The sequence below is a fragment of the Streptomyces sp. NPDC005820 genome (assembly GCF_040630255.1).
In the GTDB taxonomy this organism is placed as follows: Bacteria; Actinomycetota; Actinomycetes; order Streptomycetales; family Streptomycetaceae; genus Streptomyces.
Window position 1 is genome coordinate 1 of sequence record NZ_JBEXXE010000048.1, and the last position, 57231, is coordinate 57231.

Annotated in this window: 50 protein-coding genes and 2 pseudogenes (1 of these 52 only partly in view); 24 read left to right on the forward strand and 28 right to left on the reverse strand. The window is 70.4% G+C overall.

What is annotated here, in order from left to right; all coding sequences use genetic code 11:
• The 11 genes and pseudogenes from ABZ464_RS41370 to ABZ464_RS41420 all read right to left on the reverse strand — a co-directional run.
• Window positions 1-182, reverse strand: a pseudogene (locus ABZ464_RS41370) (alpha/beta hydrolase); the annotation flags it as partial.
• 51 nt (window positions 183-233) lie between these two features.
• Window positions 234-935 (reverse strand): SDR family oxidoreductase, encoded by a 702-nt coding sequence (locus ABZ464_RS41375; RefSeq protein WP_359286989.1) that lies wholly within the window; start codon window positions 933-935, stop codon window positions 234-236.
• Between the two features lie 102 nt (window positions 936-1037).
• Window positions 1038-1406 carry a hypothetical protein gene (locus ABZ464_RS41380; RefSeq protein ID WP_359286991.1) on the reverse strand — a complete coding sequence of 123 codons (369 nt, stop codon included), beginning with the start codon at window positions 1404-1406 and terminating at the stop codon, window positions 1038-1040.
• 910 nt (window positions 1407-2316) lie between these two features.
• Window positions 2317-2745 (reverse strand): ester cyclase, encoded by a 429-nt coding sequence (locus ABZ464_RS41385; RefSeq protein WP_359286993.1) that lies wholly within the window; start codon window positions 2743-2745, stop codon window positions 2317-2319.
• A 58-nt stretch (window positions 2746-2803) separates the two neighbouring features.
• Window positions 2804-3910: an NAD(P)-dependent alcohol dehydrogenase gene (locus tag ABZ464_RS41390; RefSeq protein WP_359286996.1), complete on the reverse strand. Its 1107-nt coding sequence runs from the start codon at window positions 3908-3910 to the stop codon at window positions 2804-2806.
• Window positions 3907-5433, reverse strand: coding sequence for an aldehyde dehydrogenase family protein (locus tag ABZ464_RS41395; protein WP_359286997.1), 1527 nt, complete (start codon window positions 5431-5433; stop codon window positions 3907-3909). The genes ABZ464_RS41390 and ABZ464_RS41395 overlap by 4 nt, the downstream gene beginning before the upstream one ends.
• Before the next feature lie 32 nt (window positions 5434-5465).
• Window positions 5466-5867 carry an SCP2 sterol-binding domain-containing protein gene (locus ABZ464_RS41400; protein ID WP_359286999.1) on the reverse strand — a complete coding sequence of 134 codons (402 nt, stop codon included), beginning with the start codon at window positions 5865-5867 and terminating at the stop codon, window positions 5466-5468.
• Window positions 5868-5889: 22 nt separating this feature from the next.
• Window positions 5890-7479 carry a long-chain-fatty-acid--CoA ligase gene (locus tag ABZ464_RS41405; protein WP_359287001.1) on the reverse strand — a complete coding sequence of 530 codons (1590 nt, stop codon included), beginning with the start codon at window positions 7477-7479 and terminating at the stop codon, window positions 5890-5892.
• Window positions 7480-7993: 514 nt separating this feature from the next.
• Window positions 7994-8764: an SDR family NAD(P)-dependent oxidoreductase gene (locus ABZ464_RS41410; protein WP_359287003.1), complete on the reverse strand. Its 771-nt coding sequence runs from the start codon at window positions 8762-8764 to the stop codon at window positions 7994-7996.
• Between the two features lie 69 nt (window positions 8765-8833).
• Window positions 8834-9997 (reverse strand): thiolase family protein, encoded by a 1164-nt coding sequence (locus ABZ464_RS41415; RefSeq protein WP_359287005.1) that lies wholly within the window; start codon window positions 9995-9997, stop codon window positions 8834-8836.
• A gap of 17 nt (window positions 9998-10014) precedes the next feature.
• A complete protein-coding gene (locus ABZ464_RS41420) occupies window positions 10015-10860 on the reverse strand; it encodes a crotonase/enoyl-CoA hydratase family protein (RefSeq protein WP_359287007.1) in 846 nt (281 codons plus the stop codon).
• Window positions 10861-10993: 133 nt separating this feature from the next.
• Here ABZ464_RS41420 and ABZ464_RS41425 point away from each other — a divergent pair, with 133 nt between their 5' ends.
• The gene (locus tag ABZ464_RS41425; protein WP_359287009.1) at window positions 10994-12094 is read left to right on the forward strand and encodes an NAD(P)-dependent alcohol dehydrogenase; all 1101 of its coding nucleotides are present in this window, start codon (window positions 10994-10996) and stop codon (window positions 12092-12094) included.
• A 3-nt stretch (window positions 12095-12097) separates the two neighbouring features.
• Entirely contained in the window at window positions 12098-13606 is a 1509-nt protein-coding gene (locus tag ABZ464_RS41430) for an aldehyde dehydrogenase (RefSeq protein ID WP_359287011.1), read from the forward strand.
• A gap of 442 nt (window positions 13607-14048) precedes the next feature.
• On the opposite strand, the gene ABZ464_RS41435 is transcribed toward ABZ464_RS41430, so the two are convergent.
• The 4 genes from ABZ464_RS41435 to ABZ464_RS41450 all read right to left on the reverse strand — a co-directional run bounded on the left by ABZ464_RS41435 (window position 14049) and on the right by ABZ464_RS41450 (window position 18408).
• Window positions 14049-14420, reverse strand: a complete 372-nt coding sequence (locus ABZ464_RS41435; RefSeq protein ID WP_359287013.1) for a DUF1330 domain-containing protein — start codon at window positions 14418-14420, stop codon at window positions 14049-14051.
• A gap of 184 nt (window positions 14421-14604) precedes the next feature.
• Complete coding sequence (locus ABZ464_RS41440) at window positions 14605-15612, reverse strand: alpha/beta hydrolase (RefSeq protein WP_359287015.1); 1008 nt, start codon at window positions 15610-15612, stop codon at window positions 14605-14607.
• A gap of 268 nt (window positions 15613-15880) precedes the next feature.
• On the reverse strand, window positions 15881-16582 hold the full coding sequence (locus tag ABZ464_RS41445; RefSeq protein WP_359287017.1) for an SDR family oxidoreductase: 702 nt from the start codon (window positions 16580-16582) through the stop codon (window positions 15881-15883).
• Between the two features lie 197 nt (window positions 16583-16779).
• The gene (locus ABZ464_RS41450; RefSeq protein ID WP_359287018.1) at window positions 16780-18408 is read right to left on the reverse strand and encodes a long-chain-fatty-acid--CoA ligase; all 1629 of its coding nucleotides are present in this window, start codon (window positions 18406-18408) and stop codon (window positions 16780-16782) included.
• 142 nt (window positions 18409-18550) lie between these two features.
• On the opposite strand from ABZ464_RS41450, the gene ABZ464_RS41455 reads away from it, so the two are divergent.
• The 6 genes from ABZ464_RS41455 to ABZ464_RS41480 all read left to right on the forward strand — a co-directional run bounded on the left by ABZ464_RS41455 (window position 18551) and on the right by ABZ464_RS41480 (window position 23643).
• A complete protein-coding gene (locus ABZ464_RS41455) occupies window positions 18551-19780 on the forward strand; it encodes a cytochrome P450 (RefSeq protein WP_359287020.1) in 1230 nt (409 codons plus the stop codon).
• A gap of 42 nt (window positions 19781-19822) precedes the next feature.
• Window positions 19823-20017 carry a ferredoxin gene (locus ABZ464_RS41460; protein WP_359287022.1) on the forward strand — a complete coding sequence of 65 codons (195 nt, stop codon included), beginning with the start codon at window positions 19823-19825 and terminating at the stop codon, window positions 20015-20017.
• Between the two features lie 4 nt (window positions 20018-20021).
• Complete coding sequence (locus ABZ464_RS41465; RefSeq protein ID WP_359287024.1) at window positions 20022-21269, forward strand: FAD-dependent oxidoreductase; 1248 nt, start codon at window positions 20022-20024, stop codon at window positions 21267-21269.
• Window positions 21270-21294: 25 nt separating this feature from the next.
• Window positions 21295-22464: a thiolase family protein gene (locus tag ABZ464_RS41470; RefSeq protein ID WP_359287026.1), complete on the forward strand. Its 1170-nt coding sequence runs from the start codon at window positions 21295-21297 to the stop codon at window positions 22462-22464.
• 11 nt (window positions 22465-22475) lie between these two features.
• Window positions 22476-22859: a zinc ribbon domain-containing protein gene (locus tag ABZ464_RS41475; protein WP_359287028.1), complete on the forward strand. Its 384-nt coding sequence runs from the start codon at window positions 22476-22478 to the stop codon at window positions 22857-22859.
• Between the two features lie 73 nt (window positions 22860-22932).
• Window positions 22933-23643 carry a TetR/AcrR family transcriptional regulator gene (locus ABZ464_RS41480; RefSeq protein ID WP_359287030.1) on the forward strand — a complete coding sequence of 237 codons (711 nt, stop codon included), beginning with the start codon at window positions 22933-22935 and terminating at the stop codon, window positions 23641-23643.
• A 131-nt stretch (window positions 23644-23774) separates the two neighbouring features.
• Here ABZ464_RS41480 and ABZ464_RS41485 read toward each other — a convergent pair.
• Window positions 23775-23891: pseudogene (locus ABZ464_RS41485) on the reverse strand (lipase family protein); the annotation flags it as partial.
• Window positions 23892-24196: 305 nt separating this feature from the next.
• Between ABZ464_RS41485 and ABZ464_RS41490 the strand changes: the two are divergent.
• The 8 genes from ABZ464_RS41490 to ABZ464_RS41525 all read left to right on the forward strand — a co-directional run bounded on the left by ABZ464_RS41490 (window position 24197) and on the right by ABZ464_RS41525 (window position 34025).
• Window positions 24197-25696, forward strand: a complete 1500-nt coding sequence (locus ABZ464_RS41490; protein WP_359287032.1) for an MFS transporter — start codon at window positions 24197-24199, stop codon at window positions 25694-25696.
• A 263-nt stretch (window positions 25697-25959) separates the two neighbouring features.
• Window positions 25960-26529 carry a TetR/AcrR family transcriptional regulator gene (locus ABZ464_RS41495; protein WP_359287034.1) on the forward strand — a complete coding sequence of 190 codons (570 nt, stop codon included), beginning with the start codon at window positions 25960-25962 and terminating at the stop codon, window positions 26527-26529.
• A 141-nt stretch (window positions 26530-26670) separates the two neighbouring features.
• Window positions 26671-27795: a 4Fe-4S binding protein gene (locus ABZ464_RS41500; RefSeq protein ID WP_359287036.1), complete on the forward strand. Its 1125-nt coding sequence runs from the start codon at window positions 26671-26673 to the stop codon at window positions 27793-27795.
• Window positions 27792-29078, forward strand: coding sequence for a DUF3533 domain-containing protein (locus ABZ464_RS41505; RefSeq protein WP_359287038.1), 1287 nt, complete (start codon window positions 27792-27794; stop codon window positions 29076-29078). The genes ABZ464_RS41500 and ABZ464_RS41505 overlap by 4 nt, the downstream gene beginning before the upstream one ends.
• Window positions 29079-29175: 97 nt before the next feature.
• Window positions 29176-29745 (forward strand): TetR/AcrR family transcriptional regulator, encoded by a 570-nt coding sequence (locus tag ABZ464_RS41510; protein WP_359287040.1) that lies wholly within the window; start codon window positions 29176-29178, stop codon window positions 29743-29745.
• Between the two features lie 407 nt (window positions 29746-30152).
• Entirely contained in the window at window positions 30153-30968 is an 816-nt protein-coding gene (locus tag ABZ464_RS41515; RefSeq protein ID WP_359287144.1) for an oxidoreductase, read from the forward strand.
• Between the two features lie 102 nt (window positions 30969-31070).
• On the forward strand, window positions 31071-32045 hold the full coding sequence (locus ABZ464_RS41520; protein WP_359287042.1) for an NmrA family NAD(P)-binding protein: 975 nt from the start codon (window positions 31071-31073) through the stop codon (window positions 32043-32045).
• Window positions 32046-33185: 1140 nt separating this feature from the next.
• A complete protein-coding gene (locus ABZ464_RS41525; protein ID WP_359287044.1) occupies window positions 33186-34025 on the forward strand; it encodes an AbfB domain-containing protein in 840 nt (279 codons plus the stop codon).
• A gap of 463 nt (window positions 34026-34488) precedes the next feature.
• Here ABZ464_RS41525 and ABZ464_RS41530 read toward each other — a convergent pair whose 3' ends face one another.
• Entirely contained in the window at window positions 34489-35970 is a 1482-nt protein-coding gene (locus tag ABZ464_RS41530) for an APC family permease (RefSeq protein WP_359287046.1), read from the reverse strand.
• A gap of 91 nt (window positions 35971-36061) precedes the next feature.
• Window positions 36062-37717 (reverse strand): amidohydrolase, encoded by a 1656-nt coding sequence (locus ABZ464_RS41535; RefSeq protein WP_359287048.1) that lies wholly within the window; start codon window positions 37715-37717, stop codon window positions 36062-36064.
• Between the two features lie 190 nt (window positions 37718-37907).
• Here ABZ464_RS41535 and ABZ464_RS41540 point away from each other — a divergent pair, with 190 nt between their 5' ends.
• On the forward strand, window positions 37908-38525 hold the full coding sequence (locus ABZ464_RS41540; RefSeq protein WP_359287050.1) for a TetR/AcrR family transcriptional regulator C-terminal domain-containing protein: 618 nt from the start codon (window positions 37908-37910) through the stop codon (window positions 38523-38525).
• Window positions 38526-38795: 270 nt separating this feature from the next.
• Here the strand turns inward: ABZ464_RS41540 and ABZ464_RS41545 are convergent, their stop codons facing one another.
• A complete protein-coding gene (locus ABZ464_RS41545; protein WP_359287052.1) occupies window positions 38796-39587 on the reverse strand; it encodes a GntR family transcriptional regulator in 792 nt (263 codons plus the stop codon).
• On the reverse strand, window positions 39580-40182 hold the full coding sequence (locus ABZ464_RS41550) for a hypothetical protein (protein WP_359287054.1): 603 nt from the start codon (window positions 40180-40182) through the stop codon (window positions 39580-39582). Before ABZ464_RS41550 ends, ABZ464_RS41545 begins: the two co-directional genes overlap by 8 nt.
• Before the next feature lie 115 nt (window positions 40183-40297).
• Between ABZ464_RS41550 and ABZ464_RS41555 the strand changes: the two genes are divergently transcribed.
• Window positions 40298-40561: a hypothetical protein gene (locus ABZ464_RS41555; RefSeq protein WP_359287056.1), complete on the forward strand. Its 264-nt coding sequence runs from the start codon at window positions 40298-40300 to the stop codon at window positions 40559-40561.
• Window positions 40562-40937: 376 nt separating this feature from the next.
• Here the strand turns inward: ABZ464_RS41555 and ABZ464_RS41560 are convergent, their stop codons facing one another.
• From ABZ464_RS41560 to ABZ464_RS41575, 4 genes are read right to left on the reverse strand one after another with little or no spacing between them, the layout of a single operon-like run.
• The gene (locus ABZ464_RS41560; RefSeq protein WP_359287058.1) at window positions 40938-41678 is read right to left on the reverse strand and encodes an SDR family oxidoreductase; all 741 of its coding nucleotides are present in this window, start codon (window positions 41676-41678) and stop codon (window positions 40938-40940) included.
• Between the two features lie 11 nt (window positions 41679-41689).
• Complete coding sequence (locus ABZ464_RS41565; RefSeq protein ID WP_359287060.1) at window positions 41690-42721, reverse strand: alcohol dehydrogenase catalytic domain-containing protein; 1032 nt, start codon at window positions 42719-42721, stop codon at window positions 41690-41692.
• An 11-nt stretch (window positions 42722-42732) separates the two neighbouring features.
• On the reverse strand, window positions 42733-43593 hold the full coding sequence (locus tag ABZ464_RS41570) for a fumarylacetoacetate hydrolase family protein (RefSeq protein WP_359287062.1): 861 nt from the start codon (window positions 43591-43593) through the stop codon (window positions 42733-42735).
• A 45-nt stretch (window positions 43594-43638) separates the two neighbouring features.
• Window positions 43639-44463, reverse strand: a complete 825-nt coding sequence (locus ABZ464_RS41575; protein WP_359287064.1) for an IclR family transcriptional regulator — start codon at window positions 44461-44463, stop codon at window positions 43639-43641.
• Between the two features lie 49 nt (window positions 44464-44512).
• Here ABZ464_RS41575 and ABZ464_RS41580 point away from each other — a divergent pair, with 49 nt between their 5' ends.
• A complete protein-coding gene (locus tag ABZ464_RS41580) occupies window positions 44513-46225 on the forward strand; it encodes an IlvD/Edd family dehydratase (RefSeq protein WP_359287066.1) in 1713 nt (570 codons plus the stop codon).
• A gap of 414 nt (window positions 46226-46639) precedes the next feature.
• Complete coding sequence (locus tag ABZ464_RS41585; protein ID WP_359287068.1) at window positions 46640-47320, forward strand: SDR family NAD(P)-dependent oxidoreductase; 681 nt, start codon at window positions 46640-46642, stop codon at window positions 47318-47320.
• A 141-nt stretch (window positions 47321-47461) separates the two neighbouring features.
• On the opposite strand, the gene ABZ464_RS41590 is transcribed toward ABZ464_RS41585, so the two are convergent.
• A complete protein-coding gene (locus tag ABZ464_RS41590) occupies window positions 47462-48097 on the reverse strand; it encodes a TetR family transcriptional regulator (RefSeq protein WP_359287070.1) in 636 nt (211 codons plus the stop codon).
• A 119-nt stretch (window positions 48098-48216) separates the two neighbouring features.
• On the opposite strand from ABZ464_RS41590, the gene ABZ464_RS41595 reads away from it, so the two are divergent.
• Window positions 48217-49209, forward strand: a complete 993-nt coding sequence (locus ABZ464_RS41595; RefSeq protein WP_359287072.1) for an aldo/keto reductase — start codon at window positions 48217-48219, stop codon at window positions 49207-49209.
• A gap of 57 nt (window positions 49210-49266) precedes the next feature.
• On the opposite strand, the gene ABZ464_RS41600 is transcribed toward ABZ464_RS41595, so the two are convergent.
• Window positions 49267-50019, reverse strand: coding sequence for a sulfite exporter TauE/SafE family protein (locus tag ABZ464_RS41600; protein ID WP_359287074.1), 753 nt, complete (start codon window positions 50017-50019; stop codon window positions 49267-49269).
• 110 nt (window positions 50020-50129) lie between these two features.
• On the reverse strand, window positions 50130-50339 hold the full coding sequence (locus ABZ464_RS41605) for an amidohydrolase family protein (protein WP_359287076.1): 210 nt from the start codon (window positions 50337-50339) through the stop codon (window positions 50130-50132).
• Between the two features lie 111 nt (window positions 50340-50450).
• On the opposite strand from ABZ464_RS41605, the gene ABZ464_RS41610 reads away from it, so the two are divergent.
• The gene (locus ABZ464_RS41610) at window positions 50451-51017 is read left to right on the forward strand and encodes a hypothetical protein (protein ID WP_359287078.1); all 567 of its coding nucleotides are present in this window, start codon (window positions 50451-50453) and stop codon (window positions 51015-51017) included.
• A gap of 40 nt (window positions 51018-51057) precedes the next feature.
• Here ABZ464_RS41610 and ABZ464_RS41615 read toward each other — a convergent pair whose 3' ends face one another.
• Window positions 51058-54711, reverse strand: a complete 3654-nt coding sequence (locus tag ABZ464_RS41615; protein ID WP_359287080.1) for a LamG-like jellyroll fold domain-containing protein — start codon at window positions 54709-54711, stop codon at window positions 51058-51060.
• A gap of 342 nt (window positions 54712-55053) precedes the next feature.
• Between ABZ464_RS41615 and ABZ464_RS41620 the strand changes: the two genes are divergently transcribed.
• On the forward strand, window positions 55054-56076 hold the full coding sequence (locus tag ABZ464_RS41620) for a LacI family DNA-binding transcriptional regulator (RefSeq protein WP_359287082.1): 1023 nt from the start codon (window positions 55054-55056) through the stop codon (window positions 56074-56076).
• A 215-nt stretch (window positions 56077-56291) separates the two neighbouring features.
• Window positions 56292-57231: the 5' portion of an extracellular solute-binding protein gene (locus ABZ464_RS41625; protein WP_359287084.1), read on the forward strand. Its footprint extends 308 nt past the window's final position; the window shows 940 of its 1248 coding nt (coding positions 1-940); the start codon lies at window positions 56292-56294; its stop codon lies beyond the right edge, outside the window.

Here is a 57231-nt window from a genome sequence, read left to right on the forward strand (position 1 = left end):
ATGAGGAGGCGGTAGTGCTCGGCCTGGGTGCGCACGGTGTGCAGCAGGACCAGCGGGGCACCGCTGCCCGCCTTGAGGTAGCGAAGGGTTCCCTCGTGGCCGTCACGCCCGGCACGCGGGGCGATGGTGTGTGTGGTGGTCCCCGAGATGTGAATCGTGGGACGTGACTCCTGGCTGGGCATCTTGTCGTCTCCTTGTCCTGTCTTCTGTGTTCTTCTGTGTTCTTCTCTGTCTTACTTGGCCAGCTGTTCGTACAGCCCCGCCAGGTCGCCGGCGAGGCCCGCCTTGACCTGGCGGGTGATGTCGTCGGCGAGCACCTCGTATGCGCCCGTCTCGATGCCGGCGAGGGCGAGGGCGGCGACGTCACGCGGGTCGGACTTGGGTGCGTCGACGCCTGCGGCCAGGTCCGTGTCGACGTATGCGACGTGCAGTCCGGTTACGGAGATGCCGCGCGGCTGAAGCTCCAGGCGCAGGGAGTTGGACTGCGACCACAGGGCGGCCTTGGACGCGCTGTAGGAGCCGCCGAGGGCCAGCCAGGAGAGCACGGAGTGCACGTTGAGGATGTGGCCGCCGCCGTTGCGCTCGATGATCGGCACGAAGGCGCGGGTGAGCAGCAGCGGGCCGTAGAAGTTGGTCTCGAACTCGCGGCGTACGTCGTCGACGGAGGAGTCGAGGAACGAGGCGCCGACCGCGGCACCCGCGTTGTTGATCAGCACGGTGACATCCTGCGCCTGCGCGGCGGCCGCCGCCACAGCGGCCGGGTCGGTGACCTCCAGGGCCACCGGTACGGCGTCGGGGTGCGTCACGGTGCGCGGGTCGCGGGCCGTGGCGTAGACCTTGGCGGCACCGCGCGCGTACAGCTCTTCCACCAGCGCCTTGCCTATGCCGCGGCTGCCGCCGGTGACGAAGACGTTCGCGTCCTTCAAAGCGGTCATGACTGACTCCCAAGAATCGGAAACCGATTGGTTTCCATCACAGTAAACCGATCGGTTTCCGAGCGCAAGCTCATCGGGGGAAGCAGTCGCGTGGGGCCGGTTTCAGGGGTTGGTGCCGTGTCCGTGGATCCCCGGGACGATGCCGACCGTGTCGTAGAGCCATTCCGGGACGGTGTCGGGGGTGAGAGGGAGGCGGAGGGCGGGAGGCAGGGGAATCCCTTCGGCGCCGGAGAGCGTGCCCGTCAGGCTCTCGACGTACCTGGCGATGCGGTCGCCCCGCAGCGTCGACGTCGAGCCGGGCGCTCCGTCGATGTGCCGGATCTGCGGGCCGACGGGCACGGCCGTCTTCAGGTCGCGGATCGTGACACCCGCCGCGGAGAACTTGAGCACCCGCTGGGGGCCGGCGGCCGTGTGCACGGTCATCACGCCGCCGAAGACGACGTCGCGCAGTTCGAGACGGCTCCCCTTCATGTTCCAGGGCTCGGCGGCGAAGCGACCGGCGCTCTTGTCCTCGGAGGCTGCGAGATCGCTGATGTCGCAGGTGCGGTCGGTTCCCCGGGGTGACTCCGCGGAGTGCGGCAGGGGTGATGGGGCGGCGGTCCGCTGGTCGGGGGAGGGGGATGCGTGGGGAGTAGCCGGTTCCTTGGCCGTCGGCGTCGGCGTCGGCGTCGGCGTCGGAGCGGCCGAGGCCGGTGGAGGCCCGCTTCGTGCTGCCGTCGAGGGGCCGACACGCCGTTCCCCGTACGTCCGCGCCGACCCGCCTTCGCCTGCCGCTCGGGAAGGCACTCCCGCCTGAGCGTGAGGGAACGCATGAGGATTTCAGAGCTCAGCCGGGGTCCGGGGTGGCTGGCAGATTTCCGACGCCTCACCGCACCGTCCGGCACTCGCCCAGAGTCTCGCGGCGCTGAGCCGCCTCGGTACGGACTACACGGCCGACGACCTCATCCCCTACGCACGGCTCGCCACCGCCACCGCGGACCTGGAGCGCCTGGCCCAGGAGGACGCGAACCATCGGCGCCCTCGGTGCTGCGCCGGCGGCGGGTCGTCCTGCGGACCGCGCGGGTGGCGAACGTGCCTTGCGATCGCCAGGTGTCCCGCGTAGCGCTCGCGGTGTCCGGTGCGGCGCCACAGGGGGCGCCACTGCTTCCACTCGGCGTAGGTGTGCTCCACGACGATCAGGCGGGAGGACCGGCGGCGCCCGGCCTTGCGCGAGGCTCGCCTGGCGTGGTGCCTCGGGGCCAGGACTGGCGCAGTCAGTTGGGCCGTTCGCGTTCTCGCCACTGGCTGATGGCATGACGCAGGCGCCCGGCGGAAGGACGCGGCCGTGGGCGTCGGCGCGCCCTCGCCGGACGCGTCCCGCTCAACACCGGTCTTCAGTAGGTCAGTTCGTCAGGCCGAGCTGTGTGAGAAATTCGAAGTGGTCGTAGTACACGCGATACTCGCTGACGCGACCGTCGCGCAGGCGCCAGAACTCGGCCAGCCCGATCTGGATGGACCGTCCTGTCGGAGGGATCGCACCGCCGTCGGGCTGGGCGAGGTCCTGGGTGTGGGTGCCGGTCACCTCGAGCTCGACGGCGACCTCGTCCTGCGCGGTGACGACTCGGTGCGGCCGGTGCGCAAGGTCGGGGAAGGCGGCGAAGAACCCGGCCATCCAGATGGTGACCATCTCGGGTCCCTTCTGCAGGAATCCCGGTGCCTGGATGACGCACTCCGGATCCAGCATCTGCTCGACCCACTCGAAGTCATGGGCATCGACATGTGCGAAGAAGTCGACGACGAAGTCCTCGGTCACAGAGGTCACAGAGGTCACAGAGGTCACAGTGGTCTCGGTTGTCATGGAACGGCTCCTCACCGATCGTTGTGCTGTGTCAGGCGGCGTCGAAGACCAGCACGGGCTTGATGACCTGGCCGGAGCGGGCGGACGCGATCGCTTCGTTGATCTCGTCGAAGGGGCGGCGTTCGACCAGCCGGTCGAAGGGGAAGTCGCCTTCCCGCCAGAGCTCGATGAGCTTGGGGATGAGTTCGTGCGGGTCCGCGTCGCCCTCGATGACGCCGGTCAGGGTGCGGCCGATGAGGAGATGGCCCTGGTCGATGGTCATCTCGTTCTCCAGACCCTGGAGTCCGAGCGTGGCGCAGACGCCCGGGGAGCGGAGGGCTTCCACCGCCTGCCGTACGACGGAGCCGAGGCCCACGGCGTCGACGGTGAAGTCCAGTCCGGTGCCGCTGATCTCGGTGATGGCCCAGCCGACGTCCTTGGTCCGCGCCGGATCGATCACGTGGGTCGCGCCGAGCTCGGTGGCCAGCTTCAGCCGTTCCGGATTGAGGTCGACCGCGACGATGGTCGTGCACCCGGCCGCCTTCGCGGCCATGACCGCGCTCAGTCCGACCGCGCCGAGACCGAACACGCCCAGGCTCTGGCCGGGGGAGGGCCGCAGCACGTTGAACACGGTGCCGGCGCCGGTCATCAGACCGCAGCCGAGCGGGCCGAGGATGTCCAGCGGCACGTCGTCGTCGACCTTGACCGCGTTGCGGACGCTTGCCACCGCGTACGCGCCGAACGAGGACTGGCCGAACCAGCTGCCGTGGACGTCCTCGTCGCCGCGGCTCATGGTCGCGGTTCCGTCGAGGCGGGTGCCGAAGTAGTTCAGCGCGGCGAACAGTTCGCAGTAGGCGGGGTGCCCCGCCTTGCAGGTCGCGCACTCCCGGCAGGAGTCGAAGCCGAGTACGACGTGGTCGCCCACCGAGAGCGTCTCGACGGCGTCCCCGACGGCGTGCACCACGCCCGCGCCCTCGTGGCCGAGCACGACCGGAAGCGGTAGCGGGACGCCGCCGGACTGTGCGGTGAGGTCGGTGTGACAGACGCCGACGCCCGCGATCCTGACCAGTACCTCGTCCGGGGCCAGTTCGCCGAACTCGACCTCCTCGATGGTCAGTTCGGCGCCCGGCTCCCTCAGGACGGCGGCGTTCCCCTTCATGCGTTCTCCTTGGTCCGGTCCGCGACGGGCGGCAGTACGAGGTCGTAGACCCGTCGGTCCAGCCGACGCGACAGGTCGATGTGGACGAACTTGTCCTCGGTGTACTCGTCGAGCGCGTGGGGGCCGAGTTCGCGGCCGAGGCCGCTCTGCTTCACGCCGCCGAAGGGATACTCGACGCTGACCATGTGCCAGTCGTTGATCCACACGGTGCCTGACTCGAGGCGGCGCGCCACCTCGAGGGCGGCGTCGACGTCCTCGCTCCAGACCCCCGCCGACAGCCCGTACTCGCTGTCGTTGGCGATGGCGACCGCCTCGTCGACGCTGCCGTACGGGATGACGCAGAGGACGGGGCCGAAGATCTCCTCCTGGGCGATGCGCATCTCCGGGCGGACACCGGTGAAGATAGTGGGCCCCACCCAGAACCCCGGGCCCTCGGGCGTCGGTCCGCCGTACGCCAGGGTGGCGCCTTCCTTCTGCCCCAGTTCGATGTAACCGAGGATCCGCTCGCGCTGTTCGGCGGAGACGACAGGGCCGAGGTCGGTGTCGAACTCGGCCGGATCGCCGATCTTCATCGTCCTGGCCCGCTCGATCAGCCTGGCGACGAAGTCGTCGTGCAGCGCCTCGGGGAGCAGCAGCCTCGTGCCGGACTCGCAGGCCTGCCCCGAGTAGAGCATGCAGGCGAACAGCGCGCCGTCGACCGCCGTGTCCAGGTCGGCGTCGGCGAGCACGATGTTGGCGCCCTTGCCCCCCAGCTCCAGCGTGACCCGCTTGACGTTGTCCGCCGCCAGCCTGCTGATCTCCCGGCCGACGGCGGTCGAACCGGTGAAGGCGATCTTGCGTACGTCCGGGTGGACGGCCAGCCGCGCGCCCACCTCCTCGCCCTCCCCGGTGACGACATTGAGGACGCCGGGCGGGAGTCCGGCCTCGTGGGCGGCCTCGGCGAGGGCGAGGAGGGTGAGGGGGGTCTTCTCGTCCGGCTTGAGGACGATGCAGTTGCCCGCGGCGAGCGCGGGACCGAGTTTCCAGACGGCCAGCAGGAGGGGGAAGTTCCAGGGCACGATGCCGGCCACGACGCCGATGGGCTCCCTGCGGACCACTCCGGTGGCGAGCGTGGGATACGACAGCTGCGGGCCGGGGCGCTCGAAGGCGTAACTCCGGGCCAGATCGGCGAAGTACTGCAGATGGGAGATGGAGTAGCCGACGTGGAAGGCCATGGCCTGCCGGATCGTGACCCCGTTCTCCCGGATGTGCAGCTCGACGAGTTCGTCCATCCGCTCGGAGAGCTTCGCCACGATCGCCGACATCACCTCGGCCCGTTCCTCGGGGCTCTTGCCGCGCCATTCGCCGCGCTCATGGGCCCGCTTCGCGGCGGCCACCGCGAGGTCGGCGTGCTCGGTCCGGCCCCTGGCCGCCGTGGCGAACACCTGCCCGGTGGCGGGATCGACCATCTCGAACGGGTCGTCGGCGGCATCCACCCATGTGCCGTCGATGTACATCCGGTAGTGCTTGGTGTGTGTCGTCATTGACCGACCTGCCTTGGGGTGTCGAGGGGGGCTCAGTTGCCGGCGTCCTTCTTGCCGACGAGTTCGCGGTAGACGGGGAACAGCGGCTTCGTCAGCGGCACCAGCTTGAGGATCTGGGTGACCGGGCCCTTGGCCTTGACCTGTCCCTTGGCCAGGCCGACGGCGACGTTGTACTCGCCGCGCCAGAACTTGTTGCCGTTGTCGGCCGACATCGCGAGCCGGACATCGGGCTCGTGGTCGTTGTCGCCCTCGATGACGACGATCTCCGGCTCCTTCATGAGCACGGTGATGGACGACTCCGGTCCGGTGTAGTCGAGGCGGAGGGTGATGCCGGAGGCCTTCAGGACCGGGCCGACCTCGGGGTGGGTGTTGGCCTCCCGGAAGACGCCGCCGAGGTAGAGGTAGACCTCTTCCGCACTGGTGAAGTAGCTCATCGTGGGACCTTTCGCTCGTGATTCAGCTGATGTCGGTGTTGTTCGAGTACGCCTTGCGCAGCTCGCGCTTGAGCACCTTGCCCGTGGCGGTGCGGGGCAGTTCCCGGACGATCTCCACCGTCTTGGGGCACTTGTAGGCGGCCAGGCGCGCACGGCAGAAGGCGATGAGCTCGGCCGCGTCGACCACGGCACCGGACGTCACGGTGACGACGGCCTTGACCGTCTCGACGTAGGTGGGGTCGGGCACTCCGATGACGCACACCTCGGCCACGGAGGGGTGCTGGTCGATCACCCGCTCGACCTCGGCCGGGTAGACGTTCTCGCCACCCGAGATGATCATGTCCTTGACGCGGTCGCGGATGAAGAGGAAGCCGTCGTCGTCCACGAAGCCGGCGTCGCCGGTGCGGAACCAGCCGTCGCCGAAGGATTCGGCGGTGGCTTCCGGCTTGTCCCAGTACCCGGCCATGACCTGCTCGGACCTGATCCAGAACTCGCCGGTCCGGCCGCTGGGAACCTCCTCACCCGTGAGCGGGCCGGCCACCCGGACCTGTACGCCCGCCACGGGCCTGCCGGCCGAGGTGAGCAGGTGGATCCGGTCCGGGTCGCGGTGGGCGTCCGGCCCCAGGACGCTGAACACCCCGGATGCCTCGGTCATCCCGTACACCTGGTAGAAGTCCTGACTGAACCGCTCCAGGCACCGTCGCATCAGCGGCAGCGGCATCGGGGACCCGCCGTAGCCCAGGCAGCGAAGGCTGGACAGGTCCGCCCGGTCGAGTTCCGGCGTGGCCAGGAAGTACTCGTAGACCGTCGGGACGAAGAAGGCGTGGGTGATCCTTTCCCGCCGGATCTGTTCCAGGATGGCGGCCGGGACCACGTCCCGGACGAGGACCGTGCGGGCGCCCATCCAGAGGCTGATCAGGGCCCAGCTGATGCCGCCGACGTGGAACAGCGGCATGGCCACCATGTTCACGCTGTCGTGGAAGAAGCCGAACGCCTCCGCCGCCGAGACGCAATGGGCTCCCAGGCTCCGGTGCGTCAGCATCGCGCCCTTGGGGAATCCCGTGGTGCCGGAGGTGTAGAGCAGGAGTACGCAGTCGTCCGGCTCGGGCCGGTGGCCGCGGGGCACGGGCGCGGCCGACGCCAGATAGTTCTCGTACTCGTCCGCGTCGCCTCCGACGACGACGATCTTCGTCAGGTGGGGCAGCCGGTCCCGGATCTGTTCCAGTTGCGGGAGGAACTCGGCGCCGACGAAGAGGATTTGGGCCTGCGCGTCGGCGAGGACGTACTCGATCTCGCCGGGGCTCAGCCGCCAGTTGACGATGACGTGTGCGTAACCGTCCCGGGCTGCGGCGAATGTGGCCTCGATCGTGGCGGAGCTGTTCTTGTTGAGGGTCGCGAAGTGCAGGCCGGGGCGCAGGCCGTCTGCGGCCAGTGCGCCGGCCAGGCGCGAGACCCGGTCCTCCAGGCCGCTCCAGGTCCACCGCCGGTCGCCCTCCGTCAGTGCTTCGGCGTCCGGCGCGGTGTCGTTCCAGAAGTCCAGGATGCTGTGCAGATCGCTGCCGGGTGCCGGGCAGTCGCTGTTCTCGGCCGTGTGGGGTGTCGCTGTCGCCATGTGCGATTCCTCCGGTACTGGCCGCCGGCCGTTGCCGAAACGGCGGGAGAGGGCGGCGAGTGTGGGTCGGCGGCGGAAGTTGTGCCCCGGCGGGTCGCGGGGCGGTGAAGAGGAGTGGCCGCCGGACCGGCTCTCAAGGGGAGTGCGGTGCGGCCACAGTAGGACTGACCGCATGTACGGTCAATAGAATGGACGGATGGATTTGCCGCACGCCCGGCTTCGACGGACCGCCGGGTCTCGGGCCCGTCAGAGACGACGGCCCGGTCTGGTGATCACGATGCCGGGGACCACGGACGTACGGGACAGCCCGACCCCGCCTCGGACTCCTCCACGTTGACCGACTCGCACAGCGACAGCACGGCCGCCTTGGTAGCCGCGTAGGCCGCCGGCGACGGCTCGGCCGTGACGCCGGTGAGGGAGGCGCCCCCACGACGGCGCCTCTCGGTCGTGCGGTCGGGGCCGGGGCCGGGGGGTACGTCAGGGGTACGTGGTGTCGCGCCCGAGCCGGACGGCGTCAGCGCGGTGCCATGCGGATCGCGCCGTCGAGGCGGATGACCTCGCCGTTGAGCATCGGGTTGGCGACGATGTGCTCGACCAGCGCGGCGTACTCGTCGGGATCGCCGAGCCGACTCGGGTGGGGCACCTGGGCGCCGAGCGAGCAGCGTGCGTCTTCGGGCAGCCCGTTCAGGATCGGGGTGGCGAACAGACCGGGGGCGATGGTGACCACGCGGATCAGGCTTGCCGCCAGCTCCCGCGCGATCGGCAGGGTCATGCCGACGATGCCGCCCTTGGAGGCCGCGTACGACGCCTGTCCGATCTGCCCGTCGAAGGCCGCCACGGAGGCGGTGTTGACGATGACGCCGCGTTCCTCGCCGCCCGGTGCGGCCGGCTCGGTGTCCCGCATCCGCTGCGCGGCGAGCCGGATCACGTTGAACGTTCCGATGAGGTTGATCTCCACGACCCGGCGGAAGCGCTCCAGGGCCAGCGGCCCGTCCCTGCCGACGGTGCGGCCCGGGTCGCCGATGCCCGCGCAGTTGACGACCACCCGCAGCGGCCCCGCGTCCACGGCGAGGTCGAGCGCGGCGGCCACCTGCTCCGGGTCGGTGACGTCGGCGGGTGCGAAGGTGACACGGTCGCCGGCGTCCTCGGCGACCGCCTCGCCCACCGAGGACGGGAGGTCGGCGATGACGACCCGGGCCCCGGCCGCGGCCAGGCGCCGCGCGGTGGCCAGCCCGAGCCCGGAGGCGCCACCGGTGACGAGGGCGGCGCTGCCTGAGAGATGCATGGTGGGTCTCCTTGGGAGGTGCTCGAACGGGGAGCTGCATGGAGGGGAGCTCCTCGAGTGAGGGAGGGCTCAGAGCCGTTCGATGATCGTGGCGTTGGCCATGCCCCCGCCCTCGCACATGGTCTGCAGGCCGTAACGGCCGCCGGTGGCTTCCAGGTGGTTGACCAGGGTGGTCAGCAGCCGGGTGCCGGAGGCTCCGAGGGGGTGGCCGAGGGCGATGGCGCCGCCGCGCGGGTTCACCCGGTCCGGGTCGGCTCCGGTCTCCCGCTGCCAGACCAGCGGTACCGCGGCGAAGGCCTCGTTCACCTCGAAGGCGTCGATGTCGTCGATGGACAGGCCCACCCGCTGAAGCGCGCGGGCGGTGGCCGGGATCACGCCCGTGAGCATCAGCAGCGGGTCGCTGCCGGTGACCGCGAAGGAATGGAACCGTGCGCGGGGGCGCAGCCCCAGGGCGGCGGCCCTGTCCTCGCTCATGATGAGCGCGGCGGAGGCGCCGTCGGTGAACGGGGAGGAGTTGCCCGCGGTGATGCGCCAGTCGATCTCCGGGAAGCGCTCGTTCGTCGCGTCGTCGCGGAACGCCGGCTTCAGTCCGGCAAGGGCCTCCGGGGTGGTGGACGGCCGGACCGTCTCGTCCGCCCGATGGCCGCCGACCGGGACGATCTCGCCGTCGAAGCCGCCCGACGCGGCGGTCGCCGCGGCGAGCCGGTGGGAGCGCGCCGCGAAGGCGTCGAGCTCCTGCCTGCCGATCTTCCAGCGGGCGGCGATGAGCTCCGCCGAAACGCCCTGCTGGACCAGCCCGTCGGGATAGCGCGAGGCGAGCGGGGCGTAGGGGTCGCGGCCCTGGACGGCGGAGAACATCGGCACCCGGCTCATGGACTCGACGCCGCAGGCGATCGCGATGTCGTACGCGCCCGCCAGCACACCCTGCGCCGCGAAATGCGCGGCCTGCTGGCTGGAGCCGCACTGCCGGTCGACGGTCGTGGCCGGCACCGTCTCGGGAAGCCCGGCGGCCAGCACCGCGTTGCGCGCGATGTTGAGCGCCTGCTCGCCGTTCTGCCCGACGCACCCCGCGATCACGTCGTCCACCAGGGCCGGGTCGAGGTCGTTGCGCCGCAGCAGCGCGCTCAGCACCGTGGCGAGCAGCTCCACCGGGTGCGTCCCGGACAGCGCGCCGCCGGGCTTGCCCCTGCCGGAGGGGGTGCGTACGACATCGACGATCACCGCTGACTGCACCGCTGTCTCCTCGGCTGTCACTTGCCCTGCCACCGGGGCGGGCGCTTCTCGGCGAAGGCCCGCGGGCCTTCCTTGGCGTCCTCGCTGCGGCGGACCGCGCCGAACTCGGCCTCGTTCATGTCCCAGATCGCCGGGTCCCAGTCGGAGCCGAACTCGGCGCTGCGGCGCATGATCCGTTTGCTCGCCCGGACGGCCAGCGGCGCGTTGGCCGCGACCTGCCCGGCCAATCGCAGGGCACTGGCGAGCACTTGGTCAGTGGGCACGACCTCGTTGACCAGGCCCCAGCGCAGCGCGGTGGCCGCGTCCAGCGGCTCACCGGTCAGGGCGGCGTGGGCCGCGACCTTGGGCGGGATCTGCCGGTGCAGCCGCAGCAGCCCACCGGCGGCGGCGACCAGCCCGCGCTTCACCTCCGGCAGCCCCAGCTGCGCGTCCTCGCTGATCACTGCGAGATCGCAGGCCAGCACGATCTCGGTGCCGCCGCCGAGCGCGAAGCCGTTGACGGCGGCGACGAGCGGCTTGTTCACGACGTGCCGCACCAGGCCGGCGAACCCCCATTCAGGGTGCCCGGGGGCACTGACCGGCCGGTCGGCCCCCAGCTCCTTGAGGTCGGCGCCGGCGCAGAAGGCCCGCCCCGCCCCGGTGATCACGCCGACACCGAGCTCCGGGTCCTCTTCGAGTTCACGCAGCGCGTTTCCGACGGCCGCCGACATCGCCGCGTCGACCGCGTTCATCGCCCCGGGCCGGTTCAGGGTGATCACGGCGACCGGACCCTCACGACGCAGGACCGCGGCGGCCTCCTGATCCGGCTGATCCGGCTGACCCGGCTGGTCCAGGCGTTCCGGGGACTGTACGGGGAGGGCCACGCTCGGCTCCTTCGTCGTGCGGGTGATGGAAATGACGCTACTGTTGACCGCTCGTACGGTCAACAGTAGCGTCGGTCACGGGACGCGGACCGATACGCGCGGACCGATACGCGGACGGACCCCGGGAGCGGACATGCGCATGCAGGCAGCGGTACTCAGAGCCGGTGACGGTCCCTTCGTCGTCGAAGAGGTCGACATCGCCGATCCGGGGCCGGGGCAAGTCCTCGTGCGCATCGCCGCGGTGGGCTTCTGCCACACGGACGTACTGCCGCGCGGCGACGGCTTTCCCGCCCGGCCGCCGATCATCGCGGGCCACGAGGGAGCCGGCGTCGTCGAGGCCCTCGGCCCCGGCGTGACCGAGCCGGCGGTGGGCTCACACGTCCTGCTGTCGTTCGACCACTGCGGCGCCTGCGAGAACTGCCTGGACGGACACCCCGCCTACTGCCGGTCGTTCGTCCAGCGCAACCTCACCGGCGCCGGCATCGAGAGCGGCGACCAGTCGGTGACCGACGCCGAGGGGAAGCCCGTCGCCTCGCGCTGGTTCGGCCAGTCCTCGTTCGCCACGCACGCCGTGGTGGACGTACGCAATACGGTCGTCGTCGACCCGGATCTGCCGCTGGAGCTCCTCGCCCCACTGGGCTGTGGCATCCAGACCGGCGCCGGATCGATCCTGCTCGCCCTCGACGTCCGCGCCGGTTCGCGCGTCGTGGTGTTCGGCGCGGGCGGCGTGGGGCTGGCGGCCGTCATGGCGGCCAAGGTCGCAGGGGCCGCCACGATCGTGGCGGTCGACCTGCACCAGAACCGGCTCGACCTGGCCCAGGAACTCGGCGCCACCCATGTCCTGCCGGCCGGCGGCGAGGACGTACCCCGGCGGCTGCGCAAGCTCACCGGGGGAGGAGCCGACTACGTCCTGGACACCACCGGGGTTCCGGAAGTGATCAGGGACGGGGTCGACAGCCTGCGGGTCAGGGGAACGGTCGGACTGGTCGGCGCCCGGTCTCGGGACCTCGTCCTCGGCCCGGCCGCCCTGTCCACCGGGAAGACCGTGATGGGGATCCTGGAGGGCGACGCGGTACCCCGCCGCTTCCTTCCCCAGCTGATCGAGCTGTGGCAGCAGGGCCGCTTCCCCTTCGAACGCCTGGTGCGGACCTATCCGCTCAGTGAGATCAACACCGCCGAGCGGGATGCCGCGTCCGGCGTGACCGTCAAGCCCGTACTGCTTCCTGGGAGTTGACCCATGCAATCGGAAACCGTGTCGTCGGAGACCGAATCGTCGGGAACCGTCTCGTCGGAAACCGGGCCCCGCTACCGCCGCGAACACCTCTTCATCGGAGGCGACTGGCGACCGAGCACCGCACCCGGCACCCTTACCGTGATCTCGCCCGTCACCGAGCAGCCGGTGGGCGAGGCGCCCGACACCGCCCCCGCCGACGTCGACGCTGCCGTTGCCGCGGCCCGGCGGGCGCTGACCGTGTCGCCGTGGGCGTCCTGGGACGGGGAGACCAGGGCGGCGGCCCTCGACCGCTTCGCCGACGCCCTGGAACGGCGGGCCGAGGAGACCGCGCGGGTCGTCACCGCCGAGATGGGCATGCCGATCTCGGTGTCCGGCCCGGTCGAGGGGACCGGTCCCGCCCGGACTCTGCGCTACTTCGCCCAGCTGGCCCGCGCTACCCCTCAAGAGGAGCGCCGCCCCGCGTTCCCCGGTCCCGGAACCACCGTGGTGCGCCGTGAGCCGGTCGGTGTGGTCGCCGTCGTCGTCCCCTGGAACTTCCCCCAGTCGCTCATGATGTTCAAGGTCGCGCCCGCCCTCGCGGCCGGCTGCACCATCGTCGTCAAGCCGGCCCCCGAGACCGTGCTGGACGCCTTCCAGCTCGGCGACGCCGCACAGGAGGCCGGGATCCCGGAGGGGGTCGTCAACGTCGTCACCGGCGGCCGCGAGACCGGTGCGTACCTGGTCGCACACCCCGGCGTCGACAAGGTGGCCTTCACGGGGTCCACCGAGGCCGGACGGACCATCGGCGAGGTGTGCGGGCGGCTGCTGCGGCCCGCCACGCTCGAACTCGGCGGCAAGAGCGCGGCCATCGTGCTGGACGACGCCGACCTCGGCCAGGCGGTACGCGGACTCGCCTGGGCCTGCCTGCTCAACAGCGGACAGACCTGCTACACCAGCTCCCGCATCCTCGCGCCCCGCAGTCGCTACTCCGAGGTCGTCGACGCCGTCGCGGCCCTCGCGGCCTCCCTGCGGGTGGGAGACCCGTCCGACCCGGCCACTCGGGTGGGCCCCCTGGCCTCGGCCCGACAGCGCGACCGCGTCGAGTCCTACATCGACGCCGGCCGGGCCGGCGGGGCACGGGTGGTCGCCGGTGGCGGCCGGCCCGCGGGCCTGGAGCGGGGCTGGTTCGTCGAGCCGACGGTCTTCGCGGACGTGGACAACTCCGCCGTCGTCGCCCGTGAGGAGATCTTCGGCCCGGTTCTGGTGGTCATTCCGTACGACGACGTCGACCAGGCCGTGGCGATCGCCGACGACTCCCCGTACGGCCTGGCCGGCACCGTCTGGACCTCCGACGAGGACAAGGGGCTGGAGATCGCCCGCAGGCTGCGCACCGGCACGGTCGGCGTGAACTTCTACAACATCGATCTCGGCGCACCCTTCGGGGGCGTCAAGGCCAGCGGACTGGGGCGTGAGCTGGGCCCCGAGGGGCTGGCGGCGTACGTCGAGCACAAGTCCGTCTATCTGCGCCGCTGAACGCCCGGCTCTGCCGCCCTGGTGGGGCCGAGCCGAACCGCCGGAGCCACAAGGCCGGAACGCTCGCCGACATCTCGGCCGGTGACGCGCTGGAACGCCTGGACCTGCTGCGCACTCACCACAGCCAGTCGGCCGGCCACCCCCTCTTCTGCGCCTGGCAGCGCGCTGGGACCCTGCCGGACGGCGCTCCCGCGAACAGCGGCCGGCCCACGGGCGCGCCGGATCGCCGCCTCGTCCGCATGCGCGTACATGTCGAAGAACCGTGAGGCCGTGCCCGTGGGTAGCAGCACCGAAGTCCGTGGAGATCGGCGCCTCGGCTCATCGAGCCGTGGTCCAGCGGCTCGCCGGGAACCCACGTACGGAGCCCTGAGTCGCGGAGGCATTCCGTCCGCCGATCTCGTCAGCCGGCTCATCCGGATCCGGCTTCGTAGCGATGCCGGTTTTAAGGCTTGAGCACCGCCAGTACATCGTCGAGCGAAACGGCGGCGGGGTCACTCATGTCGGAACCGTCGAACGTCTGCCAGATATAGGACGCCGTCCCGTTCTCCCGCAGCGGATGCAGGTCGGCCAACTCCGGATCGTCCCGGAAGCTGTTGAACGCCTCTTCGGACTCCCATTCGACGAGAAACAGAACCTGCCGTGGCGCGAGGTCACCGGCCACGTTGTCCCGGAAACGGCCGAACGCCACCATGCGACCACCATATTGCGGGGCCACTTCGGGTAGACGGCTGAAATACGCGAGGTACTTCTCCACGTCGACCACGTCAAACATGTTCAGGGCGTAGAACTTCTTCTTCTGTGCATTTTCACTCATTGCCAATACCCTCTTTTGTCTCAGGAAACGGGTGTTTGCTGCTGGTGCGGGAATCCGATTACGCCGCCTGTCGGTGTCGCCGCCTCCGCGATGACAACCGTGCCCGTCCGCCGAGGGCAGCGGTCGACGAACTCGGCGGGCGGGCGGTGGAGGAACGATTCGAGCCTGGCCGGCTGGAGGGACGTCAGCTGTTGAGGAAGCCCAGGATGTGGTCGGCGACCGTCTTGGGCTGCTCGAGGTGCGGGAAGTGCCCCGCGCCTGGTACGACGATGCGTTCGAAGTCGTTCGTGAACAGGGCGTCCAGGTCGTCGCTCAACTCCACGGATATGCAGTTGTCGTCGGCCCCGTGGAGGTAGAGCGACGGGACGGTGAGGTCACCGATCGCCCGGCCAAGCAGGGTTTGGCTCGCCTCGTCCGCGGGGAACGTGAACAACTGGCGGTAGTAGCCCAGGATCTCGGTAATGACTCCTGGGGCGCGGAGGGTTTCCTTGAGCGCGGCCCGCTCCGCTTCCGGCAGCTCGTAGCCGGGCGACCATTCCCGCCAGAGCCGGTCGATGAAGGCGAAGTCGTCGGCCTCGACGGCAGCCTCCGCCATGGCTGTCTGGAAGAAGAACATGTACCAGCTGCGTCGCTGCTGGTCACCGTCGGTGGCCACCGAGGTCAGCAGTTGACGGGCAGGGGGAACCGACATGCCGACCAGCTTGCGGACACGTGTCGGGTCGAGGCTCGCTGCCGCGTACGCCGCCGCAGCGCCGAAGTCGTGACCGATGAGATCCGCCTGCTCGCGCCCGAGCGCTTCGATCAGGGCGAGGGCGTCCTGGCCGGTCGAGTGCACGCGATAGGAGCCGTCGGGCGCCGCGCCACCGGGCCAGTATCCGCGCTGTGCGGGCGCGACCGCCCAATACCCTTCCTGTGCAAGGCGGTCGAGAAGCCCTGCCCAGCTGGCGGCATGGTCGGGAAAACCGTGGAGGCACAGGACCAGTGGCCCGCTGCCGGCCTCGAGGATCGGAACCTCCAGTCCGCCTGCCTGAACCGTCCGATGACGGACACGGTCAACTGCCCCGGACCCACTGGCCGAGGAGTCCTCGCCGAACGGCGATCGGTGTGTCACCTGTGTCATGAGTTCAACCTCCAAAGCAACGTCGCGGCTGTGCACCAGCCGGAAGAGCGACCAGGGCTTGCCCCTGGCCAAGCTGTCGAAGGCGAGTCGCCGAGCGTGCCGGGCCCATTCGTGCGGGACCCTCCCGTCGGCTCGTCCAGCGCCGAGGCCGAGGACGTCGCCCCGCGCATCGACGGCGCCGAGGTGCAGGCACGGCGCCCACGGGCCGGACGCCCCGGCCGCAAGGCGTTCGTCTCCGGCAATAAGAGACAGAAAAACGTGCGTCGCCCGCGCGGTACGACCGTCCTTGCGCGCGGAGGCCGACCGACCGGTCTCCGCACGCCGCCGGGCAGCTCCCGGCCTACTTCGCCAGCTGGGGGTACAGCCCGGCCGGATCCCCGGCCAGGCCTGCCTTGACCTGGCGGGTGAGGTCGTCCCCGAGCACCTCGTGCGCTCCCGCCTCGACGCCGTCGAGGGCGAGTACGGCGATGTCACGCGGGTCGGACTTGGGCGCCTCGACGCCGGCCGCCAGGTCCGTGTCGACGTATCCCATGTGCAGTCCGGTGACGGAGATGCCGCGCGGCTGAAGCTCCAGGCGCAGGGAGTTGGTCTGTGACCACAGGGCGGCCTTGGAGGCGCTGTAGGAGCCGCCCAGGGCGATCCAGGAGAGCACGGAGTGCATGGTGAGGATGTGGCCGCCGCCGTTGCGTTCGATGACCGGCGCGAAGGCGCGGGTGAGCAGCAGGGGGCCGTAGAAGTTGGTTTCGAACTCGCGGCGTACGTCGTCGACCGGGGAGTCGAGGAAGGAGGCGCCGACTACGGCGCCGGCGTTGTTGATCAGCACGGTGACGTCTTCCGCCTGTGCGGCCGCCGCCGCCACGGAAGCCGGGTCGGTGACCTCCAACGCCACCGGGATCGCGTTGGGGTGCGTCACCGTGCGCGGGTCGCGGGCCGTGGCGTAGACCTTGGCGGCACCGCGCGCGTACAGCTCTTCCACCAGCGCCTTGCCTATGCCGCGGCTGCCGCCGGTGACGAAGACGCTCGCGCCCTTCAGTGCGGTCATGACTATCTCCACAGAATGAGGAAACCGATCGGTTTCACCCACGGTAAACCGATCGGGTTCCACATGCAAGCTCGACGCCGGTGAGGGCGACCGCCGGGCGGAGCGGCCGCTTGGACCGAGGCTCTCCTCGGGGGCACGGGTCGGCAGATCTCCGACGATCACCCCACTGCCCGGCCTCGCCCTGAGTCTTCCGGCGCTCAGCCCAGTGTCGTCACCGCGAGTTCCTGGTCGGCGTAGGACCGTCGGATCCGGTTCTTGTCGAGCTTGCCCACGCTCGTTCTCGGGATCCGCTCGACGAACGCCCAGCGCTCCGGCAGCCACCAGCGGGCGACCCGGCCGGTGAGGAACGCCCGCAGCTCCTCGGGGGTCACGGCCGCCCCGTCGCGCAACGTCACGCAGGCCAGCGGCCGTTCCTCCCACCGCGGGTCGGGCACTCCCACCACCGCGGCCTCCGCGACCGCCGGGTGACCGGCGAGCGCGTTCTCCAGCTCCACGGTGGAGATCCACTCGCCCCCGCTCTTGATGCCGTCCTTGAGCCGGTCCTTCAGCTCCACCCATCCGCCCGGGTGAATCACCCCCAGGTCACCGCTGCGCAGCCGGCCGTCGCGGAACTTGTCGGCCTGCTCCTCGGCCGTGGCCCGGAAGTACGACCCCGCGACGGTCGGGCCGCTCAACTCGATCTCTCCCACGGCCTTTCCGTCCCAGGGCAGTTCGGTTCCCGACTCGTCCACCACGCGGGCCCGCACCCCGGGCACGAGCCGGCCGCTGCGGGTGGTCCACCCGGTCGCCCGGTCGTCGGGGGTGCCGTGCGGCGGGCGGGAGAAGGTCAGCAGGGGGCTGGTCTCCGTCATGCCCCAGCCCTGGGTGAGCCCTACCCCGTGGTGGGCGTGGAAGCTGTCCGCCAGCGCGGCCGACAGCGGCGATCCCCCTGCCACGGCCAGCCGGAGACTGCTGAAGTCCGCGCCCGTGGCGACCCCGTGGTCGTCCAGTCCGCTCCACAGCGTCGGTACCGCCGCCGCCGCGGTCGCCTTCAGGTCGCAGATCGCGCGGGCGAGATGCGCGGGCTGCAGGAACCGGTCGATCATGATCAGGTCCGCCCCGGCCAGCCAGGCCGCGTACGGCCAGCCCCAGGCGTTGGCGTGGAACATCGGCACGATGGGCAGCACCCGGTCGGCGTCGCTCATCGCGTAGGCGCTGCCGGTGGAGATCTGCAGGGTGTGCAGGTAGATCGAGCGGTGGCTGTACGCCACCCCCTTCGGGGCGCCGGTGGTGCCCGTGGTGTAGCACAGGACGGCCGCCGAGCGTTCCGGCAGCTCCGGCCAGTCGAAGCCGGGCGGGGCCGCGTCCAGCAGGGTCTCGTAGTCGTGCACGGTGATCCAGGCCGGGGCCTCCAGTCGTGCCTCGCCGACAACGATCACGTGCCGGACGGTGGGCAGCCGGTCGATGATCCGCTGCAGCTGCGGCACCAGGTCCGCCTCCACGATGACGGCCTTGTCGGCCGCGTGGCCCGCGATGTAGGCCAGCTGGTCGTCGTGCAGCCGCAGGTTCAGGGTGTGCAGCACCGCGCCCATGCCCGGGACGGCGAAGTACGCCGCCAGATGGGCGGGGGTGTTCCAGGCCAGGGTGGCGACCACGTCGTCCCGTCCGATGCCCAGTCCGGCGAGCGCGGCGGCCAGCCGCTCGGTCTGCCCGGCCAGGCCCGAGAAGGGCGTCGAGGTGGCCGTATCGCCTCGGTAGTGGTGGACGCGGCTGTCCGCGTGCACGGTGGCCCCGTGCCGGAAGATGCCGCTGACCAGCAGCTCCGCCTCCTGCATCGTGCTGTCCATGAGGTGCCCTTCCTGGTGTTCCGGCCCCGCCCTCTCACTTGAGCGGTTGACCGTTGGGTAGGCTGCGTGTTTACGTTAGACCGTACGTACGGTCAATAACAACGATGCACGGTCGGAACGACGAGGGATTCGAGGAGTTCGAGTGATCACTCAGACGCTGGGCCCGGATCTGGGGCATCCGGACACCTACCGCGACGGAGTCCCGCACCACCTGTTCGCGGAGCTGCGCCGGACGCGGCCCGTGGCCTGGATCGAGGAGCCCCCCTCCGAGGGCTTCGCCGGTGGACCGGGTTTCTGGGCCGTGACCAGGTACGAGGACGTCGCCGCCGTGTCCCGCGACCCGGCCGTCTTCTCCTCCCACAGGGGAGCCACGTTCCTGAGGGACCAGCGGCCGAAGGACCTTGCCGCGCTCCAGCAGATGATGCTCAACATCGACCCGCCCGACCACGGCAAGCTGCGGTCGATCGTCAGCAAGGCGTTCACCCCGCGCATGGTGAAGGGCATGTTCGACTCGGTCGACGCCCACGCGGAAGCCATCGTGGATGACCTCGAGCCGGGCACCGAGATCGACCTGGTGGAGAAGGTGTCGTCGGAGATGCCGCTGCGCGTCCTCGCCGACGTCCTCGGGGTGTCTTCCGCCGACCGCGGTCTGCTGTACGACTGGACCAACCGGATGGTCGGGCTCGACGACCCCTCGTACGGCGGCCTGCCGGCCTTCGTCTCCGCCTTCACCGAGATGTTCGCGTACTCCGCCGAGCAGACCCGGGCCAAGCGCGAACACCCCACCGACGACATCTGGAGCACCATCGTCAACGCGGAGGTCGACGGCGAACGGCTGTCGACCGGGGACCTGAACCGCTTCTTCCAGCTGCTGGTGATCGCCGGCAACGAGACCACCCGCAACCTGCTGACCGGAGCCGTGCTCACCCTCGGCGACCACCCCGACCAGTGGGACACCCTGCGCGCCGACCCCGAGCTGCTGCCGTCCGCGATCGAGGAGGTGCTGCGCTTCCACTCGCCGGTGATCCAGTTCCGGCGTACGGCGACCCGTGACACCGTCCTCGGCGGCCGGCGGATCGAGGAGGGCCAGAAGGTCGTGATGTTCTACGGCTCCGCCAACCGCGACGAGGCCGTGTTCGCCGACCCGGACCGCTTCGACATCGCCCGCAACCCGGCCAACCACCTCGCCTTCGGCACCGGCACCCACTTCTGCCTGGGCAACAGCCTGGCCCGTATGGAGGCGCGGGTGCTGCTCGGCAGACTCTTCGCCCGGTTCCCGCAGATGCGGCTCGCCGGCGAACCGGAGCGGTTCCGCTCCAACTTCATCAACGGAATCCGGCGACTCCCCGTCCAGCTCGGGCCGGCCGCCTAGCCCCTCGCTCAGCCCTCTCGACGCCAAGGAGGCGACCCGACCATGAAGATCCTGCTCGACCGCGGGAAGTGCACCGGCCTCGGCATCTGCGAGTCCCTGTCGCCCGACGTCTTCGAGGTGGACGACGACGGTGCCCTCGTACTCAGGGCCGACGTCGTCCCCGACGGGAAACTGGCCGAGATCCAGGCAGCGGTGACCAGCTGCCCGACCGAGGCCCTCCGGCTGACGGAGGGCTGAGGCCGTGACCACACCACAGCGACTGGTCGTCGTCGGCGCCTCCCTGGCCGGACTGCGCGCCGTCGAAGGCGCCCGTGCGAGCGGCTTCACGGGTTCCGTCACGCTCATCGGCGCCGAGGACCACCTGCCGTACGACCGTCCGCCCCTGTCCAAGGCGTACCTGGCGGAGACGCCCGGCGGCCCCCCGGACACCACCTTCCGCTCCGAGGACACCCTGCGCCGCGAACTCGGCGTCGACCTGCGGCTCGGCGCCCCCGCGTCCGGCCTGGACACCGAAGGCCGTACGGTCCTGGTGGACGGCGGCGCCCCGGTCCCGTACGACACGCTGGTCATCGCCACCGGAGCCGTCGCCCGTGTCCTGCCCGGAACGGAGGATCGCGCGGGCGTCCACACCCTGCGTACGGCCGACGACGCGGCGGCGGTGCGCCGGGCGCTCGACGAAAAGGCCCGGATCGTCGTCGTCGGCGCCGGTTTCATCGGCTCGGAGGTCGCCTCGGCCGCCCGTGAGCGCGGCCTGCCGGTGACCGTCGTGGAGGCGGCCGACGTTCCCCTGCGCCGGGCGCTGGGCGACGAAATGGGCCTGGCCTGCGCCGCGTTGCACGACCGGGCCGGCACCGATCTGCGGCGCGGGGTGGGCGTGCGGGCGATCCGGCGGGACGGCGGGGCAATCGGCGTCGAACTCGCGGACGGCGGCACACTGCACGCGGACCTCGTCGTGGCCGGCATCGGCGCCGACCCGGCCACCTCCTGGCTGGACGGTTCCGGCGTCACGCTCTCCGACGGGGTGCGCTGCGACCGGACACTGGCCACGTCCGTACCCGGCGTCTACGCCGCCGGTGACGTCGCGCACTGGCACAACCCGCTGTTCGGACAGCCGATGAGGCTCGAACACTGGACCAGCGCCGCCGAGCAGGGCGCGACCGCCGCCGTCAACGCCCTGAACCCGGGGGAGGCCCGGCCGTACTCGACCGTCCCCTACTTCTGGTCGGACTGGTACGGCACCCGCATCCAGTTCGTCGGGATCTCCCACGCCGACGAGGTCCGGGTGGTCAGCGGTCACCCGGCGGACGGGCGTTGGGTGGCGCTCTACCGCACCGGCGAACGCCTCACCGGCGCGCTGGCGGTCGACCACCCCACGCACATCATGAAGTACCGCGTGATGATCAACCGCGGTTGCACCTGGAGCGACGCGCTGGACTTCGCACGCGAACGCAACGCGCGGGCACCCCGCCGAACCACCGCAGTGGCCTGACGAGCGGCTTGAGAAGGGAGATCCGATGGGCGGCCGTCATGCGGCGATCGCGGGCCTCGGCCTGACCGAGGTCGGCAAGGTGTACGGGCGTACGGCGGCGGACTTCGCCGACGAGGCGGTGCGGCTCGCGGTGACGGACGCCGGCCTGCACCTGCGGGACGTGGACGGGCTCCTGATCAACGCGGGCAAGAGCCCGGGCCTCGACCTGGGCCTCGCCAGGCGACTGGGCCTGCGCGACCTCACCCTGCTCTCCCAGGTGCAGTCCTTCGGCGCCTCCGCGGGCATCATGGTCGCCCAGGCCGCCGCGGCCGTGCTCTCCGGCGCCGCGACCACCGTCGTCTGCGTCTTCGCGGACGCGCCGCTGCGCGAGAACGCCCGGAGCGGGGACGCGTACCTCTCCAGTTCGCTCACCGCCACCGGCTTCCGCAGCGCGGAGACAGCAGGTGGATTCACCAGTGTCAACCACCGCTACGCCGTGGCCGCCGCCCGCTACATGGCGCACTACGGCGTCACCAACGACCACCTCGGTGCCGTCGCGGTCGGGCAACGGGAGTGGGCCGCGCACAACCCCGCCGCACAGTTCCGGGGGCCGCTGACCCTGGCGGACTACCACCGGTCCCGCTGGGTGGTGGAGCCACTGCATCTGTTCGACTGCTGCCTGGTGTCCAACGGAGGCGCCGCCGTGGTCGTCACCACCGCCGAGCGCGCCGCCGCCCTGCCCAGGCCACCGGTCCACGTGTGGGGCTGGGGCCAGGCACACCCGGGATACGTGATGGAGCGGGGCAGCGACTTCGGTCTCGTCACGGGAGCCGCCGCCTCGGGAGCCGCCGCGATGAAGATGGCCGGCATCACCCCGTCCGACGTGGACGTCCGGGAGATCTACGACTGCTACACCTACACGGTGCTGGTCACCCTGGAGGACTACGGGTTCTGCGCGAAGGGGGAGGCCGGAGAACTGGCGGCCTCCGGCGCGCTCGCCCCCGGCGGCGCACTGCCCACCAACACCGGCGGCGGACAGCTGTCGGGCTTCTACCTCTGGGGCATGACCCCCCTGGTCGAGGCCGTCCAGCAGGTACGCGGCCAGGCCGGTGCGGGCCGCCAGGTCCCCCGCCACGAGGTCGCGCTGGTCAGTGGCAACGGCGGCGTCCTCGACCACCACGCGACCCTGGTGCTCGGCGCCGGGCACGCCTCCTGAAGGAGCTCTCCATGACCGCGCACATCATCGCCCGACGGGACGCGGCATCCGCGGCGTGGTTCGACGGGCTCACGGAGGGCGTGCTGTTGATCCGCCGCTGCGGCGCGTGCGGCCACCACTGCCGTCCTGACACCGGGGCGTGCACGGCCTGTGAGTCACGGGACCTGCGATGGGCCGAGGCCATGGGCACGGCGCGGGTCGTGGCCGCGGTGTCGACCCCGGGCGAAGCCGGGAGCGCCACGATCCAGGCCCTGGTCGAACTCGCCGAAGGGCCCTGGCTGCACGCACCGGTCCTGGGCGCTCCCTCCGCCCCGCCACCGGGGACGGACCTGGTCCTGACGATCCTGCGCCCGGACCACGGCGAGCCGTTCCCCGCGTTCACCGTGCCCGCCTGACTGGTCGCCCGTACGGTCAGCCGACGCGATAGGGTGAGAATCGTTCGTCGTCGGGGACACGGAGGGACCTGAAATGGCTGCTAGGCGCGCGGGTGCGGGCGCCCCGGGCAGGTCGGGCCACATCCTGGAGTCGTTCACGCGCCGAGTCGCCCAGTCCGGCTACGACGGCACCAACTTCAGCGACATCGCGGCGGAACTGGGCATCTCCAAGGGCACCATCGTCCACCACTACGGCACGAAGGACCGGCTGCTCGCCGCGCTGCACGAGTCCTATATGCGCCGCAGGCTGGCCGAGGCGTACCTGATCGTGAACCGGCTGTCCTCGCCGCCGGAGCAGCTCGCGGGGATGCTGTTCGCCTTCGTGCTGTACCAGGAACACGACCGTGATGCCACGGTGGCCTTCCAACGGGAGATCGCCAGGCTCGCGGACCACGAGACGATGAGCGAGGGCGTACGTCTGCGCGGGGAGTACCTGGGGCTCGTACGAGGCATCCTGCGCAAGGGAACGGAAAGCGGCCAGTTCCGCGAGGGCGATCCCAACCTCCAGAGCCTGCTGATGATGGGCTCCGCCCAATGGGCCTGGACCTGGTTCGACCCGTCCGGACCGCACACGGCCGAGGAGGTCGGCGCCAGTCTCGTCGACATGGTGCTCGGCGGCCTGCTCACCCGCCCGGGCACCGCGCCGGGGCTCGCCGACCCCGACGGCGCGGTGCTGAGGATCGTGCGCTCATGTCTGGTCGACGCCGCCGCCCCCAGCGAACCGCCCGCGGCCCCGGCCCCCTGACGGAAAGCCGGAGATGTGCTCGAGGCCGGGGAGAGTCGCGTACCGCACCGATGCTCCCTGAGTGCACCAGTCGTGGTAGAGCATGTCTGCCTGGGCGATCGGGACGATGGTGTCCGCCGTGCTGCCGGCTGCAGTTCGGCCGCCCAGGCGGCGGGCTGCCCGCCCTGCGAGTAGCCGGCGATACCCACGGGGGAGTCCGGAGACACCCCCGAACCCTTGATCTGCTGGGCGGCGCGAAGAGCGTCCAGCGCGTTGCGTCCCTCCGACGACCGACTTGGTACTCGGCGATCTCGTAGTCCGGGCTGTCAGGGCCGGCCTCCAGCAGGTCGGCCTGCTTCGACGTCGCGACAGGAACAACGCCCTTGACGGCGTTCCTCGACCTCGAAGTATTGACCGTACATACGGTCAGCAACCCCACCGTAGGGGGCGTGTCGACGTCTCGCATGGGGTCACCCGTTCACTTGCGTCACAGAAACCGATCTGTTTTCCTAGAGGGGAAACAGATCGGTTTCCAACCCGGTTTTCGGCCTATGACCAGCGACAAAGGGAAAAGATGACTACCACCTTGGACCGTGGGGCGCCCGCCCCCGGGAAGACAGACTCGGGCCTGCGCGGCTCACATGGCGTCCGCTGGTGGGTGCTTGTCGTGCTGGGTGTGGCACAGCTCATGGTCACCCTCGATGCGACCGTGGTGAACATCGCGCTGCCCGCGGCGCAGCATGACCTCGGTTTCAGTGACGGCAGCCGGCAGTGGGTCATCACGGGTTACGCCCTGGCGTTCGGCAGTCTGCTGCTGCTCGGTGGCCGACTCGGTGACCTGTTCGGCCGACGTACCACCTTCGTGACCGGCCTGGTCGGCTTCGCGGGCGCATCCGTCGTCGGCGGCGCGGCCAACAGCTTCGAAATCCTCGTCGGGGCACGTGTGGCCCAAGGCCTCTTCGCCGCGCTGCTCGCGCCCGCGGCACTCTCACTGGTCAGTGTGACCTTCACCGAGCGGTCCGAGCGGGCGAAGGCCTTCGGCATCTTCAGCGCGTTGTCCGGTGCGGGCGCCGCGGTCGGACTCCTGCTCGGCGGCATGCTCACCGAATGGGCGTCGTGGCGCTGGGTGATGTACGTGAACGTCTTCTTCGCGGCCTTCGCGCTGGTCGGTGCGGTGCTGCTGCTGGCCAAGCCCGCGGTCACCGATCGGCCCAAGATCGACATTCCGGGCACCGTCGTGGTGAGCGCCGCGCTGTTCGGCATCGTCTACGGGTTCGCGCACGTCGAATCGACCAGCTGGACCGACCCGGTCGCCCTCGGCTCCATGATCGGCGGCGTGGCGCTGCTCGCGGTGTTCGCATGGCTGGAGGCCAGGGTCGCGCATCCGCTGCTGCCGCTGCGAGTCGTGCTGGACCGGACCCGCGGTGGTTCGTTCCTGGCGGTGTTCGTCCTGGGCATGGGGATGTTCTCGATCTTCCTGTTCCTGACCTACTACCTGGAGGCCAGCATCGGCTACTCGCCGATCGAGGCCGGTCTGGCGTTCCTGCCGATGGTCGGGGGCATCGTCGCTTCGTCGACCACGGCGCCTTCGCTGCTGCTGCCCAGGGTCGGTCCGAAGATCGTGATCACCGCCGGCTTCCTGGTCGCCGCATCCGGCATGGCCCTGCTGGCCCGGCTCGGGCTGGACAGCACCTACGTCGCCCACATCATGCCCGGCATGATCCTGCTGGGTCTCGGCATCGGTTTGGTGATGACCACCGCGTTCCAGGGTGCGACCGCCGGCGTGCACCACGAGGACGCGGGCGTCGCCTCGGCGCTGATCAACACCAGCCAGCAGGTGGGTGGCTCGATCAGCACGGCGCTGCTGACCACCGTTGCCTCCTCGGCCACGACCGACTACCTGTCCTCGCACAAGCCCAGCGCGCTGACCGTGGCGCAGGCCGGGGTCGAGGGCTACACGGCCACCCTGGCATGGGGCGCCGGGATCTTCGTGGTCGGTGCGGTGCTCGCGGCGTTCCTGGTACCGAACGCGGCCCTGGCACCGTCGGAGGGCGAGCCTGTGATCGCCCACTGAGCGTGAATCCACCGCGGATGCGCCCTGCTACCTGCGTTGATCGGTGTTCTCAAGGCACGAATCGGCGTAGGGAGACAGGGCTCCTCCGCGATCGTGTGTGCTTCTGCCCCCGCGATCCGTCCTCAGCGAAATGATCATCGCTGGTACCGGGCACCCGCAATGCGGGCTGAATTTCCGAGGCTCGCGGGCGCCGCGAGGCGCCGCACCAAGGCGCCGTAAACCGATCGGTTTTCATTTGGTCGGAATGGAGTTAACCTCGCAATATGACCACCGAGGCGAAGTCAAGTCCCCGAGAGCGGCTGCTGGATGCGGCGGCCATGCTCACCTATCGAGACGGTGTCGGCATCGGCGTCGACGCGCTGTGCAAGGCGGCGGGGGTGTCGAAGCGTTCCATGTACCAGCTTTTCGACAGTAAGGACGAACTGCTGGCGGCAAGTCTGGAGGAACGCGCCTCCGCCTACGTGGGGGCACTCCTGCCCCCGGCCGACGACAACCGTTCACCCCGTCAGCGGATCCTGCACGTCTTCGACCAGTTGGCGTCACAGGGGGGTGCGCCCGACTTCCAGGGCTGTCGGTACCTGGTTGTCCAGATCGAGCTCAAGGATCAGGGCCACCCTGCGAGCCGGGTGGCCCGCCAGGTCAAGGGGGACCTGGTGGGTTTCTTCCGTGCCGAGGCCGAACGGGGCGGCGCGAGCGACCCGGATCTGCTGGCCCGACAACTGATCCTGGTCTTCGACGGCGCCAGCGCCCGTGCGGGGATCAAGGCCGACACGCCGACAGGGCTCATCGCCCCCACGGTGACCACCCTGCTTGACGCGGCGGACATGCGCTGACGTGCCGCGTCGGCGGGCGGTCTCGGTGAGCGACGTACTCCGCGACCTTGTGTAGGGAAACCGATCGGTTTACAGTGATGGAACTGATCGGTTTCTCGTCGTGAGGGCGAGTCTGACCACTGGCTGATCGAGGAGGGTCGGATGACTTCCGGGGACGATGCCGGGGTGAAGTCGGCGGTTCGCAGGCTTCCGGCGAAGCTGGCTGCCCACCCGTCGGTGCAGGCGGTCCTCGCCCGGCGTGCGGCCGGTGACGGGGCGCGCCCGCCGGCGGTGATCGACGCGGTCTGGCTGCGTGAGCTGTGTCTGGAGGCCGGTGCGGACGACGTGGCCGCGGTCAGTCTGGACCACCCCGATCTGGCCGGCGAGCGCGAGTACGCGCTTTCGGCGCTGCCCGGCACGCGCACGCTGATCGCGATGGCGGTGCGGATGAACCGCGACAACTGCCGCTCCCCGGCCCGCAGCGTGGCCAACCAGGAGTTCCACCAGGCCGACGACCAGGCCAACCGGGCCGCGCGCGGTGTCACCCAGGCGCTGCAGGACGCCGGTTACCGGGCGCTGAACCCGTCGGTCGGCTTCCCCCAGGAGATGGACCGCTTTCCCCGGGAGCGGATCTGGGTGGTGGCGCACAAGACGGTCGCGGTGGCCGCCGGACTCGGCGTGATGGGGCTGCACCGCAACGTCATCCATCCGAAGTTCGGCAGCTTCGTCCTGCTGGTCACCGTGCTGGTGGACGCCGAGGTGAGCGAGTACGGGCAGGCACTGGACTACAACCCCTGCATCGACTGCAAGTTGTGCGTCGCGGCCTGCCCGGTCGGCGCCATCGCCAAGGACGGCGCCTTCGACGCACTGGCCTGCACCACCCACAACTACCGCGAGTTCATGAGCGGGTTCACCGACTGGGCGCAGACCGTGGCCGACAGCGAGGACGCCGCCGACTACCGCTCCCGGGTCACCGATTCCGAGAACGCCTCCCTGTGGCAGAGCCTGTCCTCACCGCCCGGCTACAAGTCCGGCTACTGCCTTGCCGTCTGCCCCGCCGGCGAGGACGTCCTGGGCCCCTACCTGGACGACCGCAAGACCTTCATGGACACCGTGCTGCGCCCGCTCCAGGACAAGAAGGAAACCCTGTACGTGCTGCCGGGCTCACACGCGCAGGAGTACGCCCGGCGCCGCTTCCCCCACAAGCCCGTCAAGGAAGTCACCGGCGGCTGGCAGCCCCCGACGAAACGTTCCGCGTCCACCGAACGAGAGACCCATACGTCATGAGTGGCATTCACCCCTTCCGCATCCTGCGCGCCAGACCGCTGTGGATGGCCAACGGCGTCATCACAGGCGTACTCGCGCTGCTGTTCGCCGTGTTCTACGTCGGCGCCAACATCGATCCGGTCGATCACCTGACCAAGCTGCCCGTCGGCTTGGTCAACGCGGACGAAGGAGTGGGACAGGTCAACCTGGGGGCTCAGATCACCGAGTCGATCGGGAAGTCCACCGCGGGCGGGGACAGGATCGACTGGAAGGTGATGGACGAGAAGGAGCTGAAGGAGCGGCTCGGCAAGGGCAAGTTGTTCGGCGCGCTCGTCGTCCCGGCCGACTTCACCTCCTCCGTCACCGCACTGACCGGCACCGCGGCCACCGGGACCCCGGCCCGCCCGACGCTGACAGTGCTGACAAACCAGTCGGCCGGCAGCATCGGCTCCGGCCTGGCCCGGACGGCGACGACCCGGGCAGCGGCGAACGCCTCGCTGCAAGTGGGCAAGGAGCTGACCGCCCGGATCGGAACCGCAGAGGCGAAGCTGCCCGCCGCGGCCCGCGTCCTGCTCGCCGACCCGGCCGCCGTCACCGTCGAGGACGGCCATCCGCTCGACTCGCACAGCGGCCTGGGCCTGACGGCGTTCTACTACGCGCTCACCCTCGTGGTCGTCGGCATGCTCTCCGCCAACGTCATCAGCGGCCAGGTCGACCACGCCCTCGGCTACACCCACAACGACATGGGCCCGCTGCGCCTGCACCGCCCGCTGATCCGGGCGACCCGGGTGCAGACCCTCGCCATCAGCGCCACCCTCATGGCCGGTCTGTCGCTGCTGATGGGCACCCTGGTCATGGCGGGCGCGATCGGTCTCATGGGCATGGACGCCTCCCATCTGCCGCTGCTGTGGCTGTACTCGGTGTGTGCCATCGCGGTCGCCGGGATCGGCGCGCTCACCCTCCTCGCCGTGTTCGGCACGCCCGGCATGCTGGTGGTCACGCTGGTCTTCATCGGGATGGCGGTGCCGACGGCCGGGGCCACCACGCCCATCGAGGCGCTGCCCGGCTTCTACCGCTTCCTCGCGGAGTTCGAGCCGCTGCGGCAGATCACCGGCGGTATCCGCTCGATCCTCTACTACGACGCCCAGGGTGACGCGGGACTGACCCGGGGCTGGGTCATGATGGTGGCCGCCCTCGTGGCGGCGGCACTGTTCGGCTTCGGCGTACTGGGGTGGTACGACCGCAAGGGGCTGCACCGCATCCCGCTGGAGACGACGCCCGAGAAGACCGCGACCCCGACATAGCGAAAGCCACCCTCACCCTCCCCCAGGGCGGGGCCGTTATTCGGACGCTGGAAACCGATCGGTTTTCATTTGCTTCGCTTTGGGTTAATCTCGTGGTATGACCACTGAAGTGAAACTCAGCCCCAGGGAGCGGCTGCTGGAGGCGGCGGCCACGCTCACCTACCGAGACGGTGTCAACATCGGCGTCGAGGCGCTGTGCAAGGCGGCGGGAGTGTCGAAGCGCTCCATGTACCAGCTGTTCCACAGCAAGGATGAACTGCTCGCGGCGAGTCTGGAGCGGCGCACGTCCTCCTATGTGGCGGCACTCCTGCCCGCGGCGGACGACGGCCGTTCCTCCAGGGAGCGGATCCTGTATGTCTTCGAGCAGGTGGAATCGCAGTCCGGCGAACCCGGGTTCTACGGCTGCCCTTTCCTGGCCGCGCAGATCGAGCTCAAGGACCAGAGTCACCCCGCGAGCCAGGTCGCCCATGGGGTCAAGGAGAACCTGACCGCCTTCTTCCGTGCCGAGGCCGAACAGGGCGGAGCGAGTGATCCCGGCCTGCTGGCACGGCAGCTCAGCCTCGTCTTCGACGGCGCCAGCGCCCGCGCGGGCATCGGAGCGGAGAAACTGCCGGGCCTCGTCGCGCCCACGGTGACCACCCTGCTCGACGCGGCGGGCGTGCGCTGACGTATCGCGCCTCCCGAACGCATCCCTGTCGCCCGGCGTTCGGGGGGAGCCTCATGGCCGCAAGAGTGTTGCCGAGCGTGCCGCAGGCGAAGAAGCCCGCGGTCTCCTCGGCATTGGCGCCCAGCGGCAGGTGCACTGTCTCCCGGATCCTCATCCGGCCGGCCCGGACGACCTCGCCGATCAGGTCGTCGCCCTACGCCTCGGCAGAGGCCGCGACGGTGACGTATCCCTGCATCTGCATCAGGAGCGTTTCGGGGCGCGTCGAGATCGGCTGCACGTAGGCGTTCGCCTGATCCCGCCCATGCCGTCACTCTCCCTGCCTGAACTTGCACGCGGAAACCGATCGGTTTACAGTGGTTCGGAAACCGATCGGTTTTTTCAATGGGCGGATGAGCGCGGGAGTCATGATGACGACAGATCGGCCGGTGGCACTCGTGACGGGTGCGTCATCCGGCATCGGCAAGGAAACCGCGCTCGCGCTTGTCGCAGCGGGTTTCGACGTGGTCGGCACAAGCCGCGACACCTCACGCGTCACCCCGCTCGACGGTGTGACCTTCATCGACCTCGACGTGGCCGACGACGCCTCGGTCGCCGCGGCGGTCCAGGAGGTGAGCGAACGGTTCGGGCGCATCGATGTCCTGGTCAACAACGCCGGCGTCGGCTCGACGGGCGCGGCGGAGGAAACCTCCCTCGCGCAGGCCAAGGCCGTCTTCGACACCAACGTCTTCGGGGTCATGCGCATGGTGACGGAGGTCCTGCCGTACATGCGCGCGCAGAAACGCGGACGCATCATCAACATCTCGTCCGTACTCGGGTTCATGCCCCAGCCGTACATGGCCGTCTACACCGCCTCCAAGCACGCGATCGAGGGCTACTCCGAGTCCCTGGACCACGAGATCCGTGAGCACGGTGTCCGGTCGCTTCTCGTCGAACCCGCCTACACCAGGACCGGATTCGAGGCCAACAGCGCGAAGCCGGACACACCCCTGCACGCCTACGCCCAGCAGCGGCAGACCGTCGACCGCGTCATGGCGCAGGCGATCAGGGACGGCGACCAACCCGCCGTCGTCGCCAAGGCGATCGTCGCGGCGGCGACCGACGCCAGGCCGAAGCTGCGCTACACCGCCGGCTCCACGGCCGGACGCGTGAGCACACTGCGCCGTCTCGTTCCCGCCCGGGCCTTCGACAAGCAGATCCGCAAGATCAACCGCCTGGCCGGCTGACGCACACGCTCCCGCGGAGACGGTCACCCGGCACGACGATGGCCGCCCACCGCCCCGACCTTCCGAACAACGGCCCCACCCCACCAGACAGAGGACACCTTGATGCAAGACCGCAATCCCATCCTGATCACCGGTGCCGCCGGCGAGATCGGTGGTGTGAGCCGGACGATGGTCGACATGCTGCTCGAACAAGGGCACCCCGTGCGCGCGTTCGTACGGCAGGACGACGAACGCGCGCAGTCGCTCCGTCAGGCCGGGGCGGAGGTCTTCGTCGGTGACCTGCTCACCATCGCCGACGTGACCGCCGCGCTGAAGGGCGTGAGGCGCATCTACTTCAGCATGAGCCTGTCGCCGTACTACACCGACGCCGTCAGCCTGATGGCCGCGGCGGCCCGGGCCCAGGGCGACATCGAGGTGTTCGTCAACATCTCCGAGTACGAGCAGTCGTTCATGACCTTCGACCGGATGACCGCGCCGGAGGAAGAGCGGCGCGCGCGGCTCGGCGGCCTCGTCGCCAACTGGTCGCCGCAGCAGCGGGCCCACTGGGTCGCCGAGCGGGTGCTGGAGTGGTCCGGCCTCCCGACCGTCAACATCCAGGCGGCCTTCTTCGTCGAGAACCCCATCATGACCTGGCTGGCCCTGGGCTCACTGGCCGACGGCGAACTACGCCTGCCCTTCGGCGAGCACCAGCTGGCACCCATCGCCGGGTACGACGTCGCGGAACTGAACGCGAAGATCCTGGCCGACCCGGCGCCGCACATCTCCAAGTCCTACGCGCTCACCGGCTCGGAGCTCAAGGACATGCACGGGATCGCGGAGGACTTCTCGGCCGTGCTGGGACGTCCGGTCACGTATGTTCCCGAGGACATCGAGGCCTGGAACAAGACCTACGTGGACGCCCACATGTCCGCGTACCCGCACATCGCGGAGCATCTGAAGACCCTGACCCGGATCATCGGCCGCGGAGGATACGGCGGCATGACCGACGAACTGGAGACCCTGCTCGGACGCCCGGCGAAGACCGTGCGGTGGGCTCTGGAGAACCACCCGCGCATCCAGAAGCTGGTCGCTGCCTGAGCCGCTGAGCAGTCCGGAGCAGAACAGCGACGCCACACGGAGTCTTCGAGTCGAAGACTCGGCGTGGCAGGGGCTTCGGCCGAGCGTAGCCCACCTGGCCGAAGCCCTCGCGCGCCCCGGACGCAGCCCGAGCGAACGCCCTCACGGCGGCGAAGTGGAGATGCGCCTCGCGTCTGCCTCGCCGATGGCGAAGGCGGTCGGCCGGCTTCGGCGCAACGGTCCACAGACGGCGCTGGAGAGCGGCGTCGTGCGACTGGCCGCTTGAGCAACGACCGAGGGATGCCGTGGTAGCGGCGGATGTGCCGCTGGAGCTGGAGCGCGTCTGGGACGGCGGAGTTCAGTTGTCCGCGTTTGGTGTGCCGGTTGTTGACAACGTCGACGGTGTCCGGGTGCGGGGTGAACGGGTCGGCGGTCGCTTCTGACTGGGCTTCGAGTGCGTCAGCCAGGTTCCGCAACTGGCTTACGCGGGAGGGGAGATCGGGCACGAGAGTTGCTCGGCCGACCCAGGAAGAATTCGACGCGCGCGCGATGACGCGCTGGTTGAGGACGACGGCAGCCTAGGGAAGGTCCTTGGGAGGGCCAGGATCCTGAGCCCATGGCGGTCCCTCGCTGGCCGTTGCCTGCGATCGCACGCCCTGGTCCGGATGAGGATACGGAACATCGGTCCTCACCGGGAACGCCGTGCCACCTGCGCCCCGACGAGCTGCCGGGCGGATGGCCACCTCGGCAGAGGCCGGAGCCGCAGCAGAGGGCGCGGACGTGATGTGGGAATGCCCGTGCTGCGCAACGGAGTCACAGCCGGTCCGGCTGGCTGACCGACGGCGGCCTCCTGCAGGGAGCCGCACGGTGCGACCTCACCGGTCCGCTGGGCGGAGGTCTGCACCATTTCGGCCACCGCCTCGGCCCGCCCGTGCACCTACCCCCGGTGCCGCGAATACAATATCTGAGGAGTCAGGGAACGAGTCCGCCGTCAGCCGGGAGCAGGACAAGATGCGTCGGGGCCGGCAGTCCACCCGCCCGGCGTCGTCGAGTGCGAGTCGGCGGAACGCGCCCCCTGGCTTGCACTGCTGTCTCACCTTCCGCCCAAAGGATCACCACAGCTTCGGTCGCCGTAAGAAGCGCCGCTGGAGGAACTAGCGCATGCCAGAATCCAAGTCTCGGCTGCCCCAGGGACAACCGTGGGAGCACGACTGGGCTCGGGACACCCCCCGGCCTCCCGGAACGCGACGGCTCTGGCTGGCCGTCGCCCTCGCCGTGACCACCGCCGTCGCCTGCGCCACCGCAATCGCCGTCAATGACCGTGACGAGGAACGGAAGCCGGAGGCCCGCGGGGGACAGCCCCTGTCCGACGACGAGACGGGGTCCGGGCTGATCTCGTTCGCCACGCCCTCGGCGAGCGGCTCCACCTCGGCACCGGGCAGCCGCACGCCCGGCACGGCCGCCTCTCCGACCGCATCCTCGTCCACCGCGGCACCCGCGGCCGACGGCAGTGCTACGCCCCACAGCTCGCCGTCGGCGTCGGTCACCCCGACGACGAAGCCGTCCAACCCCACGCCGAACGGCTACCAGCGGTCGTTGCAGGCGGTCAACTACCCCGACCGCTATTGGCACGAGAGCGGCGGCCTGATCGCACTCGACCAGGTGGGCGGCTCGGAGTCCCGTGAGGACTCCACCTTCACCGTGGTCAAAGGCCTGGCCAACAGCGCCTGTTACACGTTCACCACGTCCAGCGGCAAGTATCTGCACCTGCGTGACTTCGTCCTGCGGGCCGAACGCAACGACGGCTCGCCTCTGTTCGCCCAGGACGCCACCTTCTGCCCATTGCCGTCACCGTACGCGGACGCCGTGATGCTCCAGCCGGTGAACCACCCCAACTACTGCCTGCGCCACAAGAACTTCCAGCTGCGTCTGGACCCCTACGGCTACAACACGACCAACCGCCAGGACTTCTTCTTCCGCTTGGTGGCGGGCCTCGCCTGAGCCGTACGGACCCGTATGTGTGTGGCCTCCGCGTCTACCGGGGGCCACATCGACGCGTTCCGGTGCAGCCCATGCATATCTCGGCCGGTGCGGGCCCTGAAGTCACCACCGTGCCGAACGAGGCGGACAACCAGGATCAGCACCAGGACGGCGAGGCCCACGACGACCATGAGGCAGGGAGCCAGGGCGTCGCTGAACTTGACGGACATGGCCCTCGGGGGTTGAACGAGGCCGGCGGCGCGATCACGACCGGCGCGGTGACGGAAGCGACCATCGCCCTGACCGGTCGACGCAGGACCAGCGCCGTCCAACGCCCGCCGAGAGAAGCCTTGCCACGCCTCTTTCGTTCGAAGGGGCGCGTCCCCGCTTCCCCGACGGGGACGAGAGAGGGCTGAGCGGTGCAACGGATGACACCGTCCCGGTACCGGGACGGTGTCGTGAGCGCGTCGGGCCGTGAGGTCGCTCAGTCGACGTCGGTGGTGGCGAGCCTGGCGTAGACGTCGGGCCGGGTGCGGCGCATCCGGGCGGCGAGGACGACGCCGGTGAGGAAGATGGCCGGGGTGAGGGCGACCAGTCCCCAGTTGACGGCCGGGCCTGCGCCGGTGAAGAGGTTCAGACGGGTGCAGACCAGAACGGTGGCGGCGGCGAGCAGGATCGCGGCGACACCGGGGGCGACCAGGGTGCGCAGCCGTCCCTCGCCCCGCTGCGGGGGGTTGCGGCGGAAGAAGGCGACGACCGCGCAGGCCGCCAGCAACTGCAGGACGAGGATGCCGACCACACCCGGGGTGTTCACCCACAGCAGGAACTGGTTGTACGGATCGGCGCCGATCGCCGCGAACACGGCCACGGTCGCTGCCGCCAGGACGCTCTGCACGAGGCCCGCGATCCACGGGGAACCGTGCCGGGGGTGGATGCGCCCCAGTGAGGTGGGCAGAGCGTGCTCGGTGGCGAGGGCGTACCCGTAACGGGTGATGGCGTTGTGGAACGCGAGCAGGGAGGCCAGCAGGCTGGTGACGATCAGGATGCGCTGGAGGTCGGTGGCCCAGGCGCCGACGTACTGCGTCATGGCGGTGAAGAACATCTCAGCCGGGTTCTTCGCCGCCGCGCCGACCGCGCCGTCGTTGCCGAACGCCTGCACGATCACCCAGACGACGAACGTGTAGAAGAGACCGAGGAAGCCGACGGCGACATAGGTGGCGCGGGGCACGGTGCGATCGGGATCGCGCGCCTCCTCCCGATAGATCACCGTGGCCTCGAAGCCGGTGAAGGCGGCGACCGCCAGCCCCAGCGGCGCGCTCATCTGCGAGGTGAACACATGGGACGGTGCGAAGGAGGCCAGGCTCAGTCCGCTCGCCCCGCCCTTGATCAGGATCGCGCCCGCCAGCAGCACCAGGATCGCGGTCTCGGCGATCAGCAGCGCGGCCAGCACCTTGGCTCCCAGGGAGATGGAGCGGAAGCCGAGGAACCAGACGAGGGCCACGCCCGCGAAGGCGTACCCCCACCACGGCAGGTCGACGCCGAGGAGGTCGTCGGCCGTACCGGCGGCGAAGAAGCCGAAGGCGCCGAACACGCCGATCTGCAGGGCGTTGTAGGAGAACACGGCGAGCAGTGCCGCGCCGAGCCCGGCCGGGCGTCCCAGCCCCCGGGTGATGTAGGAGTAGAAGGCCCCCGCGTTGCGGATGTACGGCGTCATCGCGGTGAAGCCCGCCGCGAACAGACACAGCAGGACGCCGATGGCCAGATAGGCGACCGGGGCGCCGATGCCGCCGAAGAGGATCGCCAGTGGTGCGACACCGGCCATCACGGTGAGCGGCGCGGCGGCCGCCACCACGAAGAACACGATGTCGGCGAGGCCGAGCGTGCCGCGCCGCAGGTGGCTGCTCGCGTCGGTCCCGGCGGTCTGCGGGGGCTGCTGGGGTGCGGTGGGGACGAGGGGCTCGGTCATGATGTCTCCGCGTGGTGCGTGTGATCGAGGGGATGAGCGGGTTGCCCCTGACCCGCGGGCCGGTCGTGGGGTCGGCGTACTGACCGTACGTCTAACCTCTTGCGGCACGCGAGGGGGTGGAGGGGCCGTCGGCGTGGGTGCGGCGGCCGGCGAGCCAGGTGCCCAGGACGGGCAGGTGTGCGAGATCGGCCGGTGCGGTGGTGACCGGGTCGGCGGCGAGATGCACCAGGTCGGCGCGCATCCCGGGGCGCAGCGCGCCCCAGTCCTTCTCCTCGAACGCCTGGTGGGCGCAGCCCGCGGAGTAGGCGGCGAGAGCGCTCGCGGTGTCGATGCGCTCCTCGGGGAGCCAGCCGCCCTCGGGAGTTCCCTCGGGCGTCTGGCGGGTGACGGCGGTGGCGATGCCCCGCAGTGGTTCATGGGCGGTGACCGGCCAGTCGCTGCCGAAGGCGACGCGGGCGTCGGAGGCGAGCAGGGACGCCGTCTGGTACTGCCGGGCGCCGCGCTCCGGGCCGATCCTCGGCAGGATGAGCTCGGTCATCAGCGGATCGCACTGCGACCACAGCGGCTGCAGGTTGGCGATCACCCCGAGTGCGCGGAAACGGGGCAGATCCGCTGCTTCGATCAGCTCGGCGTGGGCGATGACCGGCCGTCGGTCGCGTGGCCCATTGGCACGGTCGGCGGCCTCGACGGCGTCCAGGGCGGCGCGTACGGCGCCGTCGCCGATGGCATGGACGTGCGGCCGGAACCCGAGCGCGTCCACGGCCGTCACGGCCTCGGCGAGTTCGGTGGGTGTCCAGGTGGCCATACCGTGCGAGTGCGGACAGTCGGTGTAGGGCTCCAGCAGGGCGGCGGTGCCCGCCTCGATCACTCCGTCCGCGAAGAACTTCACGCTCCGCGCGGTGATCAGCCCGGGCGCGGCGCTCTCCACCCGCTCGCGGTCGGCGGCGAAGCGGGCGATCCGCTCCCGCCAGCCGTCGGGCTCCAGCAGGAAGCACAGGTCGGCGCGGACCGGCAGACCCGGCCCGGTGGTCGCGGCGGTGACCCAGACGTCTGCGAGGTCGGGCGTGACCAGGGCGTCCTGCACCCAGGTCACCCCGGCGGCGGCGAACCGGGCGGTCGCCTCGCGAAGGGCGTCCACGTGCTCCGCGAGGGACGGCGTCGGAACGAGGGAGAGGACAGGGTTCAGGGCGCCGAACTCACGCAGCGTGCCCAGTGGTTCTTCACCGCCGTCCCGGCGGACGATCCGACCGCCCGAGGGATCCGGGGTGCCGGCCGTGTACCCGGCGTGCCGCAGGGCCTCGCTGTTCACCCAGGCCGTGTGGTGGTCGGAGGTGCGCAGCAGCACCGGGCGGTCGGGTACGGCGGCGTCCAGCCACCGTGCGTCGAACAGTCCGTCCGGTGCCAGCCAGGGATCGAACCCGTCGCCGGTGATCCACTCGGCCTCCGGGTGCAGAGCGGCCCAACGCCGTACGGCCTCGACGATCTGCTCGACGGACGCGCACTCCCGGACGGGCACACCGCGCAGCCCGAGCCCGCCGAGCACCGGGTGGACATGACCGTCACCGAAAGCGGGAAGCAGCGCCCCGCCCGCCAGGTCGACCACGGTCGTCCGGGGGCCGCGCGAGGCTGCCGCATCCGGGCCCAGTGCGCTGATCCGGCCGTCGGTGACGGCGAGGGCGTCGTGGACGGGAACGTCCGTGTCTCCGGTCCGGACGATTCCCCCGGTGAAGACGGTGTCTGCGTGCATGGCGTGGCGGTGCCCTTCCCGACCTGGTTCTGACGCCCGGACGCACAAACTGAAAGGCGTTCGGTTTCCGGTAATGTAGGCGTCGCCCCGACGTTGCGGAAGAGTTTTACTGAAAGGTATTCGGTAACGTCTGGGTCACGGCGCCCCGAGCGGGTCCGCCTCTGGACACAGGAGACGAGGAACCACCCCCGTGCCACGACCACGCACGCCCCTGCTGGACCGGCGGCGCATCGGCGCAGCCGCACTGCGCCTGGCCGACGAGAACGGCACCCTCACCATCCCCGCCCTCGCCCGGGCCCTCGGTGTGGCCCCGTCCGCCCTCTACCATCACGTCTCAGGGCGCGACGAGATCATCTCCCTCATGCGCGAGGAGCTGGCCCACACCACCAAAGGCGCCGACCAGGACTGGTCCCAGCCCTGGGAGCAGGCCCTGGAGGACTGGGCCCGCTCCTACCTCGCCGCGTTCGCCGCACATCCCGGCGCGGTCCCGCTGCTCGCCGTGGCCCCGCTCGCCGAACCCTTCATGCACGCCATGTACGAGAAGGTCGCCGAACTGCTGCTCGCCGCGGGGTTCGCCGAGGCCCAGGTCATGCCCCTGGTCAACGCGCTGGAGAGCTTCATCCTCGGCTCCGCCCTCGACCTCGTCTCGCCCCCGGTCATGGTCTCCGACGTCACCCGCGAAACAGCCCCGCACCTCAGCGCCGTACTCGATCAGACGCCCACCGACCACACCCGCGCGGAGCACTCCTTCGACATCGGCCTGCGGGCCATGCTCACCGGCTTCCGCCACCTTCTTTCCGACAACTGAGCTGCGCCGGCCGCCCTTGCCGGTCCATGGCGCCGGCCAGTGCAGCTCGGGTGGCGGGCCGGGGTTCACACGCAGCGGCCGTGCTCACAGATCTTGTCGGGTGGGCAGTCGATGTCGTTGCGGCACGCGGAGTTAGGGCCGTAGCGGTCCCAGCCCCAGCGGCCGGGAACCGTCATCGGGCCCCGCCTCGCTGCCTTCGTGCCGGGTGTCCCGGCCCGACGGTAGGAATCGATGGGCACCACGTTCGGACCCTCGGATGGATCGGGCTCCTTAGGCACTGTCTCTTCTCCGGGTAGGTGTATGTCCCGACGGCAGTGTCAACTTCACGGACTGGACGAGGTCGCTGTCGATGATCGCCTCGGTGAGTCGCCGCTGGTCCCGGGTGACGAAACCGAGCATCTGATCGTGAGCGGCGTCGGAGTCCCCGGCGAGGACCGCCTCCACGACCGGATGGATCGGGATCGACTCGCTCCGCAGCGCCTCCTGGACCGGTGTCAGGAGGTAGTAGCGAACGAGTCTGGACAGCACATCCTCCAGACAGCGGTCGAACTCGAGGTTGCCCGACAGGCGCGCGATCCGCCTGAGGCAACGGTACATGGCGACGATCACCTCATCGACGGGTTCGTCGCTCGCCTGGATGTCACAGTAGCCCTGCAGCGCGGCTACGGCCTCGTCCTCGTGAGGCGCCCTGCGTGCGGCGGCAGCGGCGGCGGCGGGCGCCAGGGCCGCGCGGACGGCCATGAGATTCCGTGCCTCGTTGAGCGTCAGGGCGCGCACCTGCCAGCCGGCCCGCGGCAGCGGCTCGAGCCATCCACCGCAGGAGAGCGCGATGAGGGCCTCGCGGACCGGTGCCCGGCTCATGCCGAGCTCCTCACAGATCGTCACCTCGGAAAAGGTGTGGTCGGGAGCCATCGCACCCGTCTGGATGCGTGACCGGATCTCGCTGATGGCCCGCGCCCGCAGCGAACCGGTCTGCTCAGGCTCCCCGGTGGTACCCGCCGCGAGGTCCACGCGGCGCGACTGCTGCTTTGTGCCGCGTCGGGGCGCGTCGTTTCTAGGCATCGGAAAGTCCACTCCAGTAATCGTTGATGACGGTGTCCGGCAGGGACTCGCTCAGCGCGCCGAGCGAAACACCGGACAGTTCGTCGATGTCGTACGTCGAAAGTCTCAGGACCCGCAGCCAGGTCAAGCGGCCCAGTGTCGTCATCGCCTCGCTCCAGGACTCGGCCAGTGCCAGTGCGCGGCTGTGGATCTCCAGCCGGCGCAGCCCGGTCAACCGGGTCGCCGCCGTCGCGGCCTGCCGCGCGGCCACGCCGTCGGAGTTCTCGTCGACATAGGTGAGGGCGTCGATGTCGTCCGGACCGAAGCTGTCGAGGGCGGTCCAGTCGAACGGCTCGTCGTCGGTGCTGCGGTAGACCTGGACGAAGACGCTCCACCCGGCGGGTACGGCGACCTCGCCGCCGTGCTCGATGTCGGTGACGGCGGATGCGCCGAACCCGGGCGGCTGGAGGGCGAGTTGGTAGGGGAGGGCGTCACCGGCCGGGCGTAAGGTGCGCGCCGGCCTCGGGAGCGCCGGTTGCCTGGTCCGGTGGGCGGGCCTCGCCGACGCGACGACGGCCTGGGCCCTCGCCGACCCGGAGCACAGAACACCGATCAACGCGCTCGGCCGGCTGGTCGACGCCGACCGGCCCCGTCACCTGCCCGTCGAGGCACTCGACTTCGCCACCGGATACCAGATCGCCGCGGCCGCGATCCGGGGACTGACGCATCGGGTGACAACGGGTGAGGGCTCGGTCTCCCGGCTCTCGCTCGCCCGAACCGCCGCGATGTTGATCGGCGCGGGCCACGCCACCGAGGAACCGGAGATCCGGCTGCCCCTCGACGGGCCGTACGAGGACCGCGTCCACGTCAGCGGTGACGGCCGCCCGGTCAAGCGGCTCGAGTTTCCCGTCGCCGTAGAGGAGACCCCGCTGTTCTGGGAGCGGCCGTTCGAAGCGGCGGGCCGTTCGGCGCCGGTGTGGTGTGGAACGGGCTGATCCGGGTCGCTCGTCCGACTGTCGGACGTGTACGGAAGCGGCCGCGACCGGGCTCCGGCACCGCCGCCTTCACGGCGCCGGAGCCCGGCCGTGGCATCCTCAGGCGGATTCGGGCCCGTCGGTCGGCTCGTCAGGTCACGCGAGGGAAGAGACGCGTGCCGTGGGCGTCGGTCGCCGGCAATTCCGTACGCTCCGAACTTCCCGGTGAGCAAGACAGGTCGATCCGTGCCTCGGCCACTTGAGCGATCAGACCTGCCCGCCCCGGTGACACCACGCAACCGGAGTTTGTCGAGCGCCGTTCTTCCGAATTGCGCCACATCCCGGCGAAGGGCTCTTGAGGGTTCGTCGGCTGGACAGGGAAGTCCTTCGTCGAAGGTCACAGACGCAGACTGGTCATGCCGCCGTCCACCCGGAGGATCGTTCCCGTGGTCGATCCGGCTCGCGGGGAGGCGAGGGACGCGATGGCGTGGGCCACCTCCTCGGCAGTCACCAGACGCCCCAACGGCTGGCGTGCGCGCAGGGCCTCGGCCGCCGCCTCCGGGTCCTCCGCGTCGTCGAGTAGCCGGGACACCCATGGTGTGGCCGCCGTGCCGGGGGCCACGGCGTTGACGCGGATCCCGTCCGCCGCGTGGTCGGCGGCCATGGCGAGCGTGAGGGCGTGGACCGCGCCCTTGCTGGCGCTGTACAGGGCCCTTTGGCGCACACCCAGGCAGGCGACGGCGGAGCACACGTTCACCACCGCCGCGTGGGACGAGCTTCGCAGGTGAGGCAGAGCCGCGCGGGTGACCCTGGCGATGCCGGTGACGTTGATGTCGAGGACCCGGGCCCACTCGGCGTCGTCGTTCCGGCCGATGTCGCCGACCGCTCCGATGCCGGCGTTGTTCACCAGGACGTCGAGACCGCCCAGACGATCGACAGCCTCCGCGATCGCCTCGTCGACCGCGGCCGAGTCGGCGATGTCGCACACCATGGCCAGTACGTCCTCGGGTGCGCCATCGACTCGGATGTCCAGGACGGCCACCCGTGCGCCCCGGTCCCGGAGCAGCGCGGCGGTCGCGGCGCCGATGCCACTGCATCCGCCGGTGACGAGTGCGGTGAGACCGTCGAACTCAGTCATGGAATGACTCCTCAGGACGATCGGACGGCGTGTCGACGGGGGTCGACGTGGATCTTCGGACCGGATCCCGCGTCCGGCGGCCGCTCGCCGGCGAGGACCGCACCCACCTGGGCGAGTCCGACGGTCGAGGCGACCAGGGGTCTGGGGTCGATGGATCCGTCGGCGTAGGCGTGGATGGTGGCGTCGAGGCCGGGGGAAGCGGACAGGATGCCGACGGCGGTGACGTCCTTGAGGGCGAGGGTGCGGGTGTCGACCCTGCTGGGTTCGCCCGCCAGGCCGATGTACACGAGGCGGCCGGCGGGTTCGACCAACTCCAGCGCCAGGTCGGGCAGATGGGCGGCGTTCGAGGCGTCGACGACCGCGTCGAACGGCAGGTCCGGCAACGAGTCCTCCGTCCACACGTGCTCGAAACCGAGACCCCGGGCGAAGGCGAGCGAGCCCTCCTCGATGCCCACGAGGTGGACTTCCGCCCCGGCGGCGCGGAGGAACATCGCGCTCAGCAGGCCGATCGTCCCCGGGCCCAGGACCAGTGCGCGGTCTCCGGCCCGCGCCGAGGCGGCCCGAGCAGCGCGCAGGGCGTTGCCGCCCGGCTCCACCAGTGCGCCGAGCACCTCGTCGACGGAGTCCGGCAGGGCGTGCAACGAGCCGACCGGAACGGCGAGTTGCTCGGCCAGTGCGCCGGGGCGGCCGGTGCGCACGCCCACCTCGTGCCGCCTCTCACAGACATGCTGGTGCCCGCGCCGGCAGCGTCGGCAGGAACCACAGCCGATCATTGTGTCGCCCATGACTCGTCGACCGATCCACCCGTGATCGACGCCGTCGCCGACCGTCGTGACCCGGCCGCACCATTCGTGCCCGAGCCGCAACGGGTAGGCGGAGTGGCCCTGGTGCAGGTAGGCCATCTCACCGGTGAAGAACTCCACGTCGGTGCCGCAGACGCCGACCCGCTCGACCTCGACGACGACTTCGCCGGGCCCGGCCACCGGCGCGGGGAGGTCCTGGATCTCGTGGACGCCAGGCGCCGTCAGGACGAACGCCCGCATGGAGGGCAGGCTCACCGGGGCCCGAGCACGTTCTGGCGCTGGGTGCCGAGCTGCTTGATGCCCAGTTCCATCACGTCGCCCGGCCGGAGGTAGACGGGCGGGGTGAGGCCCATGCCGACGCCGGGCGGAGTGCCCGTGTTGATCAGGTCGCCGGGCTCCAGCACGAGGAACTGGCTGAGGTAGTGCACGATGAAGTACGGGTCGAAGATCATCGTCTTGGTGCTGCCGGTCTGCCGGCGCACGCCGTTGACGTCGAGCCACATGTCGAGGCCGAGCACGTCGTCGACCTCGTCGGCGGTCGCGAGCCAGGGCCCGGCCGGGTTGAAGGTCTCGGCGGACTTGCCCTTGGCCCACTGCCCGCCACGCTCCAACTGGAAGGCGCGCTCACTGACGTCGTTGACGACGACATAGCCGGCGATGGCGCCGCGGGCGTCGCCGACCGACTCCAGGTAGCTGGTGCGGCGGCCGATGACGATGCCGAGTTCCACCTCCCAGTCGGCCTTGGTGGAGCCACGTGGGATGCGCACGTCGTCGTTCGGGCCGATCAGGGTGTTGGGCGATTTGGTGAACAGGATCGGCTCGTCGGGGACGGGCATGCCGCTCTCGGCCGCGTGGTCACGGTAGTTGAGCCCGATGCACAGGATCTGGTGCGGGCGCGCGATGGGGGCGCCGATGCGTTCTCCGGCGAAGCGGGAGACCTGGCCTGCGGCGGCCCGCTCGGCCACGAGGGGGCGGACGCGGTCGATGCCGCCGTCGCCGAAGAACGTCTCGTCGAAGTCGGTGACGACGTCCGACAGATCGACGTACGTCTCGTCGTCGATGCGGGCGACGGGCTTCTCGGTGCCGGGTTCGCCGATGCGCATGAGATACACGGGGGGTGTCTCCAGGGTTCGGTGAGTGGGGGAGGGGTGGGGCTTTCAGCAGTGGGGCTCGCCGAGCCGGCCGAGCAGCGCCCGGATCTCGTCGAGGGCGTCGAGCAGGGCGGTCAAGGGTGTCCGGTATGCCAGCGCGCTGATGCTCACGGCTCCGGACGGCGTCGTGGGTGAGGTGGCATACACGGGGAGGGCGAGGCAGTTGACGCCGGTCTCGTTCTCCTGGTTGTCGACGGCGTAGGCGCGTTCGGCCGTGGCCAGCAACTCACGGTGCAGGTCGGGGGGCGTAGACAGGGTCTGCGGGGTACGTCGTTCCAGGGGCGCATCGCCGACCCACGCCTCGACCTCCTCCAGGGTGCCCAGTCGCGAGGCGAGGAGCAGCTTGCCGACGGCGGTGGCGTGAGCGGGGTTGCGTCCGCCGATCGTCGACGTCAGTTTGACGGCGCCGGCGGGCGGGTCGACCTTGGCGCGGTAGACGACATCGCGGCCGTCGAGGACCGCGTAGTGGGCCGTCTCGCCGAACCGGTGCGCGAGTGCTTCGAGTGCGGGGTGGACGCGGACGTGGTCGGGCCGGGCCTCGTGGTGGGCGAAGGCCATGCGCAGGAACTCGTCGCCGAGCACGTAGCGGCCGTGGGCGTCCTGGTCGGCCAGCCCGGCCCGGCGCAGGGCGCCGAGTGCCCGGTGCACGGTCGGCTTCGGGCTGCCGATCACGCGTGTCAGCTCGTCCAGGCCCACCCCGTCGGGGTACCGGGCGAGTTCCTTGAGGACTGCGAGCACCCGGTCCGAGCCCACGAGCCGACCGCCGTCGGCGCCGGTCGCGCCGTCCTCGCCGGGGTCTGTCGATCCGTCGTATGTCTGCGTATGCTTCATGGCGTTCCAGACTTTAGATCGGCGTACCGATTATCGGAAGGGGCTCAGGGTGACGCTCCGCAGCGCACAGTGGTACGCGGGCCGGGACCGCAACGCCTACATCCACCGGGCGTGGATGCGCCGCGGCGTCCCGGACGACGCATTCACCGGCCGGCCGCAGATCGCCATCGCCAACACCGCCTCCGATCTGACCCCCTGCAACGCCCACCTGGACGAGGTCGCGGCCTCGGTGCGCAACGGGGTGTACGAGGCCGGCGGCATCCCGCTGGACCTGCCGGTGGTGTCGCTGGGCGAGACGAACGTGCGGCCCACCGCGATGCTCTGGCGGAACATGGCCGCGATGGCCACGGAGGAGATGCTGCGCGCGAACCCCGTCGACGGCGTCGTGCTGCTCGGCGGCTGCGACAAGACGATCCCGTCGCTGCTGATGGCCGCCGCCTCGGTGGACCTCCCCGCGGTCGTGGTCCCCGGCGGTCCGATGCTCACCGGGACCTTCCGCGGCAAGCCGCTGGGCTGCGGCACCGATGTCTGGCGGCTGTCGGAGGAGGTGCGGGCCGGCACGCTCTCCCAGGAGCAGTTCACCCGCTCCGAGTCGGCGATGATCCGCAGCCGCGGGCACTGCAACACCATGGGCACCGCCTCGACCATGGCCCTGGTCGCCGAGGCCCTGGGTACGGTCGTCCCCGGAACGGCCGGAACTCCCGCTCCCGACAGCCGGCTTCTGGAGGCGGCGCACCACACCGGGCGACTCGCGGTGGACATGGTCGGCGCCGACCGGCGGCCGGCGACCTTCCTCACCGAGGCATCCTTCCACAACGCGATCGTCGCGCTCGCGGCGATCGGCGGCTCGACCAACGCCGTCGTCCATCTCCTGGCGATCGCGGGCCGGTTGGGCATCGAGCTGACGCTCGACGACTTCGACCGCATCGGCTCCCGGGTGCCCGTCCTGGTGGACCTCCAGCCGGCCGGCCGCTTCCTCATGGAGGACCTCCACCGCGCCGGAGGCCTGCTCGCCGTCCTGCGCGAGGTCCGTGACCTGCTCGATCCCGATGCGCTGACGGTCACCGGCATCCCGCTCGTCGACTGTCTCGACGACGCCCCGATCTGGGACGGCGAGGTCATCCGCACCCGCGCCGAGCCGCTGGTCGCCGAGGGCGGCATCGCCGTCCTGCGGGGAAACCTGGCCCCCGACGGCGCGCTCATCAAACCCGCAGCGGCCTCGCCGCACCTGCTCCGACACCGCGGCCGGGCGGTGGTGTTCGACTCCATCGAGGACTTCCGCGCCCGTATCGACGACCCGGACCTCGATGTCGACGCGGACTCCGTCCTGGTCCTGCGCGGCTGTGGCCCCAAGGGCTATCCGGGCATGCCCGAGGTTTCCAACATGCCACTGCCGAGGAAGCTGCTCGAACAGGGCGTGCGTGACATGGTCCGGGTCTGCGACGGCCGGATGAGCGGCACGGCGTACGGCACCGTCGTGCTGCACGTGGCACCGGAGGCCGCGGCGGGCGGTCCGCTGGCGGTCGTACACAACGGGGACTTCATCAGCCTCGACGTCGAGGCCCGCCGTATCGACGTCGACGTACCGGCCGACGAACTCGCGGCCCGCAGGCCCAACCAGGCCACGGTCGACGGATTCGCCGCTCCCCGCCGCGGCTGGGAACGCCTCTACGTCGACCACGTCCTGCAGGCCGACACCGGCGCCGACCTGGACTTCCTGGTCGGCTCCAGCGGATCCGAGGTGAGCCGTGAGTCGCACTGACGGTCTCCCCACGCCCGACGGAGCGGCGGCACCGGGCGCGGTGGCCGCCCGTGCCCCCGGCCGGCTCTCCTTCGCCCATGACGCCTCGCAGCCCGGCACTGGGACGTGCCACCCGCGTCGCGGCCGGTGCGCTCACAGCGGGGCGTGCCGTGCCGGCCGCCCTGCCCGCCGGCGCGACAGCCACCGGGAGGGCGATGCTCGGCACCGACGTCGTACCCGCGTGGTCCCGGGACCTTCCGCGCGGCGGCACTCGGCTACGTCCCCGCACTGCCGCCCACCCGTGCCTCGACGCAGCCCGCTCTCAACCCGGCACTGCTGCGCGTGGCCGCCGCGCCCGCCGAGGACGTGATCCAGTCGGAGGACCGACCGAAAGCTCGCGCGTTCGTACCCGCGCCCTCGACTCACAGGAGAGCCATGACGACCACGAAGGCGGCCCTCGTCACCGGAGGCGCCAGCGGGCTCGGCCGAGCGGCCGCCCGGAGGCTGCGGAGCGAAGGGGTGAGGGTGACGACCTTGGACATCCACAGCGCCGACGCCTGCGCGGACGTGACAGACGAACAAGCTCTGCGCCAGATCAGCGACGAGATCGGACCGGTGGACATACTCGTCAACTCGGCGGGCGTCGTCGGCCCCAACAAGCCGCTCACGGAGACCACCACCGAGGAGTGGCGCCGGGTTCTCGACGTCAACGTCCTGGGCACGGTGAACACCATGCGAACCTTCGTCCCCGGGATGCGCGCCCGGGGCTGGGGACGCGTGGTCAACTTCGCCAGCATGGCCGGCAAGGACGGCAACCCCAACCTGTCGGCCTACTCCGCGTCCAAGGCGGCCGTGATCGCCCTCACCAAGTCGGCCGGCAAGGAACTGGCCACCAGCGGTGTCCTGGTCAACGTCATCACCCCGGCGGTGATCGCCACCCCCATGAACGACAGCACGGCCCCCGACGTGCTGGAACACATCACCGGCCTCATTCCCATGCGGCGGATCGGACGCCCGGAAGAGGTGGCGGAGCTGGTGGCGTTCCTCGCCTCCGACCGGGTCAGCTTCTCCACCGGCGCGGTCTACGACATCAGCGGCGGGCGGGCGACGTACTGAGAGCTCGCGTCGGCGTGAGGAGCTCGAGCGGCTGCGGCGGGAGAACGCCCAGCGGGTCGTGGTTCTACAAGCACCGCACCCGCCGGCCTTCGCGGCTGTTGCTGCGCGCTGTCGCAGACGGATTCGGGCCGGTCGGTCGGCTCATGGGCTCGCGCGGGGGAAGAGACGTTCGACAGCGGTGACCAGGGCGGCGCGGCGGGCGGCCAGGGACGGGTCCGCGGCCTGTTCCGCCACGACGGCACCGATCTCGCCCTGAGCCGCCCAAGTGGTGGCGATCTGGTTGACCAGCGCGAGTACGTCGACCGGGTCCCAGGCGGGATCCAGCTGCCCCGCTCGCTGCGCCTCGCGCAACTGGCCGATCTTGCGGACCACGGTCTCCCGGACCGGATCGGCCCCGGAGGGGGCGGCGGCACCGGTGAGTTCGAGGCGCCCCCAGGTGATCAGACGGTGGTGGTCGGGGCGGGTGACGGTGAAGTGGTCGAAGAGGAGGCCCGCGTAACCCGGCAGATCGGCCGGGTCCATGGGGGTGGCCTCCGCGACCCGGGTCAGTTCGAGCAGGGAGACGTGGGCGTAGAGCGCCTCCTTGCCGCGGAAGTACGTGTAGACGCGTTCCTTGCTGGTCCTGGCCTGCCTGGCGATGCGGTCCACCCGGGCACCGGCGATTCCATGGCGGGCGAACTCGTCCGTCGCGGCGGCGACGATCCGCTCACGCGTGGAGTCGGCACCTTCCGGAGCGGCGGGCTCGGAGGTCGAGTCGGTCGTGGTGGAGCGAGGCATACGACCAGGATAAGGCGCCGAACCGTTTGGTTTGGCATTCCGGCGGTCGGCGTCTAGAGTCAAACCGAACGGTTCGGTTTGGAAGTGGCCGGACTGGCACTCATGTCAGGAGAGATCTCATGCACCACCGCGACCTCGGCTCACAGGGCCTGCGTGTCTCCGCGCTCGGCCTCGGCACCATGGGGATGACCCTCGCCTACGGCTCCTCGAACGACGACGAGAGCACCGCCACCATCCGCCGGGCCCATGAACTCGGGGTCGACTTCTTCGACACCGCGGAGCTGTACGGCCTCGGCACCGGAAGCAACGAGATCCTGCTCGGTAACGCCGTGAAGGGCTTCCGCGATGAGGTGGTCCTGGCCACCAAGTTCGGTTTCGACATGACCGCGCAGCAGATAGGTGCCGGGTTCGACAGCCGACCGGAGAACATCCGCAAGGTCGCCGAGAACAGCCTGCGCCATCTGCAGACCGACTACATCGACCTCTTCTACCAGCACGTTTCCGACCCCGAGGTACCCGTTGAGGAGGTCGCGGGCGTGGTCGGCGAGCTGATCGCCGAGGGCAAGGTGAAGTACTTCGGCGTGAGTAACGTCGGCCCGCAGTACATCCGTCGCGCCCACGCCGTCACCCCGGTCTCGGTCCTGCAGTCCGAGTACTCGCTCTTCGAACGGGGGGTGGAGGAGAAGATCCTGCCGGTCGTGCGGGAGCTGGGCATCGGCCTGGTGCCGTACTCCCCGCTCGGCCGCGGCTTCCTCACCGGCGTGGTCAAGCCCGCCGCGGAGTACCCGGCGGACGACATGCGCAGCTGGGACGAGCGCTGGCAGGGCGACAACTACACGTACAACCTCAACGCCACCGAGCAGCTCAAGAAGCTTGCCGCAGCCAAGGGCATCACCGCCGCCCAGCTCGCGCTGGCCTGGCTGCTCGCCCAGGGTGACGATGTCGTCCCGATCCCCGGTACCCGCAACGCCGACCGCCTGGCGGAGAACACCGCCGCGGCCGACGTGGAACTCACCGAGGCCGACCTCGGGCAGATCAGGCAGATCCTTCCCCAGGGTTCTGCGGGAAGCCGGTACCCGGCCGCCATGCTGGCCACGATGTCGACCGACTGACTCCAGGACGTGCGGGACGGCTCCCACACACTGAAGTCGGTGGTCGGCGTGAGCTCTTCAGCGCACCGTCATGACCACGGCCGCGGTGATGCCGACGGTGAGAATGGTGACGCGCAGTGCGGTCGCGGGCAGCGTGCGACCCAGCCGGGCGCCGAGCAGTCCGCCCAGTGTCGAGCCGACGGCGATCAGTCCGGCGACGGTCCAGTCGATGTCGGTCGCCGTCAGGAACACGAGGGCGGCGGTGCCGTTGACGATGGCTGCCAGCACGTTCTTGGCGGCGTTGATCCGCTGCAGGCTGTCGTGCAGGAAGCTGCCGAGCAGGCCCACGAGCAGGACACCTTGGGCCGCGCCGAAATAACCTCCGTAGACGCCCGTCGCCGCTACGCCCAGCCACATCGCCGGGCCGCCGTTCTCGCGGCCGGAGGGTCGTGCGCGCAGTCGGCGGTTGAGGCGGGGCTGGAGCAGGATCAGCACGCAGGCGGCCAGGATGAGCAGGGGTACGGCCGACTCGAAGGCGTCGGCCGGCAGCTTCAGCAGCAACAGCGCCCCCACGAGTCCGCCGGTGGCGGAGGCGACACCGAGGCGGACCAGGCGGCGCCGCTGGCCCTTCAGTTCGCGGCGGTAGCCGTAGGCGGCACTCAGGACGCCTGGGATGAGGCCGACGTTGTTCGACACGTTGGCCAGGACGGGCGGGTATCCGAAGGCGAGCAGGGTGGGGAAGGTGATGAGTGTCCCTGAACCGACCACCGCGTTGAGGCCTCCGGCCGCGATGGCGGCTGCCGTGATCGCCACGGCCTGCCAGATGTCCACGCCTCGCCCTTCCTTTCGTACGGCCCGGGTATGCGCCCCCTAGTGTGTGCCCTTGCGGACCTGCTGGTGCCCCCGGGTGGGACTGGAACCGGGGGCACCAGGTCTGGGGGTCAGGCCGTGACGACGACGGGCTGATCGGCCGGGGCGGCGGCGTCTGCGGGCGCGCCGTGGCCGGGGTCCTTGTGGAAGGCGCCGCCCTTCATGATGCCGACGATCCTGTCGCGGTTCTGCAGGACGGTGATGTCCTGGAGCGGGTCGCCGTCGACGAGGATGAGGTCGGCGTAGAAGCCGGGCTTGATCTGCCCGAGTTCGTCGGGCATCCGCATGATCTCCCTGCCGAGCCAGCGTTTGCATCGGGGTGTAGCCGAGGAGTTCGACGAAGTGCTGCAGGTCGCGGGCGTAGGTGCCGTGCGGGGTCCTGGGTGGAGACGGTGGCGACAGCCGTGGTGGACGGCCGGCCCGTCGCCGTCACCGGCGGCAACGACCAGACCGTACGGGTATGGGACCTGACCGACCGGATACAGATCGGTGAGCCTTTGGACGGCCACACCAACGACGTACGCGCCGCAGCGACAGCCGTGGTCGATGGTCGTGCCATCGCCGTCACCGGCGACTTCGACGGGACGGTACGCGTAGGGGACCTGGCCACCGGTCAGCCCGCAGCCGCGCCCCTGGAAGCGCACTCCCAGGTGGGCGCGGTGGTGAAAGCGGTGGTGGGAAGCCGTCTCATGGCCCTGGTCGGCACGGGGGACGGGACGGTGCGGATGTGGGACCCGGTCACCGGCCGGCCAGTCGGCGAACCCCTGAAAGGGCACAGGGGCATGGTCTGGGGAGCGGCGACAGCCGTGGTGGACGGCCGGGCCGTCGCCGTCACCGGCGGCAACGACAGAACCGTACGAGTGTGGGACCTGACCGGGCTCGCGGCGCCCGTCCAGGCGGAACACCGCCCTGTCACCGGACGGGCAACAGAGCGGCGAACTACTCCTACAGCACCCTGACCATCCGCATCCGCGCTCGCCCTCTGGACCTACGGACGGGTCAGCGCACCTGCCGTGCGTACGGTGCCACGGTGATCCGGTCGAGCAGGGGCGCGTAGCGGGAGCGGAGCAGTACCCCCGGGAAGGTGTCCGAGGCGTAGGTGGTGCCGTCGAAGTTCGGTATTTCCTCGGAGCTGAACGTGATCGTGTTCTTCCCCGTCTCGAGCTCGACGGGGACCGTCAGCTCCCAGAAGTTGTTCTGGTGGAAGGTGTGCGGGAAACCGACGCGGCGTGCCGCGCCGCCGTTGACGGTGATGTCGGCGTGGCGGGCGAGGGGGTCGGGGTTGTAGTGGGTGGCTTCGGCCTGCTCGGGGTTGGAGTAGCGGATCCGCAGCGCGTACAGGCCGGCCCGGTCGGCGGTGACGGTGAAGGTCGCCGTGTTGCCGTTGCCCGGGTCGCCGCCGATCCCGGTGATCGCCGTGCCGTCGGTGGCCAGGGAGAGCGGGGTGAGCGAGGCCGTGCCCGCGAGCTTCGCGTCCCGGGCCTCGTAGGTACGCGTCCTGAGCGCATCCGTCGAGGGCGTGACCGTAAGGCGGTCGACGAGTGTGGTGGACGAACCCCCGGTCAGTGTCACCTTGTTGACGCCGCCGGAGAGGGAGACCGCGACGCTGTTTCGGCCCTTGTCCAGGCGCAGGACGTCGTGTCCGCCGACGGAGAGCCGGGCGCCGGTGCCGCCGAGGCTGTCGACGGTGAGGGTGCTCTCGCCGTCGGTGGCGGAGTAGACCCAGAACGTGGCCGTCTGGCCCTTGGCGAGCCGGGCCGCGCCCGAGCCCGTCGTCGCCCGCCTCGGCAGGTCGTAGACCGGACGTGCTCCACCGTGCAGCCAGGCCAACTCACCTTCGTACACCCGCGTGCCGGCCGAAGCCCCCGGCAGCGACAGGGTGAGCCGGTCGACGATGGCGTCGCCCTTGGTGGCCCGCCTGCCGTCGAGGCTCTTCGCGGCGAGCGTCAGGATGTGCCTGCCCTTGGTGAGCTTCACCTTGGTGTCGGTGTGGTCCCAGACCACCCACTTGTAGCCGAGGGGCAGGTACAGCTGCTGCTCGCCGGCCGCGTCCCCGTCCACGCGCAGGAACACGTTGGTGGGGCCCTGCTCCTTCACCTTGTCGTAGGTGTTGAGGGAGTTGGCGAAGACGCTCAGGTCGTAGGCGCCGTCCTCGGGCACGTCCACGGTGAAGTCGAGCGTGACGTCCGAACCGGTGCGCAGTCCGCCGACGTCGTAGCCGCCGGAGGTGTAGAACTTCGACACGTCGCGGGTCGATCCCTCGGGGCCGTTCCTGGAGTAGCCGGACCCGGTGTGGGCGGCGTCCTCCGCCTCGTACGACGCCTGCCAGCGCACGGGCGGTGACTGCGTGCCCGCCGCCTTCCCGGCGGGGCTGAGGACGATCTCGTACGCCGAGGACTCCTCGAGTACCGGCAGCGTGCCGTCGCCGAAGTCGACGGACACCGTACCGTCGGCACCGACGTTCAGGTCCGTCTCCGCCAGCAGCTTCGGACCGGAGGAGTCGCCCACCTGCCCGCTCCACTCGATCTCGCGCACCCAGGCGTGCACCCGCTTGCCGAAGAGCTTCTTCGGGATGTTGTCGAAGGTGATGTGGCCCTTGCCGGTGGACCCGCCGAAGAGCAGCCGGGCCTGCCTCTTCCTCTCATCGAGCGTGGCCACGCCCTGCATGGTGTAGTTCTCGCCGGGGAACGGCGGGGTCACCGTCAGCGTGTGGCCGCTCATCGAGGCGTACGAGTGCAGCAGCCACCACTGGCCGTTGCCGCGGTTGGACTGCACCGCGGAGTCCGACAGGTTGCCGTCGATGTTCCAGTACGCGATGTCGGCGTCCACCTTGGACTCCTCGATGGCGGACACCCACTGGACCATCTGGCCGGGGACGGAGGTGTGGTAGTTGAAGGCGTACTCGTTGATGTTGATGGGGAGTCGGGTGCCCTCGTGGTCGGTTCCCTCGAACAACTCCTTCTCCCATGACCGGTACTTGGCGACGCTCCGGCGCACCGCCTCCGGGTGGCTCAGCTCGTGCCAGGTGATGACGTCCGGGAGCGTGCCGGCGGACAGTGTGTGCGCGAGGAAGCCCTTGACCTGGTCGTACAGGACGCTGGTGTTGGGGCCCGCGATGCGGGCGGCGGGCATCCTGCCCTTGATGAGCCGGTAGGCGGAGTCCCAGGCGGCGAAGTAGGCGGCGGGATCGCTCAGCCAGCTGACCTTGTCGTAGCTCCACGCGCCGGTGCCGAACATGTTGCCCTCGGGCTCGTTGAACGGCACGAAGACGATGTTGTCCTGGTACCGCCGCGGCAGTTGCAGGACCTGGTCGACCTGCTTCGCGATCTTCTCCTCGTAGAGCTTGAGCTTCTCCGCCGGGGTGCCGCCGGGCCACTCGTAGGGGAAGCCGCGGTGGATGTCGGTCATGTAGATGTACACATCGCCGTCGGTGGAGTCGGCCAGCGGCCCGACCACGTCCAGCGCGTCGGCACCGGGGTGCTGGGGGCCGTCCTGGGCCTTGGTGGAGACCGTGCGCAGGCCCATGCCCTCGATGAGGTTGTCGGTGGGGACGTCCGGTCCGTACACGCCGTAGAGGGTGCCGGAGGCGCCGCCGTGGAAGGCGCCGGTGTCCGACGCGAGGTCGACGGTGAGCTGTCCTTCGCGGACCACGGTGACGGTGGCCTTCACCGCGCGCCCGGCCGCGGTTCCGGCCACCGTGAACGTCCCCGCCTCGGCGTACTTCTCGGATGGCACGTCGTCCCAGGTGAGCGGTGTGTCGCGGTCGTAGCCGTCGGAGAAGGAGGCGCGGACCGCGGCCGGCAGGGACGGGGCCGTCCCGGTGGTCGTACGGATCTCGAAGGACGTCCGCGAGAGCTGCTGGAGGCCGGGGAGGTTTCCGACCGTGGCGGCCACCTGCTGGGGGCTGAGCGCGGAGTGCCAGACTGTGAAGTCGTCGATCGCGCCCTTGAGCAGCGGGTCCTGGTAGAAGGACTTGCCGATGTAGCCGGCGGCCGTCGCCGAACCGTCGAGCAGGTCCTTGGCCTTGACGCTCGTCGCGGCGGAGGAGACCGCCACGCCGTCGAGGTAGGTGATGACCCGCTGGGCCGAGGTGTCGAGGGTGACGGTGACGGTCCGCCAACCGTCGGCGGGCAGCGGCGCGTAGCCGGAGACCTGGGCCTCCGCACCGCCTCCGCCGGTGGTCACGGCGGTGCGCAGCACGCTGCCGTTGTACGGGGTGGTGAACAGATACCTGGTGGTGTCGGTGCCCAGGTCGAAGATCCGTTGCCAGGACGAAGTGTCACCGCTCCACTTCACGCGGGCTGAGACCGTCAAGTCGCTTGCGTCGCCCAGTACTTCGCGGGGCAGACGGACATACGCCCCGTCGGAGGTGGGCGCTCCGCCGGGAAGGGCGAGTGCCGTGCCGCCGTCGGCGCCCGCGACGGACCGGGCGGTGGAGCCGTTCACCAGGGTCGCCGTCAGTCCGTTGCCGGAGCTGTCGGTGATCTCGGCGGAGGAGAGGTCGTCCTGGTCGAAGGTGTAGTGCGCCGCGGGCCGGGGCGTATCGGCTGCCCGCGCCGGGACGGCCGGCGCGGCCAGCAGGCCCGCCCCGAGAGCCAGCGCCACGGCGGCCGGGACCCGGCGGCCCTGGGGGGATCTTTCGGTGGGTGGCATGGACTGCGTCCTCAATCCTTGAGTGTCGACGGGCATCGAACCGGTTCGATTGCGTGGGCGGGAAGAAGCGGGGAACGTCCGGGGCGGTGGGGTGGCGGCCCTGTGTGTCCTGGGGGAGGGTGGACCGGGCCTTCGGCTGTCGGAGGGATCGCGGTGTCGAACCGGTTCGGGGAAGCTAGCACCGGGGCTCCCGGCCAGCAATCCCCTGGGCGGAAGGTTTCCGCGCTCCCGTCATGGGTCGGGAAAGTTCGTCCGGCGGTGTTGACAGGGGTGGAGGCAGTTCCTACCTTCACTTCACGCGAACCGGTTCGACAGCGAGACTGGTTCGAACAAGGAGTCGCCATGAACATCGGTGAGATCGCCCGGCGGGCCGGTGTCTCGCGGAGCACGGTGTCGTACGCGCTGAGCGGCAAGCGCCCGGTCTCGGACGACACCCGCCGGAAGATCCAGGAGGTCATCGACGAGCTGGGCTACCGGCCCAACGCCAGCGCCCGCGCCCTGGCCAACGGCCGGACCAGCACCATCGGCCTGGTCTTCCCGCCGGCCGGCAACCACTACACCGGTATGCAGCTGGACTTCATCGGCAGCGTGGTGGAGGCGGCCGCGGTCCACGACTACGACGTGCTGCTCTCCCCGAGCGGCGTGGACAGTGATCGCTCGTTCCAGCGGCTGCTGGGGGAGCGGCGGGTCGACGGCGCGATCCTCATGGAGATCAGGCTGGAGGACGACCGGGTCGATCACCTGGCCGCCCTCGGCTTCCCCTCCGTCGCCATCGGCCGCACCGCCCATCCGGAAGGAGGCTGGTGGGTGGGCCTGGACCACACCGCGCTCGCGGCGGCCTGCGTCCACCACCTGGCGGACCTCGGCCACCGCCGGGTCGCCTTCGTCAACCGGCCCGAACAGCTGCTGCGGGCCGGATACGAGTCCGCGCGGAGGGGCCTCGACGGCTTCACCAAGGCCGCCGCCGAGCGTGGGCTCACCGTGCGGACGTACTGCTGCGGGGACGACGCCGCGTCGGGCCAGGCGTGCCTGGAGCAGATCCTGCACGACGACCCCGCCACCACAGCCCTGGTCACCCTGAACGAGGCCGCCCTGGGCGGTCTCTACCGGGGGCTCGCCCAGGCGGGCCGGCATGTACCGCGCGACTTCTCCGTCACCGGGGTCGTGGCCGGCCGGTGGGCGGAGACCGTGACCCCGCAGCTCACCGCCGCCGACGTACCCGCGGAGGAGATGGGCCGGCGCGCCGTCGACCTGCTGGTGGAGCGGCTCGACCATCCCGACGCGCCGCCCCGGCACCATCTCCTGGCGCCCCCGATCTCTCTGCGGGCCAGCACCGGGCCCGCCGGAGCCGGTACGGCGTCCTGACCGCACCGGCGTAACCCCCTTCACGTCCTTCCCGTAGATCTCCTCACTTCACCGGACGCCCGAACCGGACGCCCGAACCGGACGCCCGAACCGGACGCCCGAACCGGACGCCCGAACCGGACGCCCGAACCGGTCGGCGGCGCCGTTCGACGTGCCCGTTTCTCCTCGCCACCCCGTGCCTCGGCACCCGCATGCCCAAAAAAGGACCCCTCGCCATGAACGTCTCCTCCAGACAGCGGCGTCTGACCGCCGCAGCCCTCACCGCCCTGGCCGTCACCGCCGGTGCCACGGCCTGTTCCTCCGGCTCGGGCAGCACCGACACCAAGGGCGCCGGCAGCGGCACGTACACCGTCTGGGACCCGTACCCGCAGTTCGACAAGAGCTCGGCCTGGGCGAAGCTGCTCGACCAGTGCGGCACGAAGGCCGGCGTGAAGATCAAGCGGACCGGCTTCGACACCAGCGATCTGGGCAACAAGACGCTGCTGGCGGCGCAGCAGGGCAACTCGCCGGACGTCCTCGTCGTCGACAACCCGGTGGTGTCGACCCTGGCCGAGGCGGGCGTGCTCACCACGACCGCGGACAACAAGCTGGACACCTCCCAGGTCGACCCCAACCTGCTCGCCGCCGGCCAGTCGGCGGGCAAGACCTACGGCACACCGATCGGCGCCAACACCCTCGCCCTCTACTACAACAAGGAGGTCCTGAAGGCAGCCGGCGTCGACATCGCCTCGGTCAAGGACTGGACGTCGCTGACGGCGGCACTGGCGAAGGTCGAGAAGGCGGGCAAGAAGGGCATCACGTTCTCGGCGATCGGCACCGAGGAGGGCAGTTTCCAGTTCCTGCCGTGGTTCTGGGGCTCGGGCGCGAAGCTGACCGCACTCGACTCCGACCAGGCCGTGTCCGCCCTCTCCCTGTGGAAGGACTGGCTGAAGTCCGGCTACGCGCCGAACTCGGTGCTCAACAACACCCAGACGACCAGCTGGCAGGAGTTCGCCAGCGGTGACTACGCCTTCGCGGAGAACGGCACCTGGCAGCTCGGCAACGCCGACAAGGCCGGCTTCGACTACGGCGTCCTGCCCGTTCCCGGCGCAGGCGGGGGCAACGCCGCGGCCCCGACCGGCGGTGAGTTCGTCACCGTCCCGGTCCAGGACGACA

Bases quoted from the DNA above. Each gene is read 5' to 3' on its own strand.
- ABZ464_RS41375 (WP_359286989.1), bottom strand. From the start codon at position 935: ATGACCGCTTTGAAGGACGCGAACGTCTTCGTCACCGGCGGCAGCCGC.
- ABZ464_RS41380 (WP_359286991.1), bottom strand. From the start codon at position 1,406: ATGAAGGGGAGCCGTCTCGAACTGCGCGACGTCGTCTTCGGCGGCGTG.
- ABZ464_RS41390 (WP_359286996.1), bottom strand. From the start codon at position 3,910: ATGAAGGGGAACGCCGCCGTCCTGAGGGAGCCGGGCGCCGAACTGACC.
- ABZ464_RS41395 (WP_359286997.1), bottom strand. From the start codon at position 5,433: ATGACGACACACACCAAGCACTACCGGATGTACATCGACGGCACATGG.
- ABZ464_RS41400 (WP_359286999.1), bottom strand. From the start codon at position 5,867: ATGAGCTACTTCACCAGTGCGGAAGAGGTCTACCTCTACCTCGGCGGC.
- ABZ464_RS41405 (WP_359287001.1), bottom strand. From the start codon at position 7,479: ATGGCGACAGCGACACCCCACACGGCCGAGAACAGCGACTGCCCGGCA.
- ABZ464_RS41410 (WP_359287003.1), bottom strand. From the start codon at position 8,764: ATGCATCTCTCAGGCAGCGCCGCCCTCGTCACCGGTGGCGCCTCCGGG.
- ABZ464_RS41425 (WP_359287009.1), top strand. From the start codon at position 10,994: ATGCGCATGCAGGCAGCGGTACTCAGAGCCGGTGACGGTCCCTTCGTC.
- ABZ464_RS41430 (WP_359287011.1), top strand. From the start codon at position 12,098: ATGCAATCGGAAACCGTGTCGTCGGAGACCGAATCGTCGGGAACCGTC.
- ABZ464_RS41435 (WP_359287013.1), bottom strand. From the start codon at position 14,420: ATGAGTGAAAATGCACAGAAGAAGAAGTTCTACGCCCTGAACATGTTT.
- ABZ464_RS41445 (WP_359287017.1), bottom strand. From the start codon at position 16,582: ATGACCGCACTGAAGGGCGCGAGCGTCTTCGTCACCGGCGGCAGCCGC.
- ABZ464_RS41450 (WP_359287018.1), bottom strand. From the start codon at position 18,408: ATGGACAGCACGATGCAGGAGGCGGAGCTGCTGGTCAGCGGCATCTTC.
- ABZ464_RS41460 (WP_359287022.1), top strand. From the start codon at position 19,823: ATGAAGATCCTGCTCGACCGCGGGAAGTGCACCGGCCTCGGCATCTGC.
- ABZ464_RS41470 (WP_359287026.1), top strand. From the start codon at position 21,295: ATGGGCGGCCGTCATGCGGCGATCGCGGGCCTCGGCCTGACCGAGGTC.
- ABZ464_RS41475 (WP_359287028.1), top strand. From the start codon at position 22,476: ATGACCGCGCACATCATCGCCCGACGGGACGCGGCATCCGCGGCGTGG.
- ABZ464_RS41480 (WP_359287030.1), top strand. From the start codon at position 22,933: ATGGCTGCTAGGCGCGCGGGTGCGGGCGCCCCGGGCAGGTCGGGCCAC.
- ABZ464_RS41490 (WP_359287032.1), top strand. From the start codon at position 24,197: ATGACTACCACCTTGGACCGTGGGGCGCCCGCCCCCGGGAAGACAGAC.
- ABZ464_RS41495 (WP_359287034.1), top strand. From the start codon at position 25,960: ATGACCACCGAGGCGAAGTCAAGTCCCCGAGAGCGGCTGCTGGATGCG.
- ABZ464_RS41500 (WP_359287036.1), top strand. From the start codon at position 26,671: ATGACTTCCGGGGACGATGCCGGGGTGAAGTCGGCGGTTCGCAGGCTT.
- ABZ464_RS41505 (WP_359287038.1), top strand. From the start codon at position 27,792: ATGAGTGGCATTCACCCCTTCCGCATCCTGCGCGCCAGACCGCTGTGG.
- ABZ464_RS41510 (WP_359287040.1), top strand. From the start codon at position 29,176: ATGACCACTGAAGTGAAACTCAGCCCCAGGGAGCGGCTGCTGGAGGCG.
- ABZ464_RS41515 (WP_359287144.1), top strand. From the start codon at position 30,153: ATGACGACAGATCGGCCGGTGGCACTCGTGACGGGTGCGTCATCCGGC.
- ABZ464_RS41520 (WP_359287042.1), top strand. From the start codon at position 31,071: ATGCAAGACCGCAATCCCATCCTGATCACCGGTGCCGCCGGCGAGATC.
- ABZ464_RS41525 (WP_359287044.1), top strand. From the start codon at position 33,186: ATGCCAGAATCCAAGTCTCGGCTGCCCCAGGGACAACCGTGGGAGCAC.
- ABZ464_RS41530 (WP_359287046.1), bottom strand. From the start codon at position 35,970: ATGACCGAGCCCCTCGTCCCCACCGCACCCCAGCAGCCCCCGCAGACC.
- ABZ464_RS41535 (WP_359287048.1), bottom strand. From the start codon at position 37,717: ATGCACGCAGACACCGTCTTCACCGGGGGAATCGTCCGGACCGGAGAC.
- ABZ464_RS41545 (WP_359287052.1), bottom strand. From the start codon at position 39,587: ATGCCTAGAAACGACGCGCCCCGACGCGGCACAAAGCAGCAGTCGCGC.
- ABZ464_RS41560 (WP_359287058.1), bottom strand. From the start codon at position 41,678: ATGACTGAGTTCGACGGTCTCACCGCACTCGTCACCGGCGGATGCAGT.
- ABZ464_RS41565 (WP_359287060.1), bottom strand. From the start codon at position 42,721: ATGCGGGCGTTCGTCCTGACGGCGCCTGGCGTCCACGAGATCCAGGAC.
- ABZ464_RS41575 (WP_359287064.1), bottom strand. From the start codon at position 44,463: ATGAAGCATACGCAGACATACGACGGATCGACAGACCCCGGCGAGGAC.
- ABZ464_RS41585 (WP_359287068.1), top strand. From the start codon at position 46,640: ATGACGACCACGAAGGCGGCCCTCGTCACCGGAGGCGCCAGCGGGCTC.
- ABZ464_RS41590 (WP_359287070.1), bottom strand. From the start codon at position 48,097: ATGCCTCGCTCCACCACGACCGACTCGACCTCCGAGCCCGCCGCTCCG.
- ABZ464_RS41595 (WP_359287072.1), top strand. From the start codon at position 48,217: ATGCACCACCGCGACCTCGGCTCACAGGGCCTGCGTGTCTCCGCGCTC.
- ABZ464_RS41605 (WP_359287076.1), bottom strand. From the start codon at position 50,339: ATGCCCGACGAACTCGGGCAGATCAAGCCCGGCTTCTACGCCGACCTC.
- ABZ464_RS41615 (WP_359287080.1), bottom strand. From the start codon at position 54,711: ATGCCACCCACCGAAAGATCCCCCCAGGGCCGCCGGGTCCCGGCCGCC.
- ABZ464_RS41620 (WP_359287082.1), top strand. From the start codon at position 55,054: ATGAACATCGGTGAGATCGCCCGGCGGGCCGGTGTCTCGCGGAGCACG.